This is a genomic window from Pseudarthrobacter sp. Hb11 (assembly GCF_059383655.1).
The window spans coordinates 1-56,228 of sequence record NZ_JBWZCM010000007.1; the positions used below are offsets into that span (position 1 = coordinate 1).

Genomic DNA, 56,228 nt, shown 5'->3' on the forward strand with positions numbered 1-56,228 from the left:
AATTGACAGCAGGACTTGGGTTCCCACCACCACAGCGCTGGGCCCGGGGACCGACCCACCGTCCCCGCCGATTCATACAAGTGCTGCGGGCTTGGCCCGCAAGCCGGGGCTGCTAGATGTCAGCGCCTTCAGCAGGTTCCGTGGTGTGGGCGCGCTCGGTCTCAACCTCGGCGCCTTCTTCCTCGGCAACTACCGGGGCGAGCGAGAGCTTTCCACGGTCGTCGATCTTGGTGATTTCCACCTGGACCTTCTGGCCCACCGAGACAACGTCATCAACGTTGTCCACGCGCTTGCCGTTGGCCAGCTTGCGGAGCTCGGAGATGTGCAGGAGGCCGTCCTTGCCCGGGGTCAGCGACACGAACGCCCCGAAGGTGGTGGTCTTGACGACCGTACCCAGGTAACGCTCGCCGATTTCCGGGACCTGCGGGTTGGCGATGGCGTTGATGGCGGACCGTGCTGCGTCTGCAGACGGGCCGTCGGTGGCGCCAATGTAGACCGTGCCGTCGTCCTCGATGGAGATGTCGGCGCCGGTGTCTTCCTGGATCTGGTTGATCATCTTGCCCTTGGGGCCAATGACTTCGCCGATCTTGTCCACGGGGATCTTCACGGCGATGACGCGCGGTGCGAACTCGGAGAGTTCGTCCGGGGTGTCGATGGCCGAGTCGATGACCTCAAGGATGTGCAGGCGTGCTTCGCGGGCCTGCTTCAGGGCTGCTGCCAGGACCGAGGCGGGGATACCGTCAAGCTTGGTGTCCAGCTGGATGGCCGTGACGAACTCGGAGGTTCCGGCAACCTTGAAGTCCATGTCCCCGAAGGCATCTTCGGCGCCGAGAATGTCGGTCAGTGCCGCGTAGCGCGTCTGGCCGTCAACCTCGTCGGAGACCAGGCCCATGGCGATACCGGCGACGGCGGCCTTCAGGGGCACACCGGCGTTCAGCATCGACAGGGTGGAGGCGCAGACGGAACCCATCGACGTCGAACCGTTGGAGCTGAGAGCCTCAGACACCTGGCGGATGGCGTACGGGAATTCCTCACGGGACGGCAGGACCGGCACGAGTGCGCGCTCAGCCAGGGCGCCGTGGCCAATTTCGCGGCGCTTGGGCGAGCCCACGCGTCCGGTCTCACCGGTGGAGTACGGCGGGAAGTTGTAGTTGTGCATGTACCGCTTGGTCTTCACCGGCGACAGCGAGTCGATCTGCTGTTCCATCTTCAGCATGTTCAGCGTGGTGACACCCATGATCTGGGTTTCGCCGCGCTCGAAGATGGCCGAACCGTGAACGCGGGGCAGAACCTCGACCTCGGCGGTGAGCTGGCGGATGTCCGTCAGGCCACGGCCGTCGATGCGGATCTGGTCCTTGAGGATGCGCTGGCGCACAACCTGCTTGGTGACCGAGCGGAACGCTGCGGACAGCTCCTTCTCGCGGCCTTCGAACTGGGCGCTCAGGGAAGCGGTAACTTCGTCCTTCAGCGCGTCCGAAGCGTCGTTGCGCTCCGTCTTATCCGCGATCTGGAAGATAGCGGCCAGCTTGTCAGCGGCAGCGGACTCGACGGCAGAGTAGACATCGTCCTCGTAATCGAGGAATACCGGGAACTCCACAGTCGGCTTGGCAGCGCGTGCAGCCAGGTCGGCCTGGGCGTCGCACAGTGCCTTGATGAACGGCTTGGCAGCCTCAAGGCCCTCGGAGACAACCTCTTCAGTGGGGGCGGTGGCGCCCTGTTCCTTGATGAGGTTCCAGGAGTTGTCGGTAGCTTCGGCTTCAACCATCATGATGGCGACGTCGTCACCGGCAACACGGCCGGCTACCACCATGTTGAAGACGGAGTTTTCCAGCTGCGAGTGCTTGGGGAAAGCAACCCACTGTGATCCGTTTTCGTCAGCAACCAGGGCAACGCGAACGCCGCCGATGGGGCCGGAGAACGGCAGGCCGGAAAGCTGGGTGGACATGGAGGAGGCGTTAATGGCCACCACGTCGTAGAGCTCGTCAGGGTTGATGGCCAGGACGGTCACCACGATCTGGACCTCGTTGCGCAGGCCCTTGACGAAGGCGGGGCGCAGCGGGCGGTCCATCAGGCGGCAGGCCAGGATGGCTTCGGTGGACGGGCGTCCTTCGCGGCGGAAGAACGAGCCCGGGATGCGGCCGGCAGCGTACATACGCTCTTCGACGTCAACCGTCAGCGGGAAGAAGTCAAAGCCTTCACGCGGGTGCTTGCCGGCCGTAGTAGCGGACAGCAGGGCTGTGTCATCGTCGATGTACACCATCGCCGCGCCGGCTGCCTGCTTGGCAAGGCGGCCGGTTTCGAAGCGGATTACACGCTTGCCAAAACGGCCATTGTCAATGACTGCTTCTGAGAACTGGATTTCGGGACCCTCCAAGAGAGTCACCTCCGTTTCTTTCTTACGGAAGTCCAGCCGCATCAACCCAGGCCAGCATCTGTCTACTGGCCCTGCACCCGGTCGTCGATCGAGACCCACGGGCCGGGGCTTCAGTCAACGAAGCCGTTCCCGGGGATCACTACCGAGGACCGCGAATGCGTGATGCGGTTGATCCTCCTGTTTAATTTTTCAGGTGAAGGAGGCGGCCCGTTCCGTGCGGGAAGGGGCCGCCCCTAAGTCCGACTAGCGGCGCAGGCCGAGGCGCTCGATGAGCGCACGGTAGCGGGCGATGTCGGTCTTCTTGAGGTAGCTCAGCATGCGCTTGCGACGACCAACCATGGCCAGCAGACCGCGCTGGGTGTGGTAATCGTGCTTGTGCTCCTTCATGTGCTCAGTCAGATCCTTGATCCGCTGGGTAAGGACAGCAACCTGGACCTCGGGTGAACCGGTGTCGCCTTCTCCGGTTGCATATTCCTTGATGATGGACTGCTTTACAGCGGCTTCAAGTGCCACGATAACTCCTAGGGATGTGCCGTGAGGGCCCAGGTCAGTAAATCACTGCCGGGTCTGCCGCCGCGGCTGGTCCGGGAAACCCGGACAGTGCCACACACAACAGGAACCAGCCGCCACGGACTGCAGCCGGATCCGTCCCCCAGTTTACCGGCCCCCGCCCAATCTTGTCGAAACAGACCCCACCGGCCAGCCGCATCACCAACCTCTCAGGTCAGGACAGCTAGTCCGTTAGTGCGCCAGCTGCTCCCGGATTGCCGCCATGCCCTGCAGTACCTCCGCGAAGCTGGTGCTCAGCGGCGAGAGTCCCACCCGGATGCCGTGCGGGGCGCGGAAGTCCGGGATGACGTCCTCGTCCCACAGCGACGCGACGTTCTCTTTGGTGAAACCGGGATGGTCCAGGGTGATGTGGCTGCCCCGCTCCCCCGGCTCCCGCGGCGAGGCAAGTTCCACGCCCAGGGGTGCCAGCCAGGCTTCGAAGACCTCGACGGCGAATGCGGTCAGCTTCACCGACTTCTCCCGGATGGCGGCCATGGTGGCTTCCTCGATGAGGTTGAGCGTGCCCCGCATGGCCAGCATTCCGAAGATCGCCGGGGTGCCGCTGAGGAATCCCCGGATACCTGCGGCCGGCTCGTAACCGGGGCCCATCTCGAAAGCGTCCTTGCGGCCCATCCACCCCCAGATCGGCTGGTTGAGCGAGGGGAGGTGGCGCTGGTTGACGTAGGCGAAGGCGGGCGATCCCGGCCCGCCGTTGAGGTACTTGTAGGTGCAGCCGGCAGCGAAGTCCACGCCTGCACTGTCGAGCCCAATCTCGACTGAACCGGCAGAATGGCAAAGGTCCCACACCACCAGCGCGCCGGCGTCGTGCACTGCTGCAGTGATGCCCGGCAGATCCGCCAGATGGCCGGAACGGTAGGCGATGTGGCTCAGGAGTACGACGGCGGTGCGCGGCCCGGCAGCTTCGCGCACCTGGTCCACGGTCACCCCGGCGTTGGGGTCCGTTTCGATCCAGCGGAGTGTCAGGCCTTCCTCGAGGGCGATACCCTCCACGAGGTAGCGGTCCGTGGGGAAGTTTTCGGTGTCCAGGACCAGTTCGTTGCGGTCGGGGTCGGCCACGGCCGCGAGGGCAGCGCGGATCAGCTTGTACAGCACCACGGTTGTGGAGTCCGCGATGATTGTTTGTCCGGGTGCGGCGCCGAGCACGGCGCGGCCCAGCTGGTCGCCGATGGACTGGGGCAGCTCCAGCCATTCCTCGTCCCATCCCCGGATCAGGCGTCCGCCCCAGCCGTCCCGGATGAACGCGCCGATGTCCTCTGCGGTGCGCTGGAGCGGGCGGCCCAGGGAGTTGCCGTCGAGGTAGGACAGTGGCGTATCGGTGCCGATGAACTGGGTGCGGTAACGCGCCAGCGGATCCTGCCGGTCCAGTTCGGCGGCGCGCTGCTGCAGGGCCGCTTCCTTCTCGTCGGAGTTTCCCACGGTTGATTGCTCCTGTGTGGTCACTGGCCGATCTCCGTCCTGACGGCGAACAGTTCCGGGAAAAAGGTCAGTTCGAGGGCTTTCTGCAGGAATGATGCACCGCTCGACCCGCCGGTTCCCGTTTTCATGCCGATGGTCCGCTGCACAGTGCGCAGGTGGCGGAAGCGCCATAACTGGAAGTTGTCCTCAAGATCCACCAGCTCCTCGCAGGCCTCGTAGGCGCCCCAGTTGTCCGCGGCGTTCTCGTAGATGTGCTTGAAGAGCGGCACCAGTTCGGGCGTGAACTCGTGGGCCTGGGTGACGTCCCGCTCGAGCACAGCCCGGGGCACAGCCAACCCCTGGCGGGCGAGGTAGGCCAGGAATTCGTCGTAGATGCTGGGCGCGTGAAGCAACTCATCCAGCATGGCGTGGGCTTCCGGATCCGAGTCGAACACCGGAAGCATCTTGCGGTTCTTGTTGCCCAGAATGAACTCAACGGCCCGGTACTGGCTTGACTGGAAGCCGGAGGAATTGCCCAGGAAGCCACGGAACTGCGAATACTCCGTGGGAGTCAGCGTGGCCAGCACCGACCACTGCTCGGTGAGGGTCTTCTGGATGTGCTTGACGCGCGCAATGCCTTTGAGCGCGGAACCGAGGTCGTCCGCACGGAGCCAGGCAGCAGTGCTCCGCAGCTCGTGCAACACCAGCTTGAGCCACAGCTCAGTGGTCTGGTGCTGGATGATGAAAAGCATCTCATCGTGATGCTGCGGCTGGCTGACCGGCTGCTGCGCACTAAGCAGTGTTGGCAGTTGCAGGTACGAGGCGTAGCTCATCCTCGAGCTGAAATCGCGGACAATGCCTTCGTCCAGTTTCCTGGTGTTCTTCTCAACAGACACGCAACTGCCTTTCCCTGGGGCGCGCTTACCCTGCAGAAGGTTTCAGCGCCTGGCGAGGAGGTGGTGCGCCTGGACCACATCCAGGCGCATCTGGTCCACCAGCGCCTCAGGCCCACGGTATGCCACCATGCCCCTCAGCCGGGCCACGAATTCAACAACTACTGTCTGGCCGTACAGATCGAAGTCCTCCACCGCTTCGTGTGGCCGGTCGATGACATGCGCTTCGACCTGCCGGCTTACGCCGTCGAACGTGGGATTCGACCCCACGGAAATGGCGGCCGGCCAGCGCGTCCCGGCCTGGTCCACCAGCCAACCGGCATAGATGCCGTCAGCCGGGATGAGTCCGCTGGCGTTACTGGCGAGATTGGCCGTGGGAAATCCGAGCGCACGGCCGCGCGCGGCACCATGCACAACTTCACCGCGCATTCGGTGCGACCGGCCCAGCACAGCCGCGGCGGTGGCGACGTCCCCTTCCTGCAGGGCCTCACGCACCCAGGTGGAGGAGCAGCGGCGGTCTGTGCCGTCGTCGTCATGCAGGGGGTAGCCCTCCGAGCCGAACTCGCTGATCACCTGGACCTCGAACCCGAACTTCCCGCCGAGCGCCTTCATGGTGTCCAGGTCGCCGGAGTTGCCGCGGCCGAACCGGGCGTCATGGCCGATCACCACGTGGCTGGCGCGCAGGCGGTCCACCAGGAACTGCTCCACGAACTCTTCTGCAGTGAGACTGGCGAGGTCGAGGGAGTACTTCATCACCAGGATGGCGTCCAGGCCCAACTCCCCCAGCGCCTCCAGTTTGTCCTGGAGCCCCATGATGAGCTCAGGCGCGGATTCGGGGCGGTGGACCAGGGCCGGGTGGGGGTCGAAAGTGACGGCCACGGACTTGGCCCGGTTGAGGCGGGCGGTGCGTATCAGCTGGGACAGCACCTGCTGATGGCCGCGGTGAACTCCGTCGAAATTCCCAAAGGTGACAACAGATGGGCCGAAGTCCGCCGGGACCTCGGACGGATCGTTCCAGATGTAGACCATCACCCTCGCCTTTTACTGCGTGCACATATCAACGCTCCGGACCCTGACGGCCGCGGAACTCTCTAAAGATTACCTGTATTCACGCAGCGCACCTTGCCAGTCGGCGCGGGACGCCAACCGCCCCGGCGAACCGATGTCAGGACGCGCGGGACGGCCGCCGCCGGTACAGCCACCCCAAACCCAGGATGGGCAGCAGCAACGGAATGAATCCGTAGCCCCGGCCGAACAGGGACCACACCGTCTCATGCGGGAACTGGACGGAATCGAAGACACTCAGGGCGCCAACCACCAGCACGCCAACCAGTTCCACCAGGACGGCTGCGACGGACACCTTGAACCATGTGCTGCCGGCCCGGGCAAGGGAGATCGTGGCAATGACGTACACCAGCGCGGCGAACGCGGACAGCAGGTAGGCGAGCGGCGCCTCGGCAAACTTAGTGAGGATCTGGTACCCGGCGCGGGCCGAGGCAGAGATGGCGAAGACCGCATAAACGGCGATGAGCAGGCGTCCCGGCCCGGTGTTGCGCGTGTTCCCGGACCCGGTTGCGGTCGCGGTGGCGTCCCGGGCGGTTCCGGAGGGCTGGTCTTTCACGTTGCGTGCTTCTTCCACTTCAGTACCAGATCTGATTCATTCGGGCGGCCATCACCAGGGCGGTAACACCGACGGCGGCCAGGACAAAGTTGCTCCACCGGGTACGTTCCAGAATGGACCAGTAGACGGCGGCGGGCGGCAGGAGCATCGCCGTGGCGAGATAGCCCCAGAACTCCCAAGCCTCCCCCGCGATGGGCTCACCCGCGATAACGCGCACGATGGATCCCACCAGGTACACCAGGAGGGCCACCTCGACGGCGGCGACCGAGAGGATGGTGACGTCGTTAGGTGCTTTTTTCAGGATGCCGGCCAGCAGGCACACTCCGCTGGACAGGAGCCCCACCACCAGGATGATGTAAAAATACGCGTCCACCCTCAGGCCACCCCGGACGCGCCGGTACCGGGAGCGCCGTTGCCGGGGCCTCCGTTGCCGGGGGCAAAGACCAGCACGGGTTTGGCAAAGCTGCCCGCGTCAGCGAGCAGCGCCACCAGGTTTCCGTCGGGGGCGAAGGCGGCTGCGGGATGTTCGGCCGTGGCTGCATCCGGGCTGCCAGGGGCAGCACCGGCAGCAATCCGCCGGCCAAAGGAGATCTCCGTGGTTTCTTCCGGGCTGAGCTCGCGGTTGGGCATCAGCGCCCGGGCGGCCTCGGACATGTCAAGGACGTTGAGCTCTTCCGCAAGCTGTTCAAGCGTGCGCGCCTGTTCCAATGAGTAGGGCCCGACGTGGGTCCGCCGGAGGGCGGTGAGGTGTCCACCGACGCCGAGTGCGTTGCCAAGGTCGCGGGCAAGGGCACGGATGTAGGTCCCGGAGGAGCATTCCACTGTGACGTCCAGGTCCACAACGTCGGCCCCGGCATCCCTGCTGATGCTGTGCACCTCAAACCGGTGAATGGTCACTGGGCGGGCCGCCAGCTTCACTTCTTCCCCGGAGCGGACCCGGGCGTAGGCGCGTTCCCCGTTGACCTTGATGGCGCTTACGCTGCTCGGCACCTGCTGTATTTGCCCGGTCAAGGCCGCAACGCCGTCGTGAATTGCCTGCTCGCCCACCGTGGAAGTGCCTGCCGTGGCCGTGACGTCACCTTCGGCGTCGTCCGTGACGGTTGACTGGCCCAGGCGGATGGTGGCGGTGTAGGTCTTGGAGGTGCCCACGATGTATGTGAGCAGGCGGGTCGCCTTGTTGATGCCCACCACCAGGACGCCGGTTGCCATGGGATCCAGTGTCCCGGCGTGCCCCACTTTCCGGGTACCGGCGAGGCGCCGCATCCGGCCAACCACATCATGGCTGGTCCATCCCTGCGGTTTGTCCACTATCACCAGTCCAGAAAGCACGCTTCCCAGTATATCGGCGCTGGTCCCGGCGCCCGCCCACCCGGTGCAGCCCGCGGAATGCCGGCCCGCCCCCGCTAACGAGGCCAGCCCCGTGCTGCAGTGTCCGCCAGTTAGGATGGCAGGCATGCCTGAGCTTGCCGCCCACGTCCGCGACGTCCCCGTCAACCAGATCCGGGAAATCACCGAGGCCGCGTGGCGTACCCCCGGCGCCCTGGTCCTCAGCATCGGCGAGCCCGGGTTCCCGCTCCCCCGCCATGTCCTCGACGCCGGCATGGCCTGCCTGGACAGGGACGAGACCAACTACACCCCCAACGCCGGTATTCCGTCGCTGCGGGAAGCGTTCGCGGCGAGGTTCCGGGAGCAGCAGGGCTGTGATGTGGGGGCCGACCGCGTGTACGTAGTGGACGGCGCGCAGCAGGGCCTGCACTTCGCCATGAGCCTGCTGCTCTCCCCCGGGGATGAAATCCTGATTCCAAACCCCGGCTACCCCACGTTTGCGATGACCAGCCGCCTCCTGAACGCCGTGCCGGTGGGTTACCCGCTCTACCCTGACCACGGCTTCCGGCCTCGGACCGCGGACATCGAGGCCCTCATCACGGACCGGACCCGGGTGCTGGTCCTGAACTCGCCCTCCAACCCGCTGGGCGCAGTGCTCAGCGAGGACCTGACCCGGGAACTCGTGGAGCTGGCCCGCCGACACGACCTGTGGGTGATCTCTGACGAGTGCTACGAGGCGTTCACCTACGATGTCCCACACGTGAGTCCAGCAAGGTTCGACGGCGTGCTGCCTGGTGAGGCGCGCGTCTTCACCTCGCTGACCCTGTCCAAGACCTATGGCCTCACAGGGCTCCGCATCGGCGCCCTGGTGTGCCCGCCGGGACTGGAGCAAAAGATGAACAACGTCATGGAGTCGATCGTTTCGTGCGTGGCATCGCCGTCGCAGTATGCCGCGCTCGCCGCCCTCACGGGGCCGCAGGATTACGTCCAGCACGCACACGGGCACTACCGGGCCAACCGGGACGCCGCCTCCGCCGTGCTGGACGCCAAGGGAATTCCCTATTTGAAGGCCGACGGCGCGTTCTACCTGTGGGCCGACGTGTCCCATGTGAGCGGCGGTGACGTGCGCGGGTGGGTGCGGCGCTTCCTTGCGGAGTCGGGCGTCGCACTTGCACCGGGAACTGCCTTCGGCTCCATCGGTGAGGGTTGGGTGCGGATCGCGCTGTGCGGCAAGAAGCAGGAGCTGCTGGAAGCCCTGGCCCGGCTGCCGGAACGCGCCTAGGCCGAATGGCGGTCCTTTGTCAGCGGCGGGTGCCGGAAAGAGCTCCGTCCAGCCATTGGCGCAGGACCTCCGCGGGGGCGGCGCCGGCCTGCCGGGCTGCCACTTTGCCGTCCACCAGAACCATCAAGGTGGGAATTGCCTGCACGTCGAAACGCCGGGACAGGCCCGGGGATTTGTCGACGTCCACCTTCACCAGCTTGATTTCGCCGGCCCGTTCACGCGCCAGTTTGTCCAGGACAGGGCTCACCATACGGCAGGGCCCGCACCACGCCGCCCAGAAATCCACCAGCACCGGAACGGGCGACTGCTCGGCGACGGTGCCGAAGTCGGCATCGCCAGCGTCCACAATCCAGGGCAGCCCGCCCCGGCAGCTGCCGCAGCGGGGCCGGCCGGCAGCGCTGGCGGGCACCCGGTTGGTCTTCCCGCAGTGCGGGCATTCAACGAGGGTGGCATCCATACCTAGTAGTCTTTCCGGCTTTTGTGGGCGGCGCCCCACGCCTGGAAGGGCGCGTCCGACGCCGGCACGTCACCCTTGTTGACCGGCAACAGTTCCGGGCGGGTCCCCGAGAAGTAGTCGTAGAAAACAGCGTCGTCAAAGCCTGCGGAAGCAGCACCGTACCGGTCCGCGGCGAAATATACGCGGTCTATCCGCGCCCAGAGGGCAGAAGCCAGGCACAGCGGGCACGGCTCGCAGCTGGTGTAAAGAACCGCGCCGCGCAGGTCGAAGTTCCGCACTGCAGCTGCAGCCGTACGGATGGCAACCACTTCGGCGTGGGCCGTGGGATCGTTGTCGCGGGTGACGCGGTTGACGCCCTCGTGCACCCGCCCATCCTTCGTCACCACCAGCGCACCGAACGGCCCGCCCCCATCCGCGACGTTACGGGTGGCCAGGGCTACCGCCCTTTCGAGGTACTGGTTGGTTTTGCCGTGGTCCGCCTGGGTCATAGCTAGATCCTAGCCAAGGGGCTGGCATTAGGGGACGAAAATAGGGGGCGGCATAGGGGGAAATCCCGGCGACACAGTTGCTGTGCAGGCATACTCTGGCGCCGGGGGTTTCCGCATTTTTGCCTCTTGCGAGGCTCCTTATACCGGCCCGCGAAGGGCGCCAAACCCGGAGTACCCAATGAAGAAGAAGTTTTCAATTGTCGCGTGTCTCGCTGCTGCTGTGATCGCAATTCCTGCCGGCCCGGCGCTGGCGGGCTCCACCCCTGAGCACTCGGAGCCGCGGACCCTGGCGGAGAACCTCATTGGACCCCTGAGCCTGGCCGTGGGCTCCGATGAGTCTGTTCTGGTCACCCAGAATTTCGCCGGGCTCCTCAGCCGTGTCAACGACGACGGCTCCACCACCACCCTCTACAAGGGCAAGAAGGGTTGGGACGTAGCAGGTGTGGAAACCCGGCGCGGAACCACCTACTTCGTGGAAAGCGTGGGCGCCGGTGATCCGAAGGCTCTCGAGGGCTACCTGAAGTCCATCGACTCACAGGGCGAGGTGCGCACTATTGCCAACCTGGCCGGCTACGAACGCGAAAATAACCCGGACCGCGATCAGCATTACGGCTTTGGCCCCGACGTCTCAGCAGCATGCCTGGCCGATTGGCCTGCCTTCCCGCCTGCCCATTACCAGGGGGCTCTGGACTCGCACCCCTACGGGGTGGCCGTCCGGGGCGATACCGCCTATGTCGCTGACGCGGGAGCAAACGCCATCCTGGAAGTGAACATAGAGACAGGCGACGTTTCCACGCTGGCAGTCCTGCCGCCGCGGCCTGCCGTAATCCCTGCAGGGACAAAGATCCCGGTGGACATGGCGGGGACGACTGTGGAGGTCCCTGCGTGCGTGGTGGGCCACGAATACGCCTTTGAACCCGTACCGACGGACGTGGAGTTCGGCCCGAATGGCCGGCTGTACGTCACGTCTCTTCCCGGCGGGCCGGAGGATCCTTCGCTCGGAGCCCGCGGAGCCATCTTCCGCGTGAACCCCTGGAGCGGCTCTTCCCGTGTGTGGGCTGAGGACATCCTGAGCCCCACTGGCCTTGCCATCGCTGACGACGGCGACGCGTACGTAGCGTCCATGTTCGGCAACGAAATCATCAAGATCGATGCCCAAACCTGCGAGAAGTCACAGTTCCTCGCCATCGACGGGCCGGCCGCGGTGGAAGTCCGCGGACAGTCGCTGTACGCCACGGCAGGATTCAATTTCGCTGATCCAAGCAAAGGCAAGGTGATCAAAGCGGGCATCCGGTAGGACAAGACATAGTTTTCTGGGAAGCAGAAGCCCCGGACCGCAAATGCGGCCCGGGGCTTCTGCTGCCATGACGGCTACTGCTTGTTGCCGTCCTCGTCGAGTTCCTCGCCGTCCGTGACGTCAAAGTCCTCTTCATCAAAGTCGTCTTCGTCGATGTCCACATCGGCCGACGCATCACTCTTATAGGGATCGGCGTCCCCGGCGTGACTCGCGCTGGCAGCCAGGGCTGCCACTTCGGCGTCACGCTTTTTGGCTTCCCGGAGGAGTTCCTCCAGGTTGGATGCAATTACGGGAACCTCGTCGGAGACGAACTCAAGGGTGGGAGTCAGGCGAATGCTGAGATTGCGCCCCACCTCCTGGCGAAGTACACCCTTGGCTTTCTCCAGGCCCTTGGCAGCATCAGCCTGAACGGCCTGGTCACCAAAAACGGTGTAGTAGAGGGTGGCATGCTGCAAATCATTCGTCACCCGGGCATCGGTAACGGTGATGCCCTCCAGCCGGGGATCCTTAACCTTCCGGCCCAGGGCCTCAGCAACAACAACCTTAATCCGCTGCGCCAACTTGGCAGCACGTGCCGGATCAGCCATGAACAACTCCTAAAAGAAGAAAAAGTTGGGACGTACGACGGCGGCCCGAGGGGCTGCTACGCACGTTTAGGTTTTTTCGCCACGCACCTCAGGCGAGCTTAAACGACGGCTCCCGTTGGTTTTTTCCGGCGGCCCGGGAGTGGCATCGGGCCTGCCGAAGCTGGGCGGCGCAGGATCGAAGATCCTAAGCCGCCCAGCGAAGGGGCGGGGCCGCCGGAAAAATCCGACGGCCCCAACCGGCACTGCGTCAAGCCTTAGACGCGCGGCTTCTCACGCATTTCGAAGGTCTCGATGATGTCGCCTTCGGTGATGTCGTTGTAAGAGCCAAGACCGATACCACACTCGAAGTCCGTGCGGACCTCGGTGGCGTCGTCCTTGAAGCGCTTGAGCGTCTCAACGGTGAGGTTGTCACCGATGATCTTGCCGTCGCGGCTGATGCGTGCCTTGGTGTTGCGCCGGATGATGCCGGAGCGGACAATCGAGCCGGCGATGTTTCCGAACTTGGAGGAACGGAAGACTTCGCGGACCTCGGCGGTGCCCAGCTGGAATTCTTCGTATTCCGGCTTGAGCATGCCCTTGAGCGCCATCTCGATGTCATCAATTGCTGCGTAGATGACGGAGTAGAAGCGCATGTCCACGCCTTCGCGGTCTGCCAGTTCGGCAACACGCTCGGCAGGCTTGACGTTGAAGCCGATGATGACGGCGCTGTCGACCGTCGCCAGGTTGACGTCGTTCTGCGTGATGGCACCAACACCGCGGTGGATGACGCGCAGCTGCACGCCTTCGCCGACGTCGATCTTGAGCAGCGCGTCTTCGAGGGCTTCCACGGCACCGGACACGTCACCCTTGAGGATGAGGTTGAGGGTGTCGATCTTGCCTTCGGCGACGGCCTGGTCGAAGTCTTCCAGGCTGATGCGCTTGCGGCGCTTGGCCAGGGCGGCGTTGCGGTCGGCTGCTTCACGCTTCTCAGCGATCTGGCGGGCGGTGCGCTCGTCAGCGGTCACGAAGAAGGTGTCACCTGCACGCGGCACGTTGGACAGACCCAGCACCTGGACGGGGCGGGACGGGCCGGCCTCGGTCAGGGCGCTGCCGTCGTCGTCGAACATCGCACGGACGCGGCCGTGGGCGGTGCCTGCAACGATGGTGTCGCCGACGCGCAGCGAGCCGGACTGCACCAGGACAGTGGCCACGGAACCGCGTCCCTTGTCCAGGTTGGCTTCGATGGCGATACCGCGGGCGTCCTTGTTCGGGTTGGCGCGCATGTCCAAGGCAGCGTCTGCAGTGAGCAGGACTGCCTCGAGCAGCTCGTCGATGTTGAGGTTCTGGCGGGCAGAGACCTCCACGAACATGGTGTCGCCACCGTATTCTTCGGGAACGAGGCCGTACTCGGTCAGCTGGCCGCGGACCTTGTCCGGGTTGGCGCCTTCCTTGTCGATCTTGTTCACGGCCACCACGATGGGCACGTTGGCCGCCTGGGCGTGGTTGAGGGCTTCAACGGTCTGGGGCATCACGCCGTCGTCCGCTGCGACCACCAGGATGGCGATGTCGGTGACCTTCGCACCACGGGCACGCATGGCGGTGAACGCCTCGTGGCCCGGGGTATCGATGAAGGTGATCTTCCGGTCGTCGCCTTCGTGGTTGTGAGTGACCTGGTAGGCACCGATGTGCTGCGTGATGCCGCCGTGCTCGCCCGCCATAACGTCGGACTTGCGGATGGCATCAAGGAGGCGGGTTTTACCGTGGTCCACGTGGCCCATAACGGTGACAACCGGAGGACGTGCCTCGAGGTCTTCGTCGCCTTCGGCTTCGAGCTCGGCTTCGAAGTCGATGTCGAAGGTGGAGAGCAGCTCGCGCTCCTCGTCCTCCGGCGACACAACCTGGAGCTTGTAGCCAAGCTCCTCGCCCAGCAGCGCAAAGGTTTCCTCGTCCAGCGACTGCGTGGCCGTTGCCATTTCACCGAGGTGGAACAGCACGGTTACCAGTGCGGCGGGGTTCGCCTCGATCTTGTCGGCGAAGTCCGTGATGGACGAGCCGCGGCGGAGGCGGATCACAGTGTTGCCGTCGCCGCGGGGTACGCTCACGCCACCCAGCGACGGGGCACTCATCTGCTCAAGTTCCTGGCGCTTTGCACGCTTCGACTTGCGCTGCTTGCCACGTCCGGCGCCACCCTTGCCGAAGGCACCCTGGGTGCCACCGCGTCCGCGGCCGCCCTTGCCAAAGCCACCACCGGCGGGAGCACCGCCGCCGCCACCGGGACCACCGGTTCCGGGAGCGCCGCCCGGGCGTCCCGGGCCACGGCCGCCGGCACCCGGACGTCCGGCACCGGCCGGAGCCGGGCGTTCAGTGCGGTTGGGCATCATGCCCGGAGTAGGACGGTTTCCACCGGCACCACCGGCACCACCGGGACGGGGTGCACCCGGACGGGGTCCGCCGGCACCTGCGGCAGGACGGGGCCCACCGGCGCCTGCTGCGGGACGCGGACCACCGGGACGGGGTCCGCCGGCACCTGCTGCAGGACGCGGACCACCGGGACGGTCGCCGTCGGTACGGCTTCCGCCCGGGCGGGGCATGCCCTGGGAGGTGGCAAACGGGTTGTTGCCGGGACGGGGAGCGCGCTCACCGTCACCGCCACGGCCGCGGGGCATGCCCTGCGAGGTGGCGAAGGGGTTGTTGCCCGGACGGGGACCGCCGGGACGGGGAGCTGAACCGCCCTGCCCGCCGGAGCGGGGAGGTGCTGCCGGAGTCTCGGCCTTGGGGGCCGGGCGTGCACCGGGCTTTGCGCCGGTGGACGGTGCAGCGGGGGCTGCCGGAGCGGCAGGCGCGCTGGAAGCAGGCGCTGCCGGTGCCACGGGTGCTGCCGGTGCGGCGGGTGCCGATGCAGCCGGAGCTGCGGGGGCAGGTGCCTGCGCCTTGGGGGCCGGAGCCTTGGGCGCTGCCGGACCGGGAGCGGGGGTTGAAGGACGTGCCTCTGCCGCCGGGGCTGCTGCCTTGGGCGCGGCGGCCGGTGCTGATGCCTTGGCAGCAGCGTCGGGGAAGGCGTTGCGCAGTTTGCGCACAACGGGGGCCTCAATGGTGGAAGAGGCGGAGCGAACGAATTCGCCCAGTTCCTGCAGTTTTGTCACTGCATCTTTGGAAGTTATACCGAGCTCTTTGGCGAGCTCGTGTACGCGGACCTTGGCCACATTTCTCCTGTCTCGGTCCGCACCGAGCCAGGCACGAACCGTCTACTTCTTACTGCGGGCCCAAGCCGCGATTGCTGCAGAAGGGCCCATTGCAGAGCGCAACAAAGTTGTCATCGTTGCGCACTCATCGCTGGGAACTCATCGGGTTTCCATCAGATTTCTGACCCGCTTTCAGGTTGGACGGTTGGTGTTGCAGTTGCCGTGGCTGCAACGCTCGCTTCCGACTTGATCCAGTGTTCGACGGCGGCCGTTCCGGTTGCGCCCGAAAGGGCACGTCCGAAAGCCCGCCGTTTAATCGCCAGAGCCAGGCACGATTCGCTGGGGTGCAGCCATGCACCCCGGCCAGCCATCCGGCGTCGTTCATCCACCAGGACAGCGGTTGATCCGCTGCCTTCGGCGACGAGCCGGAGTAATTCATTCCGCTTGCCCTTCTTCCGGCAGCCGATGCAGGTACGTTCCGGTTGACTCCCGTTGGAAAGCACTGCCACGGTCATCTTCCTGACGTTCATATCTGCTGGCCCTGGAATTCCTTACCTCCGCTTGTTCAAGCGGAAGGGGCACTCGCAGGGCGCACAACTGCCGGCCGTTGGGCGCGGCCTTTTCTATTCTAGCCCCTCCGGGCCGTTCTGCCCGAAACCCCAGTGCTGTTCCGGCGTGGCCCGTCACTCCCGGGCGGGGCTAGTTTTCGCGCGCGGTTGCGGCGTCGGAAACGATGTCGATGCGCCAGCCGGTGAGCTTGGCCGCCAGGCGGGCGTTCTGGCCCTCCTTGCCGATGGCCAGGGAAAGCTGGTAATCGGGAACCACCACGCGGGCGGAACGGGTGGCCTCATCGGTAATGGTGACCGAATTCACCCGCGACGGGGACAGTGCACTGGCAATGAACGTGGCCGGATTCTCGCTGAAATCGACGATGTCGATCTTTTCGTCATTCAGTTCTGTCATCACTGCGCGCACGCGCGAGCCCATTTCGCCGATGCAGGCGCCCTTGGCGTTGATGCCGGCGGCGTTTGCCTTGACGGCGATCTTGGTGCGGTGGCCGGCTTCCCTGGCCAGTGCGACGATCTCGACGGAGCGGTCGGCGATTTCCGGTACTTCCAGTTCGAAGAGTTTCCGGACCAGTCCCGGGTGCGACCGGGACAGCGTCACGGACGGGCCCTTGGAGCCGCGGTGGACGTCGATGACCAGGGCACGCAGGCGGTTGCCGTGGATGTACTTCTCCCCCGGAACCTGTTCGGGCGGCGGCAGGAGTGCTTCAACGGCGCCCAGGTTGACCTGGACCATGTGCGGGTTGTGTCCCTGCTGGATGGTGCCGGCCACGAGTTCGCCTTCACGGCCCTTGAACTCGCCCAGGACGTTGTCGTCCTCGACGTCGCGCAGCCGCTGCAGGATGATCTGGCGGGCGGTGCTGGCAGCGATGCGGCCGAAACCTTCCGGGGTATCCTCGAACTCGCCGATGGGGGCGCCGTCGTCGTCAATTTCCACGGCCCAGATGGTGACGTGGCCGCTCTTGCGGTCCAGTTCCGCACGGGCCTTTTCGAAGGCGCCGGGCGACTTGTGGTAAGCCACCAGGAGCGCCTGCTCGATGGTGGGAATCAGGAGGTCCAGCGGGATTTCACGCTCACGCTCCAGAAGTCTCAGTGCGCTCATGTCAATATCCATCAGGCCTCCTCAGAAGGTCCATTGTGTTCAGTTTCCAGACCATTCCCGTTGAGGTGGCTGAATTCGATCTCGACTTTTCCGTTGCGGATCCTGTCGAAAGGAAGCTTGATGGGATCGCCCTGCTTGGGCTTCATCCCCTTTTTCACGGCGATTTCGGGCACGATCATCACACCGCCGTCATCCACCGACTGGACGCGGCCCATAACGTTGTCGCCCTGGACGACGTTGACTTTGACCATCCGGCCCTTGGCGCGGTGCCAGTGCCGCGGCTCCGTCAGCGGCCGGCCGACACCGGGCGAGGAGACCTCAAGGTCGTAGGGGCGGCCGTCGTCGGCAGGATCGTTGTCCAGCACATCGGACAGCACCTTGGAAATGTCAGCAATGACGTCAAGGCTGACCCCGCCCGTTTCCTCTTGGGGAAGGTCCACCACCACGTGGACCACCCGGTGGGAACCGGGGACGATCGCGACGTCCTCAAGGTACAGGCGGTTGGCCTGGACCGAGGGTTCAAGGAGTGCCCTGAGCCGTGCAGCTTCCGGATTGTGTGCGGCCTCAGCCTTACCCGTAGCGGTCTGGTCTGATGAAGCTGTGGCTTCTGCATTGCTCACGATGCCGGCCGCCTCCCGTTAGATGATGTTGTGTGTACTAGCCTAGCTATTTTAGCGGTTCATTGGTGCACGAAGTCCCCCCTCGGCGTGACACCATGGTCTGTTGTGAAAGATGACGACCAGGAAAACCGCCCACGGATGCGCTATTTCCGGTACGCCGTTTTTTCGCTCACAGCCCTCCTCGTCCTGAGCCTGGGTTTCGCGCTGATCCCCCCTGTTCCGCCTGCACCTGCGGAACCGCCGTTCTCCGAACAGGCGCGCGCAGCCGCCTTGGAAGATGCCCTGCGGCTCCGTTCTGCCGGGCTGGAACTTGGCGCTGCCGGAGGGAACGTTTCCGCCGGCGGGACTGGGGCGGCCCCGCTGGACCAGGTTGTGACGTTGCTGACCTTCCAGGCCCGGGCGCTGCTGCTTCCTGACAGTCCGGCTTCCGCTGAAGCTAGGGCGTCAGCTACGGCTACGGCGACGGCGTCCCTTCCGGCCGGGGCTCCCCCCACGGTTGCTCCCCCGTCGTCGGCTCCTCCTGCCCAAGTGACTGTGGCCAGGTTCGCCGCCGCCCTCGCCGCCAGCGGGCAGCAACGCCTGAGGGACGCGGAAACGGCCGACGGCGGCATCGCGCGGCTGCTGGCCGGCAGCGGCATCGCGCAGCTTCTGGCAGCCGAACAGCTTGGGGCGAAAGCTTCACCATCCCGGGGCGACCAGGGGCAGGAAGGCCTGGCGCAGGACGGGACAGCGCAGGAAGGCACGGCAGCTTCGCCGGGCCCCACGGAGCCCGCATCTCTGCCCCCCTCCCCTCCCCCTCTGCCGGGGCGGCCACACGCCAACGTCGACGCCAATGCCGCCGAGGGCACGGTGGATGACAACGGCGGCGTGGCAACCGCCCTTGCAGCCGCGGCTGAGGCGGAACTGGAGACGGTGTACGGGTACCAGGCCGCCCTCACCCGCCTTCCCCCGGAAGGGGCACGCACGGCGTCGGACTTCCGGAAACAGCACCAGTACCTCGCCGATCAGGCCGGAACGATCAGCCGGATGCACTGCGGGGCCCCAGCCCCGCAACCGCCCGGCTACGTACTGGACCAGGAGTTCCTGGATGCTCCGGCGGCAGGACTTGCCCGCTTGGAGGCCGACACCTTGCCGGCTTATGGGGACATTGTGGCAATTACCGACGGCAGCACGCGGGCTTGGGCCCTGTCAGCACTGCAGGGAGGGGCCCGCCGAGCGCAGCACTGGGGCGCCGGCCCAAATCCGCTTCCCGGTCTTGTCCTGGACGAAGCGCAGCTTCCCCAACTGCCCGGATAAGGCAGCCTGGCCCCGGGCGGCCTGGAGTTGCTGGTGCTGGCGGGTCCGCCGAGCGGGGTGGTTTGCTGTAGGGATGGACGCCGCCACCGCACCCTCCTTCCATAACAACGAACCGCACGGCAACGACATGGCGCAGCGGCTGAACTGGCTGCGGGCGGGCGTCCTTGGTGCCAACGACGGCATTGTCTCGGTGGCCGCCATCGTTGTGGGAGTAGCGGGAGCCACCGCCGCAACCGGGCCGATACTGACGGCAGGAGCTGCGGGCCTGGTGGGCGGGGCCGCGTCCATGGCGCTGGGCGAATACGTCTCCGTCAGCAGCCAAAGCGACAGCCAGCGGGCCCTGATAGAGAAGGAACGCCGTGAACTGGCCGAGGAACCGGAAGAGGAACTTGCAGAGCTGACTGCCCTCTACCTGGCCAAGGGCCTCAGCCCGGAAACAGCCGGCAAAGTAGCTGAGGAACTCACGGCGCATGACGCACTGGCCGCGCACCTGTCCGCCGAGCTCAACATTGACGAGACGGACATTGTCAGCCCTTGGCATGCGGCCTTTGCCTCTGCCGTCGCTTTCATCACCGGCGCAATCCTCCCCATGCTGGCAATCCTGCTCCCGCCACCGGAAATCCGGGTCCCCGTCACCTTCGCCGCAGTCCTCCTTGCCCTGGCACTGACGGGTGCGCTCGGGGCTTGGATCGGCGGCGGCTCCAAAGCCCGGGCAGCAGTCCGTGTCGTAGCAGGCGGAGCCCTGGCGCTCGCCGCCACCTTCAGCGTTGGCAACCTGCTGGGGGCCACGGGCGTGGTCTGAAGAAGCATCCTGCCACGCCGGCCGCTCCCCTGCCCCTACGCTGGAACTGATGAGCGAACCGGCGGCAGTACCAATCCCACCCGACCTCACTGCGCGGTACAGCCGCAGCAGCGCAGGGCGGGCCTGGCTTGCATCCCTGCCGGGCCTCATCCAGGGCCGGCTGGACAACTGGCAGCTGACGCCGGACCTGCCCCGCGGCGCCCTGCCCTGGAACGGCCATGGCGGGGTGGTCATCCCGGTGCAGCAGGTGGACGGCACTCCGGCGGCCCTCAAAATCGCTTTCCCGCATGACGAAGCCCGGGTTGAGCGGCATGCCCTCGCCTTATGGCAGGGACGGGGCGCGGTGGCGCTGTTGGCCTCCGATGCGGGTACCTGCGCCATGCTCCTGGAGCGGCTCGACGGCGAACGCTCCCTCGCCGCTGTCCCCGTGGAGGACGCCGTGGAGGTGTGGGCAGGCCTGGTGCGGCAGCTGAGCCTCACCCCCGATGACCGGCCGCAGTGGCAGGAATTCGAACACATCGCCGCGCGGGCAGAGCAGTGGAGTGACGACCTGCCCGTGGAATGGGAACAGCTGGGGCGTCCCTTCCCGCGCTGGCTGCTCGAGGCAGCCCTTGAGGTGTGCCAAACCCGCGGGGCGGTGGGCAGGCGTTCGGCACGCGATGTCCTGGTCCACACGGACCTGCATTTCCTCAATGTCCTGGCCAGGCCGTCTGCGTCCGCACCGGCAGGTCTTCCATCCCCGCCGGTAGTTACGACGGCGGCAGGCTTCGCCGCCATCGACCCCCAGCCCATGATCGGGGAGCCGGAGTTCGCCGTGGCGCCGCTGCTGTGGAACCGCTTGTCCGACTTGCCCGTCAAGGACACCGGAGCCGGGCTGCGGCAACGCTGTTCTGATTTCAGTTCCGCTGCCGGGCTGGACCCGGACGTTGCACGGCAATGGGGCATCGCCCGGGAAGTGGAGAACGCTTTGGCTTACGCGGGAAAGCCGGACCATCGAGGCGACCTTGAGCGTTCCCTGTGGGTGGCCAGCACTTTGGCCGGCCAGACCTTGGACGGGCTGCCGTCCGCACATCGCCTGCCGGAACCGGGAGCGGCGGTCAGGGCGCGCTGACGCTGAAGGATTCCCGTGAAGTCAGATGTCCCGCACGGCCGCGAGGGCGGACCCGACGGCCGCCACGGCGGTGCGCACTTCGTCATCGGCCGTTTGCCAGTTGCTGACGGAAATACGCAGGATGTCCCGGTCCTGCCAGCGGGAGCCGGACATCCATACCCTGCCGTCCGCGATGATGCGTGCTGTCACGGCACGGGTCGTGGCGTCGTCGCCGAACGCCACGCAGACCTGTGTGTAGCCGACGTCGTTCAGGACCTCCACGCCGTCGATTCCTGCCAGCCCTGCCGCAATCTCCGACGCCGCGGCCACAAGCCCGCGCACCTGGGCTGCAACGCCGTCGCTGCCCAGGCTTTTCAGTGCCGCCCATACAGGCACACCCCGGGCACGGCGGGACAACTCCGGCACCTTTTCGAAGCGGTCACCCGGGCCCTCGCCGTCCTGAATGAGGTAGCTGGTGTGCAGGCCCATGGCCGATCGGAGAGCCGAGGCGTCGCGGACAATGGCAATGCCGCAGTCGTACGGCACGTTCAGCGTCTTGTGCGCGTCGGTCCCCCACGAGTCAGCGTCCTCGTAGCCGCCTGTCAGGTCCCGAAGTTCGGGCACCGCCGCCGCCCAGAGTCCGAAAGCACCGTCGATGTGGACCCACGCGCCATGCTTCCGGGCGATGCGGATGGCTTGGGCGAAAGGGTCAAAAGCCCCGGAGTGCAGGTTTCCTGCCTGCAGGCAGACCAGAGCCGGCCCGGAACCGCCAGCCAGCGCCGCCTCAAGGGCTGCGGGAATCAACCGCCCCTGATCGTCAGCATCAACCACCACCGGTCTTCCCAGCCCCAGATACCGGAGGGCAAGGTCTACGGTGTCGTGCCGTTCCCGGCCCACGAAGCAGCGAATTCGAGGTGCCCCGCTCAGCCCGTCCCGGTCCAGGTCCCACCCAGCGTCGGCGAGCAGCCGCCACCGTCCTGCTGCCAGCCCCGTGAAGTTGGCCATGGTGGCTCCGGTGACGAACCCGACGTCGGACGCGGCAGGAAGAGCCAGCAGCTCCAGCAGCCAGGCCCCTGCGCTTTCCTCGATGGCCGCCATGGCGGGGGTGGCGTAGCGGAGGCCGGCGTTCTGGTCCCAGGCGCTCACCAGCCAGTCAGAGGCAAGGGCAGCCGGCAGCGTACCGCCGATCACCCAGCCGAAGAAGCGGCCGGATGGCATGGCCATGAGCCCCGGCTCGGCTGTCCGGGCCAGGAGGTCAACGACGTCCTCGGCCGCCATGCCGGCGGCAGGCAAGGGCCCCCCGAAAGCGCCCGTGAGGTCATGCGCGGGCAGGCGCGGGCCAACTGGCCTGTCAGGCATACTGCGCAGCCAATTCCCGGCATGGCCGGCAGCGGCAGCTAAAGCACGGGCGTACTCGTCTTCACCGTGTGGCATAGCTGCATGCTACGCCCCGCGTTCGGTGCCCACGAGGTCCTCTTCTACCCCTGTTGGGGGAAGTTTTCCTGCCAGACGTCGTAACCGAGCTTGAGGATCAGGGCGGCCACCACCACAAGGAAGACGACACGGACGAACCGGCTCCCCTGCGCTACCGCCGTCCTGGCTCCGAGGTACCCGCCGGCCATGTTGGCAATACCCAGCAGCAGGCCCAGCCCCCACAGGATGGACCCGTGCGGCAGGAAGAACATCAGGGCGCCGGCATTGGTTGCCATGTTCACGATCTTGGCTTTGGCACTGGCTTCGAGGAACGCATAACCCATCGCCGAAACCAAGGCGATGACCAGGAAGGAACCCGTCCCCGGGCCAATCAGGCCGTCATAAAAGCCGATGACGGCGCCGATCAGGCACGCCACCACATAGTGCTTATGGCCATTGTGCCGCAGGGCAGTGACGTGGCCCGCGTCCGGCTTAAGGGCGGTAAACAGCGCAACTGCCACCAGCGCGGCCACGATAATGGGCTTGAACACGCTGGACGGAAGCGTGGCGGCCAGAACTGCGCCGCCGAAGCTGCCCGCCAGGGCAATGACAGCCATCGGCAAGGCCGTCCTCAGGTCCGGCCCCACCCGTCGGTAGTACGTGACGGCGCTGGTTGCGGTTCCGAAAATGGACCCCATTTTGTTTGTCGCCAAGGCCTGGACAGGCGAGATGCCCGGGACCAGCAACAGGGCGGGGAGCTGGATCAGCCCGCCCCCGCCCACCACGGCGTCCACCCAGCCCGCGGCGAAACCCGCCAGCACAATCAATACCAGCGTGGTGAGCTGGATGGACTCAAGCCCCGGGAGCACTACTGCGGGTCAGCCGGCGCGGACAGCGTTGACTACGTAGTCAACTGCCTTGTCTACGGCAACGTTCTCGGCTTCGCCGCTGCGGCGGTCCTTAATCTCCACCACGCCGTCCACCAGGCCGCGGCCCACGGCAAGGATGGTGGGCACGCCAAGCAGCTCGGCGTCGCCGAACTTGACGCCCGGCGAGGCCTTGGGCCGGTCATCGAGCAGGACATCAAGGCCCGCTGCTTCCAGGCTTGCTGCCAACTGCTCTGCGGTGGCGAAGATGTCCTCGCCCTTGCCCACAGCCACGACATGGACGTCTGCCGGCGCCACGGCACGCGGCCACACCAGGCCCTTGCTGTCATTGTTGGATTCGGCCAGCGCCGCAACGGCCCGGGTGACACCCACGCCGTAGGAGCCCATGGTCACTGTGACCTGCTTGCCGTTCTGGTCCAGGACCTTCAGCTCCAGGGCTTCGGCATACTTCCGGCCGAGCTGGAAGATGTGGCCCATCTCGATCCCGCGGGCAATTTCCAGGGGGCCGGAGCCGTCAGGAGCCGGGTCACCTTCGTGGACGTCGGTGCACTCGATGACACCGTCCCAGGTGAAGTCCCTGCCTGCCACAAGGCCGAAGACGTGCTTGCCGGCTTCGTTCGCGCCGGTGATCCAGGCGGTGCCGCTGACAACACGGGGGTCCACCAGGTAGAGGAGCTTCGATTCGCTTTCGCTGCCCAGCAGCGGTTGGTCCAGCGCAAGTCCGGGCCCGAGGTAGCCCTTGACGATCAGAGGCTGCTTCTTGAGGTCGTCGTCGTTGGCTGCTTCGAGGCCGATCTCGCCGGCGATCGGCAGGAAGGACCCGATGTTCGCTTCGACGCGCTTCAGGTCCACGCCGCGGTCGCCCGGGAGGCCGATGACCACAAGCTGGCGCTCTCCGGTGGGCAGGGTAACGGCCACCACCACGTTCTTGAGCGTGTCCGCGGCAGTCCAGGCGCCGCCGTCGGCCTCCGAACGGGGGGCGAGCTGGTTGGCGGCTGTCACCAGCGTTTCGATGGTGGGCGTGTCAGGGGTGTCGAGGACCTCCGCGGCAGGAGCAGCGGAAAAGTCGATCTCTGCCGGCGCCACCGTGGTGACGGCCTCCACGTTTGCGGCGTAGCCGCCCGCTGAACGGACGAAGGTGTCCTCGCCGATCTCCGTGGGGTGCAGGAATTCTTCGCTCTTGGAGCCGCCCATAGCGCCGGCGGTTGCGGTCACCGGGATGACTTCCAGGCCGAGGCGTTCAAAGATCCGCAGGTAGGCGCCGCGGTGCGCGGCGTAGCTGGCGTCCAGGCCGGCGTCGTCAACGTCGAACGAGTAGGAATCCTTCATGATGAACTCGCGTCCGCGCAGGAGCCCGGCGCGGGGGCGGGCCTCATCGCGGTACTTGTTCTGGATCTGGTAAAGGCTGAGCGGCAGGTCCTTGTACGAGGAGTAGAGGTCCTTGACCAGCAGCGTGAACATTTCCTCGTGGGTGGGGGCGAGCAGGTAGTCAGCGCCCTTGCGGTCCTGGAGGCGGAACAAGCCCTCGCCGTATTCGGTCCAGCGGTTGGTAGCTTCGTAAGGCTCGCGCGGCAGGAGCGCCGGGAAGTGGACCTCCTGGGCACCGATGTTCGCCATTTCCTCCCGGATGATGGCTTCGACCTTGCGCAGGACGCTCAGCCCCAGCGGCAGCCATGTGTAGATTCCGGGGGCTGCGCGGCGGATGTAGCCGGCACGGACCAGCAGGCGGTGGCTGGCCACCTCGGCGTCGACGGGGTCTTCACGCAGGGTGCGAAGGAAGAGCTGGGACAGTCTTGTAACCACGGGCGGGTATCCGTTTCTGGGGAGGTGCTGGAGCAACAGCAGGCCGGGCAATTCGTCTGCGTACTAATCTACCGGCAAGCGCAGTAGAGCCACGCCCGGGAATACAAAGCCCCTGGCCCCCCAAAAGGGCTGGTCATTGCATCCGGGCGTGGCTCAACGCCGTTATCGCTTAAGTACTGGTGAGGAGTGGTGAGACCGCCCACGCCACTGCAGCGCAGCTAGATCGAACCTAAGTGATGGCGGCCACAATTGACAAGTATTCCTTCTATCAGGACGTAGATCAGCGACAGATCCAGGCTGGTTTTAGTTCACCGGCTGATTAAATTTAGGGCCCGCCGGGCCGGAGCACCCGGGGGCAGCGGAGACGGCTATGGCACCACTAGAACAGCACCGTAGCGAACGTGCCCACCTGCCGGAAGCCGACCCGCTCATAGGTGGCACGGGCGCGCAGGTTGAAGCCATTGACGTAAAGGCTGGTGACGGGAGCGATCTTCCTTGCCTGCTCCACAACGGCGGCCATGTATGCGGAGCTGAGGCCCTGGCCCCGGTAGAGCGGATTCATCCAGACGCCCTGGATCTGGGTGACCTCCGGCGTGACCGCACCCAGCTCGGCTTTGAACACCACCTCGCGGGCATTGTTGAGGTGAACCAGGGAATGGCCCTGGCGGATCAGTCCTTCCACCCGCCGGCTGTAAAATTCCCTGCCGCCCAGAAAAGGGGAATATCCCACTTCTTCTTCGAACATGGCGGCGCAGGCAGGAAGGATGCGGTCGAAGTCGGCAAGGTTTCCCGGCCCAAGGCCGGGGTCCGGTTGGATCGACGGCGGGCCCTCGATGGTCATCAGGGGCTGCTCGGCGCGGACTTCGTGCGCCCGGTGGCCCAATTCCACAAGTTCAGCATGGAGGGCTAGAACGGACTGGGCCGGGCCGAACGCGGAGGCGTAACGGCGTCCGGACGCATTGGCCGCCTCGGCGACGGCCCCGGCAAACTCCGGGTCAAGCTGGACCGGAACCAGGTTGGCCCCTGCCCAGCACGCACCCACCAGGACGCCATCGTCGAAGACGCCAATGACGCCGGCGCCGCCGCTCGTGGGTGCGGCAGTACCGGCAGCTTGCAGGTGCGCGAGGATAAATACATTGGCCACCGGATCCTGCTGGGCCAGCAGCCGGAGCGCAGCAGTATTCGTTCCGTCCAGGGTACGGACGGAAATTCCCGGGGGGTCGGGGACGTCCTTACGAGACGCTAACCACGGGGCTACCCTTGACAGCATCTTCGCCATCGGCCTCCCCCATCTCTTCCGCGATACGCATGGCCTCCTCGATCAGTGTCTCAACAATCTGGCTCTCTGGCACAGTCTTGATGACTTCACCCTTCACAAAGATCTGGCCCTTGCCATTGCCGGAAGCAACGCCAAGATCAGCCTCACGGGCCTCACCGGGACCATTCACCACGCAGCCCATAACGGCCACCCGCAGCGGAATCTCCATGCCTTCAAGGCCGGCAGTGACCTGCTCTGCGAGTGTGTACACGTCCACCTGGGCGCGGCCGCAGGACGGGCAGGAGACAATCTCCAGCTTCCGCGGGCGCAGGTTGAGGGACTGGAGAATCTGGTTGCCCACCTTGATTTCCTCCACCGGCGGAGCCGAGAGGGACACGCGGATGGTGTCGCCGATGCCCCGGGACAGCAGGGCACCGAAGGCGGTGGCGGACTTGATGGTTCCCTGGAATGCCGGGCCTGCCTCGGTCACGCCGAGGTGCAGCGGCCAGTCGCCTTTTTCTGCCAGCATCTCGTATGCCGCCACCATGATCACGGGGTCGTTGTGCTTGACGGAAATTTTGAAGTCGTGGAAACCGTGCTCCTCAAACAGGGAAGCTTCCCAGACGGCGGATTCCACCAGCGCCTCGGGAGTGGCTTTGCCGTACTTCTTCAAAATGCCAGGCTCCAGCGAGCCCGCATTGACGCCAATCCTGATGGAGGTGCCGTGGTCGCGGGCTGCAGCAGCGATTTCCTTGACCTGGTCGTCGAACTTCCGGATATTGCCCGGGTTCACCCGCACTGCGGCGCAGCCGGCTTCGATGGCCGCAAAGACGTATTTAGGCTGGAAGTGGATGTCCGCGATCACCGGGATCTGGGACTTCTTGGCGATGATGGGCAGCGCTTCGGCGTCATCGGCAGAAGGGCAGGCCACGCGCACAATGTCACAGCCGGACGCCGTGAGCTCCGCAATCTGCTGCAGGGTGGCGTTGATGTCCGTGGTGGGGGTTGTGGTCATGGACTGCACGCTGATGGGGAAATCCGAGCCAACCCCTACTGAACCAACCTTGATCTGGCGGGTCTTGCGGCGGGGGGCGAGGACGGGCGGCGGTGCTGAGGGCATTCCCAGGCTGACCGAGGTCACGTGGACTCCTAGAGTTGAAAGGGGCGTTGAAGCGGCTACGCGGCGAAGCCGGCCAGCATGCCGGTAACGGGTGACCATTCGGTGATCCGGGTTCCGGCGATCACCCCGGCAGCGGCGAAGGGGTCCTGCTTGAGGATGGAGTTCAGGGCGGCCTCGTCTGCTGCCTTGAAAATCAGCAGTGCTCCTGCCCCGTCACCGTACGGTCCGCTGGCCAGGATGGCACCGTCCTGCGCCAGGCCCGACGTCCATTCACGGTGGGCCGGACGGGCGGCGCTGCGGGCTTCGGTGGAATCGGCGGCGTAAACATACTCAACGGCAAAAACTGTCATACCGCTACCCTATCGCCCTGCCTGCCCTTGCACCCATCCGGGAAGCCTGCGGGGGCGATCGCGCCCAGTCCCGCCTCTTCCTAGGAGAGGAACAGTACTTTGACCACCGCTGCCGTTCCGGCCGCCCACAGCATGGAGGCCAAGGTTCCGATGATGAAGCGTTCGGCCGCCACGGGCGTTTCCTTCAGTTCCGCGAATCTGCCCAGGCCCTTGATGGCAACGATGTATGCGATGGCCACAGGCTGTCCGGTGAGGATCGCCAGGCACACGCCGAGCCGCTCCAGCACTCCGATTATGGCGCCGCCGCGGAGGATGCGCTGGCTGGGAGCAGGGGTCACCAAAGCGGAAGCACCCGACGACGGCGCGTTGGCTGCGGCTGTCAGCTCGCCATCCACGTTCTGGGCTTCGCCGTGCGCCTCGTCCACAGTTACGTCAGCTGCCGGGTCCTCGGCTGCCCTCCTGGCTTCCCCGGCAGCCTTTGCGGCATCGGCCTTGTCGTCGATGGTTCTGGCGAGGCGGAACACCAGGGCGGTCACCGGCCAACCGGCGAAGCCCGCTACGAGCAGTGCAACAGTGATCCAAAGCGCGGTCACCTGGCTCCTTCATTCTGGGAACGGACAAAGTGGGAGTGGGCGTGATCCAGGAGCATTGCTGCTGCCGGCCTGGCTGCCCATTCTTCCTGCCAGCCGGATCGAAGGACGGCCCGGCTCACCGATTGCTCGGTAATTCCCAGCTCTTGGGCAACGTGCTTCTGGCTGCCATGCCTGCCCTCGCCGCCCTGGAATGCGCGCAGCCGGTCCACCACCCGCCACTGCGCCTCGGTACGCTGCTGGACCACCCTCCCGATCAGGCGAAGCACCGCCTGGGCATTTGCACTGGCCATGGCCCCTTCCTGGGCTTGGGACGGGATGTCCCTGCCACGGCCCATAGTGCCCGGTACCACTGACAACGGAACCTGGCCTGTTGCAGTCTTCGCGAGTTCAACAGCTTTTCGCGCCGCCACGAAGCCGCTTCCGGACCCCTCCCTGGGACTTTCCCCCGGAGCCAGCTGCACGCTGCCGATTCCAATTCCGACGTACCAATGACCACTCCGAAGCGCCTGGAGGGCTACGTCCACCACCTCTGCGGCATGCTCCACGACACCTTGGAGCTCATCACCTACGGAACGTTCGAAGGCGGCAGGCGTGAGATCCCGCAGGGCGGAAATCAGCTCCGGCACCCGGTCTACGTCAGAAGAGCTGCCCCGCTGGTCAATGGTGAGAACGTACATGCCATAACTTTAAGCAGCTGATTCTGGATAATCAATCACCGGTAGCTGATTATTGAATATCAGCCGGAAGAGGCTGATAGGCGGAAAGCACTTGTTCCGTTAAAGAACAGGAAGGTCAGCCGAAGAGGTTCACCGGCTTCACGATATCGGCGTAGATGAGGAGCGCGCTCATGCCCATGAGCAGGGCCGCCACCACGTAAGTCACGGGGAGCAGCTTGGCAATGTCGAAGGCTCCGGGATCCGGTTTGCCGAACAGTTTGGCCACCTGCCGCCGGGCGCCTTCGTACAGCGCGCCCGCAACATGGCCGCCATCAAGAGGCAGCAGCGGGATCAGATTGAAGACCGCCAGCGCGAAGTTCAGCCCGGCAAGCAGTCCCACCAGGGTTGCCACCCGCGACTGGACCGGAATTTCCTCCATGGCGGCCACTTCACCGGCCACCCGGCCCACACCCACTACGCTGATGGGGCCATTGGGGTCGCGTGGTTCCTCGCTGAAGGCAGCCTTCGCCACGCCCACCACACGCGCGGGCAGGTTGAACACCACTCCTGCCACCTGCCGGATATTCTCCCCGGCCATGGGCAGGACGGACGACGCCGGCTGGGCCACCAGTTCCGTCTGCGCACCGATGCCCAGGAAGCCGACGTCCTGGTAGAGGAGGGTTCCGGCGTCGTCCTTCGCCTGCTGGCCATCCGCACCGATGATCGGCCGGGCCGACAGCACGGGAGTCACGGTGGTGGAAACGGGGGCCCCGTCCCGCTCCACGGTAATGGCAACCTCACGTCCGGCCGAGGCCCTGATCCATTCCGTCAGCTGGTCCCAGCTGGTCACGGCCTTGCCATCAAAAGAGGTTACTGTGTCACTGGGCTTAAGGCCGGCCGCGGCAGCGGGCGTCAGCTGGCAGTCTGCTGAATCGGGGTCCACGGTTTCGCCCGCCGCCACCTGGCACTTGGAGACGTCGGAAATGGTGGTGGTGGCTGTGGCCATGCCAAAGCCCATCAGCAGGACCGCCGTCAGCGCCACTCCGAGGACCATGTTCATGGCCGGGCCGCCCAGCATCACGATGATCTTTTTCCACACCGGAAGCCGGTAGAACACCCGGTTTTCATCGCCCGGGCCCACTTCCTCGTGAGCCACGGAGCGTGCTTCCGTTGCCAGGGTCTGGAACATTCCCGTACTGGAGGGACGCACGGATCCGTCGTCCTGGTTGGGCGGGTACATCCCGATCATGGACACGTAGCCGCCCAACGGAATGGCCTTCACCCCGTACTCGGTCTCCCCTTTCCGCCGCGACCAGAGCGTGGGACCGAAACCGATCATGTACTTGGTGACGCGGACCTTGAAAAGCTTGGCGGGCAGGAGGTGGCCCACTTCGTGGAGCGCGATGGAGGCAGCGATGCCGATGGCCACAAAGACGACACCGAGGATAAAAAGGAGAACGGGGGTCATGGAGGTACTTGCTGCTTCCTAGAGACTGCTGACTGCTAAACGTTCGTTGGCTCGTGCGCGTGCCCAGCTTTCAGCATCCAGTACGGTTTCCACCGTCAGCCCGGAGGAGCCTGAATGTTCGCTGAGAACTGCTGCGACAGTGTCCACGATGTCCGTAAACCTGATGCGGCCGGCATGGAAAGCCGTGACGGCTTCCTCGTTGGCCGCGTTGAACACGGCGGGGAAGGTGCTGCCCTGCTTTGCGGCGTCCTTGGCGAGAACAACGGCAGGGAACGCAGCCACGTCCACCGGCTCGAAAGTCCAGGCAACCGCCCGGGTCCAGTCGCAGGCAGCCGCGGCCCTGGGCACCCGGTCCGGCCAGCCCAGCCCCAAGGCGATGGGGAGGCGCATGTCCGGCGGGGAGGCCTGGGCGATGATGGAGCCATCGATGAACTGGACCATGGAATGCACCACGGACTGCGGATGGACCACCACGTCAATGCGGTCCAGCGGCACGTCGAACAGCAGGTGCGCTTCAATGACTTCCAATCCCTTGTTCACGAGGGTGGCCGAGTTGGTAGTCACCATCACGCCCATGTCCCACGTGGGGTGCGCCAATGCTTCCTGCGGGGTGACAGCGTGGAGCTCCTCACGGGTCCTGCCGCGGAAAGGGCCGCCGGAGGCGGTGAGGATGAGTTTGTCCACCTCGGCCGCAGACCCGGAGCGCAGGCACTGGGCAATGGCGGAGTGCTCCGAGTCAACCGGGACAATCTGGCCCGCCCGTGCTGCAGCCTTCACCAGCGATCCGCCCACAATAAGGGATTCCTTGTTGGCAAGGGCCAGCGTTGCGCCCGACTTGAGGGCCGCCAGGGTGGGTGCAAGGCCGATTGACCCCGTAATTCCGTTGAGCACCACGTCCGCCTTGACTTCGGCGATCCGGGTGGAGGCATCCGGTCCGGCGATGATCTCCGGCCGGTAGCCGTGCTTTCCCGCAGCGCCCGCAGCTTCGTCGATCAACGCAGCCAGGCGCCGGGGGTCGCCGCCGGCAATGCCCACAGCCGCTGCCCGGGTGTGCACCGCCTGGCGGGCGAGGAGCTCCAGGTTGCCTCCCCCGGCACTGAGGGCCACCACCTCGAAAAGGTGCGGGGCGCCGTCGACGACGTCAATCGCCTGGGTGCCGATGGAGCCGGTGGATCCGAGGAGGGCGATCTTGCGTGGCTGCATTGCTTAAGTATCGCGCACCATCCTTGACCCGCTGCGCCTTGACCACGGGGTGGCCGGGCGTAACGTGGACTGAGTGGACTGGCTCTCCTGGTTTGACGCGCCGGAATATGAGTTCGCCCGGCAGGTGCTGCAGCGGGGTGTGGCGGCACTGTATTTCGTTGCGTTCCTGTCCTCACTGAACCAGTTCCCCGCGCTGCTGGGCGAAAGGGGCCTCCTGCCCGCACCGGAGTACCTTTCCGGTTTCAGCCGTTTACGCCGGCCAACCCTTTTCCGCTGGCGGTATTCCGACCGGTTACTGCGCTGGGTCTGCGCGGCAGGGCTACTGGTGTCCGCGTTGCTTGTGGCCGGCGTCCCGCAGCAGGGGCCGCCCTGGGTTCCGCTCATTGCGTTTTTGGGCCTGTGGCTGCTCTACATGTCCATTGTGAACGTCGGCCAAACGTTCTACGGATTCGGCTGGGAGATGCTGCTCCTGGAAGCCGGCTTCACTGTCGCCTTCCTGGGATCGAACCAGACGGACCCGCCGCGCACCATCCTGATCCTGATCGTGTGGCTGGTGTTCCGGCTGGAATTCGGCGCGGGCATGATCAAGATCCGCGGCGGCCGGGAGTGGCGCGACCTGACCGCCCTGTACTACCACCACGAGACCCAACCCATGCCTGGGCCCCTGAGCCGGCAGGCACATCTGCTGCCCAAGCCGCTCCATAAAGTCGAAGTGCTGGGCAACCATTTCGCCCAGCTGGTGGTGCCCTTTTTCCTGTTCGCGCCCCAGCCGGTAGGCAGCGTGGCCGCGGCGGTGGTGATCCTCACGCAGTTGTGGCTCGTCGCCAGCGGCAACTTCGCCTGGCTGAACTGGATCGCCATCGTGCTGGCCTTCGCCGCGGTCAGCGATCCGGTGGCGCACGCCGTCCTGCCGGTTATCCCGCTGGACTCGCACGGAGAAGCCGCCGCGGGCAGGGACACTCCCCTGTGGTGGCTGGTGATTACCCTGGCAGTCACGCTGCTGCTGGTGGTGCTCAGTTACTGGCCCCTGCGCAACCTGTTCTCCCGCCGCCAGCTGATGAACGCCAGCTTCAACCGCTGGCAGCTGGTCAACACCTACGGGGCGTTCGGATCCGTAACGAAAAAGCGCATCGAGATCGTGGTGGAAGGCACGCTGGACGAGGACCCGGACGATTCCTCCAGCTGGCGGGAGTACGGCTTTAAGGGCAAGCCGGGGGATGTCCGCAAGATCCCGCGCCAATGGGCGCCGTACCACCTGCGGCTTGACTGGCTGATGTGGTTCCTGCCGCTGCGGAGCGTCCATGAGGAGTGGTTCTACGCCTTCCTCGGCAAGCTGCTGGAAGCGGACCGCCGGACCCTGCGGCTCCTCCGGCATGACCCGTTCGACGGCGTGCCCCCGCATTGGGTGCGCGTGCGGAGCTACCACTACCGTTTCGCGACGCGCAAGGAGTTCCGGGAGACCGGAGACCGGTGGGTGCGCACGCTGCTCCACGAGCCGATTCCACCGGTTTCGCTGCCCCGTTCCAGTGGGCGGAAACGTTAGGCGTGCTCCCTGCGCACCGGAAGCCTTAGGCGTGCTCCCCTGCGCGCCGGATGACGGCCTCGGCGTGCTTGAGGATGGGTCCGTCAATCATCTGGCCCTTGTACTGGAAAACGCCCTTCCCTGCCGCCGCGGCGGCCTGCAGCAGTGCTGCCGCAGCCGAGACTTCCGCTTCCGACGGCGCAAAGGCGCCCCGGACCACTGCAGCCTGGCTGGGATGGATGCATGCCTTGGATCCGAAGCCTGACGCGACGGCGTCTGCAGCCTCCGTTGCCAAGCCCGCCAGGTCCGGGATGTTGGTGTAGACGGCGTCCACGGCTTCCTTGCCGAACGCCCGGGCGGCCAGGAGAACCGAGGACCGGGCATGGAGCGCAACTGCCCGGTAGCCGCCGTCGTCCTTCCGGCTGGAGGTTCCACCCAGTGACGCGAGCAGGTCCTCGGCTCCCCACATCAGGGCCACTGCGTTGGGGGCGGCGGCGATTGCCGGGGCGTTGAGGACGCCTACTGCCGTTTCGCACAGTGCAACCACCTGGTAATGTGCCAAGGCCTCCAGCTGGGCCGCACTCTCGGCCTTCGCGAGCATCACGGTTTTGTACGGGGTATGGGCCAGGCAGTGCAGGTCCTTCTCGAATTCCTCAGTCCCGGCCGGGTTGACCCTGATAATGGTCCGGCTGGGATCCAGCTCGGGTTCGTCACCGGTGGCGCCAAGCTGGGCGAGTATCGCACCCCGGGCGCGCTGTTTGTCGGCAGGGGCCACCGCATCCTCAAGGTCAAGGATGACGGCGTCGGCCCGGGTGGCAGCCTTCTGGTAGCGCTCCGGCCGGTCGGCAGGGCAAAAAAGCAGGGCAGGGCCCATCACAAAGGTCATACCGGTATTGTCCCCTCTCCCGAGCCTGGCTGCCGGGCGTGCGCATCCTGCGTCCACATCAGGCAGCTGCGCTTCGCGAGCGCCACTATTGTGCCGTCCTGGTTGCGGCCCGTGTGTTCCATGGTCACGACTCCCTGGCCGGGACGGGATGCGGAGAGCCGTTTCCCGGTGATCACGGTCCCGGTATAGAGGGTGTCGCCGTGATAGAGCGGATGCGGGAAGGAGACGTCGGTCAGGCCCAGTTGGGCGATGATGGTGCCCTGGGTGAGCTGGGAGACGGACTGGCCCACCATCGTGGCGAGGGTGAACATCGAGTTCACCAGCCGCCGGCCGAAGGGCTGCCCAGCGCTCCAGGCAGCATCCAGGTGCAGGGCCTGGGTGTTCATGGTGAGGGTGGTGAACAGGACGTTGTCCGCTTCCGTAACGGTGCGGCCGGGACGGTGGGCGTACAGCACGCCCTCCTCCAACTCGTCGAAGTACAGTCCGCGCTGCTCAATCACGCGTTGCTCCCGGGTAGTTGGGCCTGTCGAAACCACGTCGCCCGTCATACAGTCAGTTCCCGGTCTTCTTCGAAGAGCTCGGCGCCGGTGGCTGCTGCCACATCCTCCACGGAAACGTTGGGCGCGAGTTCCCGCAGCACCAGGCGCGACCCTGAGGTGTCCGCTACGACGTCGATGACTGCCAGGTCGGTGATGATCCTGTCCACGCAGCCCTTGCCGGTCAGCGGCAAGGAGCACTGCTGGACGATTTTTGGGTTTCCGTTGCGGTCCACGTGCTCCATCATCACGATCACCTTCTTGGCACCGAACACCAGGTCCATGGCGCCGCCCATGCCCTTAACCATCTTGCCCGGGATCATCCAGTTGGCAAGGTCTCCGTTCGCGGCCACCTCCATGGCGCCGAGGACTGCGACATCCACGTGGCCGCCGCGGATCATTCCGAAGGAAGTAGCCGAGTCAAAGAAGGCAGCCCCGTTGTTGACCGTCACTGTTTCCTTGCCGGCATTGATCAAGTCCGGGTCAACAGCGTCCTCCGCGGGGTAAGGGCCCACGCCCAGGATCCCGTTTTCGGAGTGGAGCACCACTTCCACGCCGGCCGGAATGTAATTGGGAATGAGGGTTGGCATGCCGATGCCCAGGTTGACGTACTGGCCGTTGCTGAGCTCCTGCGCCACCCGTGCGGCCAGCTCGTTACGGGTCCAGCCCTTGGCTTCCGACGTATTACGACCGTCACCGGGGGCGTCGTGCTGGGAAGCTGCGCGGCGGTACTCGGGACGGACGCCCTCGGGCCGTGGTGCGTAGGGGCTGTTTGGATCCATGGCTAAGCTCCTGCCGGTTGGGTGAGTGCAACGGTCCGTTTCTCGATGCGTTTCTCGGCGCCGGGGGCCAGCACCACCCGCTGGACGAAGATCCCCGGGGTGTGGATGTGTTCCGGATCCAGCTCGCCCGGCTCCACGAGTTCCTCCACCTCCGCGATGGTGATCCGCCCGGCCATGGCGCAGAGCGGGTTGAAGTTCATGGCGGTGGCATGGAAGACCAGGTTTCCGTGTCGGTCGCCCTTCCATGCGTGGACCAGACCAAAGTCCGGGGTCAAAGCCTCCTCCAGCACATAGTCGACCCCCGCGAAGGAACGCACCTCCTTCGGTGGGGACGCGACGGCGATGCCTCCCTCGGCGTCGTACTTTTGCGGCAGGCCCCCCTCGGACACTTGGGTGCCGACCCCCGCCTTGGTGTAGAAGGCCGGGATGCCGGCCCCGCCTGCCCGGAGTTTCTCGGCCAGCGTTCCCTGCGGGGTGAGCACCACCTCAAGCTCGCCGGCCAGGTACTGCCGGGCGAACTCCTTGTTCTCGCCGACGTAGGAACTGATGGTGCGCCGGATCCGGCCGTCGCGCAGCAGGATTCCCAGGCCCCAGTCGTCCACACCGCAGTTGTTGCTGACCGTTTCGAGCTCCGATGTGCCGGCCCGGTGCAGCGCGTCAATGAGGGACACCGGGATGCCGCACAAACCGAAACCGCCCACGGCCAGCGAGGCGCCGTCCGGGATGTCCGCCACGGCCTCCTCGGCGGTGGCAACAACCTTGTTAATCATCGGTGATCCTTTCAGGCCGGCTACAGTCCCAGTTACTACAGGCCCAAGTCCTACAGACCCAGTTCGCGGGCGATCAGCATCAGCTGGACCTCCGTGGTGCCCTCCCCCACTTCAAGGATCTTGGAGTCGCGGTAATGGCGTGCCACGGTGAACTCGTTGATGAAGCCATAGCCGCCGAATACCTGGGTGGCATCCCGCGCGTTGTCCATGGCCGCCTCGCCTGCGACCATCTTAGCGATGGCCGCCTGGGTCTTGAACGGCTTTCCGGCCAGCATGCGGAACGCCGCATCGTAGTAGGCCAGGCGGGCGGTATGGGCCCTTGCCTCCATGCGCGCGATCTTGAACGAGATCGCCTGGTACTTGCCGATCTGGTGACCGAAGGCACTGCGTTCCTTGGCGTATTTGACTGAGAGGTCCACGCAGCCCTGGGCTGCGCCGGTGGCAAGTGCTGCGATGGCGATGCGGCCCTCGTCCAGGATGGACAGGAAGTTCGCGTAGCCGCGGCCCTCCAATCCCAGCAGGTTCGCTTCCGGGACGCGCACATCCTTCAGTGTCAGCGGGTGGGTATCCGAGGCGTTCCAGCCCACCTTGTTGTACGGCTTCTCCGCCCTGAAGCCGGGGGTGTCGGTGGGGACCAGGATGGTGGAGATCTCTTTCTGGAGGCTGCCGTCCCCGCGTTCCTTTTGGCCAGTCACCGCGGTGACTGTGACCAGGCGGGTAATGTCCGTGCCGGAGTTGGTGATGAACTCCTTGTTGCCGTTGATCACCCAGCTCGTCTTGTCTCCGACGACTTCCCGCCGGGCTGAGGTTTTGGTGCCGCCCGCGTCCGAGCCCGCTTCCGGTTCGGTCAGGCCGAAGCCGGCGAGCGCCTGGCCGGATGCCAGCATTGGCAGCCACTCCTGCTTCTGCTCCCCGGTGCCGAAACGGTAGATCGGCATGGCACCCAGGGATACGCCTGCCTCGAGGGTGATGGCAACGGACTGGTCCACGCGGCCCAGCTGCTCCAGCGCGAGGGCCAGGGCGAAGTAGTCCCCGCCCATTCCGCCAAATTCCTCGGGGAAGGGCAGGCCGAACAGCCCCATCTCCGCCATCTGCTTCACTACCTCGTACGGGAAGCTGTGTTCCTCGTCGTGCTTGGCCGATACCGGAGCAACAACGTTGTCCGCGAAGTCCCGCACGGTGTCGCTGAGGTCCTGGTATTCCTCGCTGAGTTCAAAACCTGCCATGTCTAGGCTCCTTCGCCATTGGATGAATCGATGTTCAGGGGGTGGGTGCCATCTGTGACGGCATGCGGGTGGATGGTGGCCAGGACCTGGTCCGCCTTCACGAGGTCACCCGGCCGGCCGCTGAGGTGGACCGTCCCGTCCAGGGGTGCCAGCAACTGGTGCTCCATCTTCATCGCCTCTACGGACACCAACACCTGTCCGGCCACCACGGCGTCGCCATCGCTGACCGGAACGGACACCACCGTTCCCGGCATCGGTGAGCGAACGGCGGGATCCGCGGCGCCCTCCTCCCGGTGGACGGCAGCGAGCACCCGCTCAAGCCGCGACTCGCGGGTGAGCACCTCCAGCCGGCAGGACCAGCCTGCGTTGCCTAGGAACAGTTCCGCGGGTACCCCGCTGACCGGCGAATCATATGCAGGGGTCGCCGGGCCAGGGAAGACCTGCGCGACAGCATAGGTTGTTGCGCGGCCGTCCAGGGTCAGCACGGCCGCGCGCGGGGAAAGGAACTCCAGCCGCGCCGGGCGTGCGGGTCCGCTGTCCACTGCCACAAGGACAGTACTCCCGGCAGCGGCACCGCTGACGCGGACTGTTGCGACGCCGCCGTCGGGCGTGCCCAAGCTGACCCGCCGGGGTGCCGGTGCTCCCAGCCGCCAGCCATTCCGCGCGTGCCAGGGGCCGGGCGGCAGGGGTGTGTTGTTTTGTTCCTCGGTCGCGACGGCGAGAAGCGCAGCCGCCACCAGTTCGGAATCGGCAACCCGGCGGAACGAGAGGTCCGGCAGTTTGCGCTCTATCAGGCCGGTATCGAGCCGGCCCGCGCGGACGTCGGGATCATTGATGAGCAGCCGCAGGTACTCCACGTTGGTGTCCAGCCCCAGCGCTGTATATCCGGCGAGCGCCACGTCGAGGGTAGCCAGGGCAGCCGCGCGGTTTCCGCCCCAGGCGATGAGCTTGGACATCATGGGGTCGTAGCTGGCCGAGAGTTCCAGGCCCTCCACCAAGGACGAGTCCACCCGCACGACGCCGTTACCGGCAGTAATCTGGGTCGGGGAAGGGGCGCTGGGCCGCCTTGGCCCGCCGGGCAGTTCGTCCAGCAGTAGCAAAGTGCCCGTGGAGGGAAGGAAGTTCTTCTCGGGCACCTCGGCGTACACGCGGGCTTCCACTGCGTGCCCGTTAAGTTCGACGTCGGACTGCCGGACGGTGAGTTCCTCGCCGGCGGCGATCCGCACCTGCCATTCAACGAGATCGATGCCGGTCACCATCTCGGTGACCGGGTGCTCCACCTGCAGCCGGGTGTTCATTTCCATGAAGTAGAACTCCTCCGGCGAATCATCGGAGACGAGGAATTCCACCGTTCCGGCACCGCTGTAATTCACACTGCGCGCGGCGTTGCAGGCGGCCTCGCCGATGCGGGCACGGATCGCGCTGCCCTCGGGGAGCCCTTCGAGCAGCGGCGACGGTGCCTCTTCAATAACCTTCTGGTGCCGCCGTTGCAGGGAGCATTCACGCTCGCCGAGGTGGATGACGTTGCCGTGGTTGTCCGCGAGCACCTGCACCTCGATGTGCCGGGGGGTTGGCACCAGCCGCTCCAGGAACAGGGTGTCGTCGCCAAAGGCGCTTGCCGCCACCCGCCGCGCCGTGGACAGCGTGGCTTTAAGGTCCTCCGGGCGTTCCACCACATGCATGCCCTTGCCGCCTCCACCGGCGGAGGGTTTGATGAGCAGCGGAAAACCAACAGCCTCGGCAGCCTGGACCAGTTGCCCGTCTGTCATTCCCGGTTGGGCCACCCCGGGGACGACGGGAACGCCGTATCCGGCCACATGGTTTTTGGACCGGATCTTGTCCCCCATTATGTTCAGGGCCTCCACGCCCGGGCCGATGAAGGTGATGTCCGCCTGGTCCAGGGCGCGGGCGAAGTCCGCGTTCTCGCTCAGGAAGCCATAGCCCGGGTGCACTGCTTCGGCGCCGGTCTTCCGGCAGGCCTCGATGATGGCCTCGACTTTCAGGTAGCTCTCCGTAGCAGCGGCGGGACCGATACGGACGGCAGTGTCCGCTTCGCGCACGTGCCGGGCGCCGGCGTCGGCATCGCTGTAAACGGCGACCGACCTGATGCCCAGGGCACGGAGCGTGCGAATGACCCGGCATGCGATCTCGCCGCGGTTGGCCACCAGGACTGTGCCGAAAAGGGCATCCTGGTTTGGCGGCGCCGTGACGGCTGTTTCCTGCCGGGTAGCGGGCGAAAGGGGCATGGTCATTGCTGGCTCACATCCTGAAGAGGCCAAAGGAGGTTTCCGGCAGCGGGGTGCGGGACACCACGTCCAGCGCCAGGCCCAGGACGGTGCGTGTGTCTGCCGGATCGATCACGCCGTCATCCCACAGCCGCGCGGTGGAGTAGTAGGGGCTGCCCTGGTCCTCGTACTGCCGGCGGATGGGCGCTTTGAATGCTTCCTCGTCCTCGGCGGACCACTCCTGGCCGGCAGCCTCGTACTGGTCACGCTTCACGGTGGCCAGCACGCTGGAGGCCTGGTTGCCTCCCATCACGGAGATCCGGGCGGCGGGCCACATCCACAGGAACCGCGGCGAATAGGCGCGGCCGCACATGGAATAGTTGCCCGCACCGAAGGAGCCGCCGATCACCACCGTCAACTTGGGCACGCGGGCCGTGGCCACGGCCGTGACCATTTTGGCGCCGTTCTTGGCGATGCCGCCCTGCTCCGAATCCTTGCCCACCATAAAACCGGAGATGTTCTGCAGGAACACCAGCGGGATCCCGCGCTGGTCGCACAACTCAATGAAGTGGGCGCCTTTCAGCGAAGACTCACTGAACAGCACACCATTGTTGGCCACGATGCCCACCGGGTGCCCGTGCAGCCGGGCGAATCCGGTCACCAGGGTGGCGCCGTACTCCTTCTTGAATTCGTGGAAGCGGCCGCCGTCCACCAGCCTGGCGATCACCTCGTGGACGTCGTACGGCGCATTGACGTCAGCGGGAACAGCCCCGTAGAGCCCTGCCGGGTCTTCAGCGGGTTCGACGGCGTCCGCCACCTCCCACGCCGGTGGCGCCGGGGGCGGCAGGGTGGCGACGATGTCCCGGATGATCTGCAGGGCGTGTTCGTCGTTTTCGGCGAGGTGGTCGGTCACGCCGGAGATCCTCGAGTGCACTTCCCCGCCGCCGAGTTCCTCCGGGCTGACGATTTCACCGATCGCGGCCTTAACCAGCGGCGGCCCGCCCAGGAAGATGGTCCCTTGGTTCCGGACAATAACGGTCTCATCGCTCATGGCAGGGACGTAGGCGCCTCCCGCCGTGCAGGAACCCATGACCGAAGCGATCTGGGGGATCTTCGCCGCCGAGAGCCTGGCCTGGTTGTAGAAGATGCGGCCGAAGTGGTCCCGGTCCGGAAAGACCTCGTCCTGCTTGGGCAGGAAAGCTCCGCCGGAATCCACGAGGTAGATACAGGGCAGCCGGTTTTCGAGGGCGATCTCCTGGGCCCGCAGGTGCTTCTTCACCGTCATGGGATAGTACGTTCCGCCCTTGACGGTGGCGTCATTGGAAATCACCAGCACGTGCCGGCCATGAACCAGCCCGATTCCCGCAATGACGCCGGCGCCGGGAGCCTCATCGTTGTACATCCCGTTGGCGGCCAGCGGGGCGACCTCAAGGAAAGGGCTGCCGTCATCCAGCAACTGGTTGATGCGCTCGCGGGGCAGGAGCTTCCCCCTGGCCACGTGGCGTTCCCTCGACTTTTCGGGCCCGCCCAGGGCGGCGTCGGCGAGCTTCTTCCGCAGCTCTTCGGCGAGCGCCAGCTGGGCTGCCCGGTTCGACGCATAGGCCTCCGCTGTTGAGTCGAGCCGGGTGGCAAGGGTCTCCATTGACGGTCCATTCCTGTTCCGATCCGAGCTGCCCGAAGGCAACTCGGTTAGCGGCCAATAACTGAAATTCAGGTTAGTCTGTATTAACTGTGAAGTCCAACACAACCACCCTGGCTAGATCTGCGGTCCGAGGAGGAAATGTGGCCAGCACCAATGCCACCCAGGCCGGCGAGCGCACGTCCTCGACCGGGAGCGGGTCTTCGACCCAGCACGGGCCTTCTACCCAGCGCGGCCAGGCGAAGGAGAACCGCCGGCAGGCGCTGCTGTCCGCCGCGGCTTCGCTGTTCGCCGTCAATGGGTTCAACCGCGTTTCGCTTGAGGACCTCGGGGCAGCTGCAGGGGTCAGCGGCCCCGCCGTCTACCGTCACTTTCCCGGCAAACAGGCGGTCCTCGCCGACCTGCTGGTGACCGTCAGCCAGGAGCTGCTCAACGGCGGATTGGAGGTGGTTGCCCAAAATCCCGATCCCGCATCCGCCCTGCGCTGCCTGGTGGAGTTCCAGGTGGACTTCGCCCTCGGCAAGCCGGACGTCATCCGGGTACAGGACCGGGACTTCAGCAACCTGTCCGAACAGGATCAGTCGGCCGTACGGACGCTCCAGCTCAGTTATGTCGAGGTGTGGGTGGACGTGCTCGCCAAGTTGCATCCGGACACCGAGATCGCGGAACTCCGGATGCGGGCCCATGCCACGTTCGGGCTCATCAACTCCACGCCGCATTCCGTCCGCAGCCACGGCCGGAAAATGGCCGCCCGGTCCGCCCGGCCCCTGCTGGAGCGAATGGCCCTGGCCGCGCTGCTGGTGGAGGTCCCGCAGGACTCCCCCTGAAACCGGAGTTTTTGGACAGCGGACGGGACGTGGCGCCCGCCGGAGTCGTGTTTGCTGTCCAAAAACTCCAGTTCAGACCATCGTGAGGGCCATCCCCGGCTCCGCGAGGATCGCGCCCACGTCTGCCAGGAAGCGTGAGCCCTGTTCCCCGTCCACCAGGCGGTGGTCGAAGGACAGGCTCAGCGTGAGGACCTGGCGCAGTGCCACCTGGCCCTGATACTCCCACGGCGTGTTCCGCACCGCCCCCAGCGCGAGGATGGCAGCTTCGCCCGGGTTGAGGATGGGTGTGCCGGCGTCGATCCCGAACACACCGATATTGGTGATCGAGATGGTTCCCCCGGACAGCTCGGCAGGTGTGGTCTTGCCTGCCCTTGCAGTTTCGGTAAGTTCGGCAAGGGCATCGGCGAGCTGCAGGAGTGACAGCGAGTCCGCGTCCTTGATGTTGGGTACTGTCAGCCCCCTTGGTGTTGCAGCGGCGATGCCGAGGTTCACGTAGTTGAACGTCACGATCTCCTGGTTCGCCTCGTCCCACCGTGCGTTCAGGGCGGGGTTTCGGCGCAGCGCGATCAGCACAGCCTTCGCCGCCAGGGTGAGTGGGGTCAGTTTGTGGCCGCTGAACTCGCGGCTTTCCTTCAGCCTGGCCAGCAGTTCCATGGCAGGGGTGACATCCACCGTGAGGAACTCGGTGACATGCGGCGCGGTGAAGGCGCTCTGTACCATGGCGGCGGCCGTGAACTTCCGCACGCCCTTGATGGGCGTCCGGGTTTCCCGCTCTCCTGGACGGGTTTGCAGCGCGCCCTGTGTTCCAGCTTCCCCGGCTGGAGCCGCCTCCGCCGGCCCGCCGTCCAGAAAGTGTTGGACGTCCTCGCGGGTGATCAGGCCCTGAGGTCCCGTCGCTGCCACCAGTGCCAGGTCCACGCCCAAGTCCTTCGCAAACTTGCGCACGGGCGGGGTAGACCGGGGGCGGGTTCCTGCGGGCTGGATTTCGACGGGCTCAACCCCCGGTGCTGTCACTGGGACAGACTCAACGACCGCGAGCCGGTTGCGGGGGCGCCGTGCCGGCCGGGCGGAGCTTTCGACGACGGCACCGTACCCCACCAGGTTGGGTTGCCTCCTGGCCGGCTCCCCCTCCTGCCCCGCGGCGGGAGACGCTGGAGCTGCCGGGGACGAAGCGGCGGTGCCGGGCCCTGACGAGGGGTTACCGGCGTCGTCCGCTACTTCGAATGAGACGATGGGTGTGCCCACCTCCACGATGGTGCCGGGTTGTTCGTGCAGCTCCCTGATGACTCCCGCGAAGGGGGAAGGCAGCTCGACCACTGCCTTGGCAGTTTCGACCTCCGCAATCACCTGGTTGAGGCTGACGGTATCCCCTACCCCAACCTTCCAGCTGAGGATTTCTGATTCAGTAAGCCCTTCGCCCAGGTCCGGGAGCCGGAATTCCTTGATCATGCTGGCGCTCATCCTTCCAGCCCGCTGAGGGAGTTCGGCCGGCCCAGGGCGCGGTCCACGCCGTCGAGGATGCGGTCCAGGCCCGGCAGGTGGTGCATCTCCAACTTGGAGTACGGGTACGGGATGTCGAAACCGGTAACCCGCACAGGCGCGGCTTCGAGGTAGTAGAAGCAGCGCTCGGTAATGCTGGCCGCCACCTCCGCACCGATGCCGCCGGACTGGCCGGCCTCATGGGTCACCACCAGCCGGCCGGTCTTGCGGACCGAGGCCACCACAGTGTCGTAGTCCACGGGGGCCAGCGAGCGCAGGTCGATGACCTCGATGGAGATCCCTTCATCTGCGGCGGCCAGGGCGGCGTCCCGTGCAGTCTTCACCAGCGGGCCGTAGGCCACCAACGTGAGGTCAGCACCTTCCGTCAGCACACTGGCCTTGTCCATGGGTACGGCGGAGTGCGGATCAACTGACTCATCGACTTCACCCTTGTCGTGATAGCGGCGCTTGGGCTCGAAGTACAGGACGGGGTCGTCGCAGGAGATGGCCTGCTGGATGACTGTGTGGGCGTCCTGCGGGTTGGAGACGGTCACCACCCGCAGCCCGGAGGTGTGGGTGAAGTAGGCTTCCGGGGATTCCGAGTGGTGTTCGGGTGAGCCGATGCCGCCGCCGAAGGGGACCCTGATTGTGATGGGCATTTTCACGGCGCCACGTGTCCGGTAGTGGAGCTTGGCCACCTGGCTGACGATCTGGTCGAAAGCCGGGTAGATAAAGCCGTCGAACTGGATCTCCACCACGGGACGGTAGCCGCGGTAGGCCAGCCCAACAGCGGTTCCAACGATGGCGGACTCTGCCAGGGGCGTGTCCACCACGCGGTGCTTGCCGAAGTCCTTCTGAAGCCCGTCGGTGATCCTGAAGACGCCGCCCAGGGCACCGATGTCCTCGCCGAGGAGGATTACCTTGGGATCGTTCTCCAGGGATTTGCGGAGACCGGCGTTGATGGCGCGGGCAAAGGTCATCTGGGTCATCAGCGTGCACCTTCTTCTGAGAGGGCTTCTGCGGGATCACCGAAGGAGGCCAGGTAACGGGTGTAGTGGTCCTGCTGCCGGTCCAGCCAGGAGTTGGGGGTGCTGTAGACGTGCTTAAAAACGTCCAGCGGCTGCGGCTCCGGCATGGTGGTGCAGCCTGTGCGCATTTCACGGGCGACGGCGTCGGCCCTGTCCTTGACCTGTTGCTTCAGCGCTGCCGTCAGCAGGCCTTTGCGGTCCAGAAGCGCTTCCACCCGGCTGATGGGGTCCTTCGCTGCCCAATCCTCCAGTTCATTCGCGTCGCGGTAGCGGGTGGGGTCATCGGCAGTGGTGTGCGGACCCATCCGGTAGCTGACCGCCTCGATGAAGGTGGGACCGCCGCCGCGCCGGGCACGGTCCAGGGCCACCCGCGTTGCGGCCATCACGGCCAGGACGTCATTGCCGTCCACCCGGAGGCTGGGGATGCCGAACCCGGCCGCCCTGTCCGCCAGCTGGATATGCGACTGAAGCCGCACCGGCTCGGAGATGGCCCAATGGTTGTTGGTGCAGAAAAACACCACAGGCACCTGGAAACTCGCGGCAAAAACCATCGCCTCGTTGACGTCGCCCTCGCTGGTTGCGCCGTCGCCGAAATACGTCACCGCCGCGGAATCGGCGCCGTCGTTCTGAATTCCCATGGCGTACCCGGTGGCGTGCAGGGTCTGCGCGCCGATGATGATCTGCGGCGTGGCCATGTTGATGGAGTACGGATCCCAGCCGGAGGAGGCGTTGCCGCGCCAGACCCGGACGATGTCCGTCAGGTCAACACCCCGGCAGTACGCCACACCGTTTTCGCGGTAGCTGGAAAAAACGAAGTCGTCCGCGCGGAGGGACCGGCCGGAGCCGACCTGAGCCGCTTCCTGCCCCAGCAGGGGCGGCCACAGTGCGAGCTCGCCCTGCCTCTGCAGGGCCGTGGCTTCGACGTCGATGCGCCGGACAACAGTCATGTCCTCGAACAGCGAGCACAACTGCTCGTCCGTAACGTCCTGTACCCAAGGGTCGAATTCCGGGTGGCTTACCCGCTCCCCGGAGGGAGTAATCAGCTGGACGAGGCCCTTGCCCTGCCCGTGGATATCCGCCCTGCCATCAGCGCTTGGGGCACCTGCACCTGGGGTATTTGCGCCGTCCTGGCCCGTTCCGTCTGTAGACACGATAGCCGCACCTTCTCACGTTGTTGACCCGCGGATTCCGGGACTTGTGATCCTGCTGGCCGCCGGCCCCCGGGCGCCGTTGCCCCGGATACTGTGACCCTACTCACAATGCTCATTGGGTACAACCGCCAGCGCCATCGTTGAGCACAATGCTCTGCCAGGCGTCTCGTGGCGGTGCTAACGTTGCGCATTATGCAAGCTTTGGATGGCACCGACACCCGCCTTTTAGCTGCCCTGGCCCAGGATCCGCGGCGGACGGTAGTGGCCCTGGCCCAGAAGCTGGGCCTGTCCAGGAATACGGTGCAGGCACGGATGGCCCAGCTGGAGAAAAAGCACGTCTTCCTGTCCTTCGAACGCAGGATCAATCCGGTGGCGCTCGGGTACCCGCTGATGGCGTTCATTTCCGTCCATGTCCAGCAGCAGAAGCTTGCCCAGCTGGCGACAGCCCTGGCCGAGGTCCCGGAAATCCTCGAAGGCTACGGACTCACGGGCTCCGCCGACCTGCTGCTCCGGGTGGTGGCACTGGACGCCGAGGACCTCTTCCGCATCAACGGGAAGATCCTTGCGTGCGACGGCGTGGACCGGACCGATACTGCGCTGGCGATGGGTGAGCTCATTCCCTTTCGCGTGCAGCCCCTGCTGGAGCGGGGCCCGCAAGGCGACTGACGCGCCGCGGACTGCCACCGCCCCGAAAGTACGACGGCGGCCGCCCGGGCTATAGGCTGTTGCAAGCTAATCACGGGTTCCGGGAGGTCCCCGCAACCAGGCGGTGCCATGCACCACGCCGGAAAGGCCCCATCTTGAGCAGTCCCCAGGAACCGTACCAGCAGCCCCCGGTCAAGAGCCGGCGGAAACTCTGGATCATTCTGGCGAGCATCGGCGGCGTCCTGCTTCTGGTGATCCTGGGCATCATCATCCTGGTCAATGTGGTGGGGAATGCCACCAACCAGGCGAGGGGCCTTGCTGACGGTTTCACCAGGATGGTCATCAGCGGCCAGAGCTCGCAGGCCTACGATGAGTACCTCGACCCTGCCCTGAAGGAACAGTTGTCAATGGAAGCGTTTATCGCCGGAGTAGACACCCTGGAGATGAATGATTCCTGCAAGCCGTCCTACAACGACTTCAAGGTGGGCACCGACAACGGGGTCAAGGCGGCGAACGTGGCGGGTGTCATCACCTGTGATGGCAAGGAAGTGGACCTTGCCTACCGCTTCGAAGGCACCGAGGAGCTGAAGATGACCAACATCAAGCTCCGGCCGAAGGCTTAGGGCCACACCGGCCCAGATCCACAACAGCCTCCTCGCAACGCCTCCACACAGATAAGTTCCACCGAAAGACACGAAAGAGCCTCGGCGCCGCAGCGCCGAGGCTCTTTTTCTGCAAAGGCAGATAACCGGTCCGCGACAGTTAGTGGTTGACTGCCTTTTCTGCCCCGACCCCGGTGAGGGACCGGACTTCCATCTCGGCCTGCTTCGCCGGATCTTCGCGCCCCTTGTCCAGGACTGTTCCCAGCCAGCCGAGGAAGAACGCCAGCGGAATGGACACAATGCCCGGGTTGCTCAGCGGGAAGATCGCGAAGTTGGCGTCCTTGATCATCGAGGTTGCTCCGCCGGAAACCACCGGCGAGAAGATGATCAGGACAATCGCGGCGCCAAGCCCGCCGTACATGCTCCAGACTGCGCCCTGCGTGGTGAACTTCCGCCAAAACAGGGAGTAGACGATGGTTGGCAGGTTGGCGGAGGCGGCGACGGCGAATGCCAGCGCCACGAGGAACGCCACGTTCTGCCCGTTGGCGAGGATGCCGCCCAGGATGGCCAGGATACCGATGACCACCACGGTGCGCCGGGCCACTCTAACTTCAGTGTCGGCGTCGGCCTTGCCCTTGGAGATGACGCTTGCGTAGATGTCGTGGGCGAAGGACGCGGCGGCCGTGATGGTCAGGCCGGCCACAACGGCGAGGATGGTGGCAAACGCAACGGCCGAGATGAAGCCCAGCAGGAGCGGTCCGCCCAGGTAGAAGGCCAGCAGCGGGGCCGCGGCATTCACGCCGCCGGGTGCCGTCCGGATGGTTTCGGGACCCACGAGTGCAGCTGCGCCGTAGCCGAGCACCAGCGTGAAGAGGTAGAACAGGCCGATCAGCCAGATGGCCCACACCACGGACTTGCGGGCTTCCTTGGCCGTGGGGACGGTGTAGAAGCGCATCAGGACGTGCGGCAGGGCGGCAGTTCCAAGGACCAGCGCGAGGCCCAGGGACATAAAGTCCAGCTTGGACGTCTCGGTCTTGCCGTACTGCAGGCCCGGGTTAAGGACGGCGGGATTGTTCGCCGTCTCCACTGCCGCACCCAGCAGGCTGGAGAGGTTGAAGCCATAAATCGCCAGGACCCAGAGGGTCATCACGGCCGCTCCGGCGATGAGCAGGACTGCCTTGATGATCTGCACCCAGGTGGTGCCCTTCATGCCGCCGATGAGCACGTACATGATCATGAGGCCGCCGACGACGATGATCACCAATGCCTGTCCGCCCCAGTCGCTGATGCCGAGCAGCAGCGACACAAGGCTTCCGGCGCCTGCCATCTGGGCCAGGAGGTAGAAAAAGCAGACAGCCAGGGTGGAGATGGCGGCTGCAATGCGGACGGGCCGCTGCCTGAGGCGGAAGGACAGCACGTCCGCCATGGTGAACTTGCCCGTGTTGCGCAGGAGCTCGGCAACGAGCAGCAGCGCCACAAGCCATGCGACCAGGAAGCCGATGGAGTACATAAAACCGTCGTAGCCGTTGATGGCGATGGCTCCGGTGATGCCCAGGAACGAGGCTGCCGAGAGGTAGTCCCCCGCGATGGCCGTTCCGTTCTGCGAGCCGGTGAAGGAGCGGCCGGCGGCGTAGTAGTCGGCCGCGGTTTTGTTGTTGCGGCTGGCGCGGAACACAATCACCATGGTGACCGCCACGAACAAGGCAAAGACGCCCATGTTCAGCAGTGTGGTGTCCTTGAGGGCGGCGACGTCTACCGCCGTGGCGATCCCGATCATTTGTTTACCCCGCCCACTCGGTTGCCGTCCTTATCAAATTCGTGCCCTTCGATTTCATCGCGGATTTCTGCGGCGATGGGGTCCAGCTTCCGGTTGGAGTAGCTGACGTACCAGCTGGTGATCGCAAACGTCGAGACGAACTGGAGCAGGCCCAGAATCAGGCCAACGTTGATGTTGCCCCAGACCTTGGTGGACATAAAGCCCACTGCGTAGTCCGCCAGGAGGACGTACGCGAAGTACCACAGCAGGAATGCGATTGCCATGGGGAAGACAAAGCTGCGGTGACGCTTGCGCAGTTCCTGGAACCGCTCGGTCGACTGGACCTGTTCAAAGTCCACGGACGCCGCTGCGTCCGGAGTGTGGGCATCGTTACCCATCGTTCCTCCTCATTGAGACTTGCCTTGGACACACCAGCCGCAAATTCTGTCAGGAATACCGCAAGTGTGACTGCAATCACTCTGCTGGGCGATGGCGGCACATGAAAGATCCGGCTCGCCGGCGGTCGCTCAACGGTCGGGATGCTGCGACAAACGGCACCCGCCATTACGCTGGGCACCATGCCGGACTCCCCCCTCCTGACTGCCGCGGCCGTGGCCGTGATCGCCATGGCCGTCGCCGTCGTCGTCGGCGTGGGACTCAAGGTGCTGCGCTCCTTCCGGGACCTCGGCACGGACGCCGAACGCGCCACGTACCACACCCTGCACGCGGCATCCCAGGCCGGCCAGCATCTTCGGCGCGGCCTCAACCCCGCGGGTGCGGCGAAAGCCAGCCGGCAGCTGCGCACGCTGCTGGGCTGCGAGGCGCTGGCCATCACCGATACCACAGGGGTGCTTGCATGGGACGGGGCAGCCGAAGAACTGAAGCCGCAGTTGATGGGTCTCGCCGAAGGGGTGCTGGCAGGCGGGCGGACGGCGGTTCTTCCGGCCGGCCGGCCCGCGGGGCGGGGCGGTGCCCAGAAGAGCGGCACGGGCGGTCAGCTCGCCGCGGTGATTTCCCCGGTGCGGGCCGGGACACGGGTGGTGGGCGCCGTCGCCGCCTTCGCGCCGTCAACAAGCGCGGGACTGGTGCGTGCCACCGGCGAGGTGGCCGACTGGGTGGCCGTGCAGGTGGAACTTGCGGAGCTGGACGCGTCACGGACACTGCTGATGGAAGCCGAGGTACGCGCGCTGCGCGCCCAGATCAGCCCGCACTTCATCTACAACTCGCTCAACGCCATAGCGTCCTTCATCAACACCGACCCCGCCCGGGCACGTGAGTTGGTGGTGGAGTTTGCGGATTTCACGCGCTACTCCTTCCGTCGGCACGGCGACTTCACCACGCTCGCGGAGGAGCTTCGCTGCATCGACCGCTACCTCCTCCTGGAACGTGCCCGGTTCGGTGAACGCGTCCAGGTCAGCCTCCGGGTGGCGCCGGAGGTCCTCAGCACCGTCATCCCCTTCCTCAGCCTGCAGCCGCTGGTGGAAAACGCGGTCCGGCACGGTCTGGAGGCCAAGGAAGGGCCGGGGCACATCAGCATCAGCGCGAACGACGCCGGCGCTTTCGCCGAGGTGAGGATTGAGGACGACGGCGTGGGCATGGACCCTGCGCAGCTGCAGTCCGTGCTTGCCGGCCATACCGACGGCGAGCACGTGGGCCTGCGGAACGTGGACGCCCGCCTCCGCCAGGTCTACGGCAATGACCACGGCCTGGTCATCGACACCGCCCCCGGGGAGGGGACGCTGATCACCATGCGGGTCCCGAAGTCGCAGCCGGGGCACGACGCGTGAACCTGCCGCTTCCGCCGGAAAGTACCCTAGGAACATGATTAACGTCCTCGTCGTCGATGACGAGCTGCCCGCCGTCGAGGAACTGGCCTTCCTCCTGGGGCGGGACGACCGCATCGGCACTGTCCTCCGCGCCACCTCCGGCACCGAGGCCCTCCGGGCCCTTGCAGCCAGCCCTGTTGACGCTGTCTTCCTTGACATCCATATGCCGGCGGTCTCCGGGCTGGATATTGCACGCGCCATCGCCGGGAGCAGGAATCCCCCGGCGGTGGTCTTTGTGACCGCAGACGAGGACCACGCGCTGAAGGCGTTCGAACTCGCCGCCGTGGATTACCTGCTGAAGCCGGTCCGGGCAGAACGGCTTGCCAGGTCGGTGGGGCGCATCAGTGAACTGCGCGACGGCGGTACCGCACCTGAGATGATCACCGTTGACCAGGGCGGAACCACCAGGATGATCAGGCGCGACGACGTGACGTATGTCCAGGCCCAGGGCGACTACGCCAGGCTGCACACGGCGGATGCGAGTTACCTGATCCGGGTGCCGCTGGCTGACCTCGAGCAGCAGTGGGCGGACGCGGGCTTTATCCGGACGCACCGCTCCTACCTCGTTGCCCTCAAGCACGTGACATCCATGAAGCTTGCTGCGGACGGTCCCAGCGTTACGGTTGCCGGCGCCGGCCTTCCCATCAGCCGGCGCCACCTGCCAACAGTCCGCGAAAAGCTGGGCGCCACCCGGATCAGGCCGCACGCATGAGCAGGGTGCGGGTCACTGCACCGCGCTCGGCAGCGCTTCCTCCCCGCGACAGCCGGGAGGCGGCGCAGGACTCCGAAGTGGGGCAGGTCTTCGTCAGGTCGCTCATCCGGTCCCAGCTCCGGCTGGCCCTGGTGGTGGCGGCCGGTTTCCTGCTGATCCTTGGCGCCTTTCCGCTGCTGCTGGCCGTGGTGCCCGGCTTGAAGGAGACCCGCATTGGGGGGATCCCCTTTGACTGGCTTCTCCTGGGCGCAGGCATCTACCCCCTGATCGGGCTCAGCGCCTGGCTGTACATCCGAACCGCGGCGCGCAACGAGGCGCGGTACAGGGACCTGGCCAAGGACCAGTGACGGCGCCATGAATCCAGGCGTGGCCATAGCCGCGCTCACCGTGGTGTCCGTAGCCACTGCGGTGATCGGCTTCTACGGCCTTCGGATCTCGCGGACCACGGGCGACTTCTATGTTGCTTCCCGGACCGTCCGGCCCTGGTGGAATGCATCGGCCATTGGCGGTGAGTACCTTTCGGCCGCAAGTTTCCTCGGGGTTGCCGGGCTCATCCTGCTGTCCGGGACGGACGCCTTGTGGTTCCCGGTGGGTTACACCGCCGGGTACCTGATGCTGCTGTTGTTTGTTGCTGCGCCTTTGCGGCGCTCCGGCGCGTACACGATTCCTGATTTTACCGAGGCAAGGCTGGACTCGCGGGCGGTCCGGAAGGTCACCAGCCTCGTGGTGGTCCTGGTCGGCTGGCTGTATATCGTGCCTCAGCTCCATGGCGCCGCTTTGACCATCCGGATCACCACAGGGCTGCCTTCCTGGGTGGGATGGGTGGCTGTGGTGATTGTTGTGTGCCTGACGGTGGTTGCCGGCGGGATGCGTTCCATCACCTTTGTCCAGGCCTTCCAGTACTGGCTTAAGCTCACGGCGCTGGCGGTTCCCATCCTGTTTATCGTCTTTATGCTCGCGGGGAACGGCACCCCTGCCCTGTCTCCGCCTGCCGTGAACCCCACGGATCTGGCCCCTGCCGGGGTGTACCAGAACGTGTCGCTGCTGGTGGCCCTCCTCTTCGGCACCCTCGGGCTGCCGCACGTGCTGGTCCGCTTCTACACCAACCCGGACGGCCATTCCGCCCGGCGGACCACACTGATCGTCCTGGGCCTGTTGTCCGTGTTCTACCTGTTCCCCACCGCCTACGGACTGGTGGCCAGGATGTTTGCGCCAAGCCTCGCCCGCGCCAACCAGGCCGATGCCATGGTGCTGCTGCTCCCCGGCGAACTGGTGGGCGGCGCCGCCGGCGACCTGCTCTCGGCTTTTGTGGTGGCCGGCGCCTTTGCCGCCTTCCTCTCCACCACATCGGGGCTGGTGGTATCCCTTGCCGGAGTTATCAGCCAGGACGTCCTGGGCGCCGGCGTAGGTGGCTTCCGGCTGGCGGCGGTGATCTCGATCGTGGTGCCGTTGGGTTTCGCCTCCATGACGGACTCACTGGCGCTCGCCGGCAGCGTGGGCCTGGTCTTCGCCTTCACCGCCTCCACGGTCTGCCCCGTACTCTTGTTGGGCATTTGGTGGCGTGGGCTTACTGACGCCGGTGCCATCGCCGGGATGCTGACGGGCGGGGTGCTGTGCGGCGGGGCGATGATCGCGGGCGCCGTGGCGGGCGCGTCCAACCTGGCGCCCTGGCTTGCACAGCCTGCGGCCTGGACAGTGCCGGCGGCCTTCGCGGTGATGGTGGTTGTTTCGCGTGCCACCCCTCAGCGGGTCCCCAAGACGATGTCCCGGGTCATGACCCGGCTCCACACCCCGGAACGGCCGCTGGCCACCGAGCGCTAGCGGGTCAGTCGATGGCTGCCATCAGTTCCACCACGCGGTCCAGGAAAGCGTCCACCTGGGTTTCCTCGTACCCGTCACGGCCAACGGCGGGACGGAAGACTGCCCGGCGGACGTTGTCGACGCTGAGCGGCTTGTCCTGTTCCAGGTAGGCGATGAGTTCGTGGCACAGCCGGTCCACGTCAGCGGTGTTGTAGCTGCGTGCCTTCTTCCTTGCGGGACGGCGGAAGCGGTCTCCGTCGGGGCGGTGAAGCCGGCCTCGGAGGATGCCGGACAGGTTGCCAATTTCGCGAAGCCAGGCATCCTCGCCGCGGGCAGCGATCAGCTCGTCGCGCTCCCGGCGGGCGAAGGCGTCTTCCAGGCGGTCCAGGGCTGCGTCCACGACGGCGGCGGAGTAACCGCCCTTGACCGGATCAAAGGAAACTGCCCTGACATCAGCACTGTTGACAGGCTCCGCCGCGGCGTCGGGGGTTTCAAGTGATACCCGTGCCCGTTGCAGGAACTGGTCCACCTGCTTGGCGTTGTAGCCGTAATCGCTACGCTGCACCCGCTCAAAGGACCCAGGGATCTGCCGATGAATGTCCAATGCCACTTTCAATTCCTTCGATGCTCTTCACGCCGTACCGCTCCTGCACCAGTCTATTGGCGTCCGGGTCCGGCCGGGGGTGTGTGTTTCAGGCCCCCGAAACGAGGCCGTACAGGACAAAAGCCGCCGGGGCTGCAAAAACGATGGAGTCCAGCCGGTCCATGACGCCGCCGTGTCCCGGCAGGATGCTGCTCATGTCCTTGACGCCCAGTTCGCGCTTGACCATGGATTCGGCGAGATCACCGGCTGTGGAGGCCGCCACGAGTCCCACCGCAAGGACCACACCCACCCACCAGGGTTTGTCCAGCAGAAAGAGACTGGCCAGGACGCCGATGAGTATCGCGCCGCCGATGGAACCGGCAAACCCTTCCCACGATTTCTTCGGACTGATCTTGGGCGCCATCGGGTGCTTGCCCAGGGACGCACCCACGAGATAGCCGAAGGTGTCGTTGGACACCACCAGCAGCAACATGACGGCCACCTGCCACGCGCCGTCGGGAATTGTTCCTCCCGGCCAGAAGCCCAGCGGGGTAGCACCGCCCGAAGCGTGCAGCGGGAGCGCCGCGAAGCTGATGAAGAACGGCACCCAGCCCAGGGTGAAGACGCCCGCGAAGATGCTGTTGGCCGAGCCGGCCGCGCTTTCGATGGAACGCCACAGCAGTACGGCAACGGAGCTCAACAGCATGGCGAAAAGCAGGCTCTCGATCCCGCCGAAGTAAGCGGCAAAGGGCATCGCCACCGTCCCGGTCATCACCGGCACTATGGGCATCCTTGTCCCGTTCGCCTCCAGGGCACGGAAGATTTCCCACACCCCAAAGACCGCGAAGGCGGTGGTGACCGCAACAAAGCCAAGAGGGAGGAACAGAAGCCCGCCCAGCACGGCGAAGAGCATTGCCAGGCCCACCACCACCGCGGCCGGCAGGTTCCGCCCGGCCTTCGGCGTCGGGTTGGTCCTGGGCTGCTTCCCCCGTGTGCGCGCCCGTTGTGCCGGGGCCTGCTCTGCCTGGCCCATCAGACTTCGAGCAGCTCTGCTTCCTTGCGCTTGAGCAGCTCGTCGATGCCGTCCACGTGCGCCTTGGTGAGGCCGTCCAGTTCCTTTTCGGCGCGGGTGCCCTCGTCCTCGCCGGCCTCGCCGTCCTTGACCAGCTTGTCGAGGGTTTCCTTGGCCTTGCGGCGGATGTTACGGATCGAGACCTTGGCGTCCTCGCCCTTGGTCTTGACGATCTTGACGTACTCCTTCCGGCGTTCCTTGGTCAGCTCCGGAATGGTGATCCGGATGACGTTGCCGTCATTGGACGGGTTGGCACCGACCTCGGAATCGCTGAGCGCACGTTCGATGTCGCGCAGGGCCGTCTTGTCGAAGGGGGTGATGAGGATGGTGCGGGCGTCCGGAATGGCGAACGAGGCGAGCTGCTGCAACGGCGTGGGCGAGCCGTAGTAGTCCACCAGGACCTTGTTGTAGAGGCCAGGGTTGGCCCGTCCGGTGCGGATGGAAGCGAAGTCTTCCTTGGCTACCTCAACGGCCTTGTCCATCTTTTCTTCGGCTTCGAGCAAGGTTTCTTCGATCACGGTCTCTCCTGAAGATTCTGGTGCAGTCCGGGGCGCCGGGTCCATGCACAAAACGTCGTTCTGTATTGCTTCCGCCCCATGCCGCGAAGGCAGGGGGCGGAACTGTCCTGAAGACATCCTAGCCGTAGCTAGGCCGTGACCAGGGTGCCCAGCTTCTCGCCCAGGATGGCCCGGGTGACGTTGCCTTCGCCCTCCATGCCAAAGACCACCATCGAAAGTTTGTTGTCCTTGCACATGGTCATCGCGGTCTGGTCCATCACGCGGATGTCGCGCCGGAGGGCATCGTCATAGCTGAGGGTTTCGAGCCGTTCGGCAGAAGGGTCCTTTTTCGGGTCGGCCGTGTACACGGCGTCCACACCGCTCTTGGCCATCAGGACGACGTCGGCATGCACTTCGAGGGCACGCTGGGCGGCAACGGTGTCGGTGGAGAAGTACGGCAGTCCGGCACCCGCTCCGAAGATGACCACACGGCCCTTTTCCATGTGCCGGATGGCGCGGCGGGGAATGTACGCTTCTGCAACCTGTCCCATGGTGATGGCGCTCTGGACCCTGGTCTCGACTCCGGCCTGCTCCAGGAAATCCTGCAGTGCCAGGCAGTTCATCACCGTACCGAGCATGCCCATATAGTCGGCCCTTGAGCGGTCCATGCCGCTCTGCGAAAGTTCCGCACCGCGGAAGAAGTTGCCGCCGCCAACGACGATCGCCACTTCCACTTCGGGGACGGCTGCCGCGATCTGCTTGGCGACATCGCGGACGGTCTCGGGATCAACGCCCAGCTTCCCGCCGCCGAAGACCTCGCCGGAAAGCTTCAAGAGGACCCGGCGTCGACTTTTCTCTGGCTGGACTAAAGTGTTGACGGCTTCCATGATGCCTTCCCGTTGGTGAACTCTAAAAAAGGTTATCCTGCTGCGCGGCGAAAGGTCCCCTACGGTGCCTGTCCCGTTCGGGGCGCCCCCGCGCATGCA

General features: G+C 65.6%; 54 protein-coding genes. 13 read left to right on the plus strand and 41 right to left on the minus strand.

The features are described from left to right. Positions 1-112: 112 nt before the first annotated feature. The 8 genes from AC50X7_RS11560 to truB all read right to left on the minus strand — a co-directional run bounded on the left by AC50X7_RS11560 (position 113) and on the right by truB (position 8,182). Positions 113-2,374: a polyribonucleotide nucleotidyltransferase gene (locus AC50X7_RS11560; RefSeq protein WP_494979258.1), complete on the minus strand. Its 2,262-nt coding sequence runs from the start codon at positions 2,372-2,374 to the stop codon at positions 113-115. Positions 2,375-2,617: 243 nt separating this feature from the next. Continuing rightward, positions 2,618-2,887 (minus strand): 30S ribosomal protein S15, encoded by a 270-nt coding sequence (rpsO, locus tag AC50X7_RS11565; protein ID WP_307095637.1) that lies wholly within the window; start codon positions 2,885-2,887, stop codon positions 2,618-2,620. Positions 2,888-3,115: 228 nt separating this feature from the next. Next, the gene (locus AC50X7_RS11570) at positions 3,116-4,360 is read right to left on the minus strand and encodes a kynureninase (protein ID WP_494979135.1); all 1,245 of its coding nucleotides are present in this window, start codon (positions 4,358-4,360) and stop codon (positions 3,116-3,118) included. Positions 4,361-4,380: 20 nt separating this feature from the next. After that, positions 4,381-5,235, minus strand: coding sequence for a tryptophan 2,3-dioxygenase (kynA, locus tag AC50X7_RS11575; RefSeq protein WP_494979136.1), 855 nt, complete (start codon positions 5,233-5,235; stop codon positions 4,381-4,383). A gap of 42 nt (positions 5,236-5,277) precedes the next feature. Further along, the gene (locus AC50X7_RS11580) at positions 5,278-6,261 is read right to left on the minus strand and encodes a bifunctional riboflavin kinase/FAD synthetase (RefSeq protein ID WP_494979137.1); all 984 of its coding nucleotides are present in this window, start codon (positions 6,259-6,261) and stop codon (positions 5,278-5,280) included. Positions 6,262-6,397: 136 nt separating this feature from the next. Next, entirely contained in the window at positions 6,398-6,853 is a 456-nt protein-coding gene (locus AC50X7_RS11585; protein WP_494979138.1) for a hypothetical protein, read from the minus strand. Between the two features lie 19 nt (positions 6,854-6,872). Beyond that, entirely contained in the window at positions 6,873-7,226 is a 354-nt protein-coding gene (locus tag AC50X7_RS11590) for a hypothetical protein (protein WP_307095646.1), read from the minus strand. Positions 7,227-7,228: 2 nt separating this feature from the next. Continuing rightward, positions 7,229-8,182, minus strand: a complete 954-nt coding sequence (truB, locus tag AC50X7_RS11595) for a tRNA pseudouridine(55) synthase TruB (protein ID WP_494979139.1) — start codon at positions 8,180-8,182, stop codon at positions 7,229-7,231. A gap of 124 nt (positions 8,183-8,306) precedes the next feature. Between truB and AC50X7_RS11600 the strand changes: the two genes are divergently transcribed. Beyond that, positions 8,307-9,461 carry a pyridoxal phosphate-dependent aminotransferase gene (locus AC50X7_RS11600; RefSeq protein ID WP_494979140.1) on the plus strand — a complete coding sequence of 385 codons (1,155 nt, stop codon included), beginning with the start codon at positions 8,307-8,309 and terminating at the stop codon, positions 9,459-9,461. A 19-nt stretch (positions 9,462-9,480) separates the two neighbouring features. On the opposite strand, the gene trxA is transcribed toward AC50X7_RS11600, so the two are convergent. Continuing rightward, on the minus strand, positions 9,481-9,918 hold the full coding sequence (trxA, locus tag AC50X7_RS11605) for a thioredoxin (RefSeq protein WP_494979141.1): 438 nt from the start codon (positions 9,916-9,918) through the stop codon (positions 9,481-9,483). A 2-nt stretch (positions 9,919-9,920) separates the two neighbouring features. After that, complete coding sequence (locus AC50X7_RS11610) at positions 9,921-10,406, minus strand: nucleoside deaminase (protein WP_494979142.1); 486 nt, start codon at positions 10,404-10,406, stop codon at positions 9,921-9,923. A gap of 178 nt (positions 10,407-10,584) precedes the next feature. On the opposite strand from AC50X7_RS11610, the gene AC50X7_RS11615 reads away from it, so the two are divergent. Continuing rightward, positions 10,585-11,703 (plus strand): ScyD/ScyE family protein, encoded by a 1,119-nt coding sequence (locus tag AC50X7_RS11615; protein ID WP_494979143.1) that lies wholly within the window; start codon positions 10,585-10,587, stop codon positions 11,701-11,703. A 74-nt stretch (positions 11,704-11,777) separates the two neighbouring features. On the opposite strand, the gene rbfA is transcribed toward AC50X7_RS11615, so the two are convergent. The 5 genes from rbfA to rimP form a co-directional block, all read right to left on the minus strand. After that, positions 11,778-12,290, minus strand: coding sequence for a 30S ribosome-binding factor RbfA (rbfA, locus tag AC50X7_RS11620; RefSeq protein WP_307095654.1), 513 nt, complete (start codon positions 12,288-12,290; stop codon positions 11,778-11,780). 254 nt (positions 12,291-12,544) lie between these two features. After that, entirely contained in the window at positions 12,545-15,472 is a 2,928-nt protein-coding gene (gene infB / locus AC50X7_RS11625) for a translation initiation factor IF-2 (RefSeq protein ID WP_494979144.1), read from the minus strand. A 152-nt stretch (positions 15,473-15,624) separates the two neighbouring features. Beyond that, positions 15,625-15,966, minus strand: a complete 342-nt coding sequence (locus AC50X7_RS11630; RefSeq protein WP_494979145.1) for a YlxR family protein — start codon at positions 15,964-15,966, stop codon at positions 15,625-15,627. Between the two features lie 184 nt (positions 15,967-16,150). Then, positions 16,151-17,131 (minus strand): transcription termination factor NusA, encoded by a 981-nt coding sequence (nusA, locus tag AC50X7_RS11635; RefSeq protein ID WP_307095658.1) that lies wholly within the window; start codon positions 17,129-17,131, stop codon positions 16,151-16,153. Continuing rightward, on the minus strand, positions 17,131-17,739 hold the full coding sequence (rimP, locus tag AC50X7_RS11640) for a ribosome maturation factor RimP (protein WP_307095659.1): 609 nt from the start codon (positions 17,737-17,739) through the stop codon (positions 17,131-17,133). Before rimP ends, nusA begins: the two co-directional genes overlap by 1 nt. A 105-nt stretch (positions 17,740-17,844) precedes the next feature. Between rimP and AC50X7_RS11645 the strand changes: the two genes are divergently transcribed. The 3 genes from AC50X7_RS11645 (at position 17,845) to AC50X7_RS11655 (ending at position 20,948) form a co-directional block, all read left to right on the plus strand. After that, a complete protein-coding gene (locus AC50X7_RS11645) occupies positions 17,845-19,035 on the plus strand; it encodes a DUF4439 domain-containing protein (RefSeq protein ID WP_494979146.1) in 1,191 nt (396 codons plus the stop codon). Positions 19,036-19,108: 73 nt separating this feature from the next. Continuing rightward, entirely contained in the window at positions 19,109-19,837 is a 729-nt protein-coding gene (locus AC50X7_RS11650; protein WP_494979147.1) for a VIT1/CCC1 transporter family protein, read from the plus strand. Positions 19,838-19,886: 49 nt separating this feature from the next. Beyond that, complete coding sequence (locus tag AC50X7_RS11655) at positions 19,887-20,948, plus strand: aminoglycoside phosphotransferase family protein (protein ID WP_494979148.1); 1,062 nt, start codon at positions 19,887-19,889, stop codon at positions 20,946-20,948. 21 nt (positions 20,949-20,969) lie between these two features. Here the strand turns inward: AC50X7_RS11655 and AC50X7_RS11660 are convergent, their stop codons facing one another. The 10 genes from AC50X7_RS11660 to dxr form a co-directional block, all read right to left on the minus strand. Beyond that, positions 20,970-22,361 carry a pyridoxal phosphate-dependent decarboxylase family protein gene (locus tag AC50X7_RS11660; RefSeq protein ID WP_494979149.1) on the minus strand — a complete coding sequence of 464 codons (1,392 nt, stop codon included), beginning with the start codon at positions 22,359-22,361 and terminating at the stop codon, positions 20,970-20,972. A 44-nt stretch (positions 22,362-22,405) separates the two neighbouring features. Next, positions 22,406-23,209 carry a sulfite exporter TauE/SafE family protein gene (locus AC50X7_RS11665; RefSeq protein ID WP_494979150.1) on the minus strand — a complete coding sequence of 268 codons (804 nt, stop codon included), beginning with the start codon at positions 23,207-23,209 and terminating at the stop codon, positions 22,406-22,408. A gap of 9 nt (positions 23,210-23,218) precedes the next feature. Beyond that, positions 23,219-25,030 carry a proline--tRNA ligase gene (locus AC50X7_RS11670; RefSeq protein WP_494979151.1) on the minus strand — a complete coding sequence of 604 codons (1,812 nt, stop codon included), beginning with the start codon at positions 25,028-25,030 and terminating at the stop codon, positions 23,219-23,221. Positions 25,031-25,409: 379 nt separating this feature from the next. After that, positions 25,410-26,300: a GNAT family N-acetyltransferase gene (locus AC50X7_RS11675; protein WP_494979259.1), complete on the minus strand. Its 891-nt coding sequence runs from the start codon at positions 26,298-26,300 to the stop codon at positions 25,410-25,412. Beyond that, positions 26,263-27,429: a flavodoxin-dependent (E)-4-hydroxy-3-methylbut-2-enyl-diphosphate synthase gene (gene ispG, locus AC50X7_RS11680; protein ID WP_104042819.1), complete on the minus strand. Its 1,167-nt coding sequence runs from the start codon at positions 27,427-27,429 to the stop codon at positions 26,263-26,265. Before ispG ends, AC50X7_RS11675 begins: the two co-directional genes overlap by 38 nt. 35 nt (positions 27,430-27,464) lie before the next feature. After that, positions 27,465-27,758, minus strand: coding sequence for a YciI family protein (locus tag AC50X7_RS11685; protein ID WP_494979152.1), 294 nt, complete (start codon positions 27,756-27,758; stop codon positions 27,465-27,467). An 80-nt stretch (positions 27,759-27,838) separates the two neighbouring features. After that, positions 27,839-28,351 carry a hypothetical protein gene (locus tag AC50X7_RS11690; RefSeq protein ID WP_494979153.1) on the minus strand — a complete coding sequence of 171 codons (513 nt, stop codon included), beginning with the start codon at positions 28,349-28,351 and terminating at the stop codon, positions 27,839-27,841. Then, positions 28,348-29,028, minus strand: a complete 681-nt coding sequence (locus AC50X7_RS11695; protein WP_494979154.1) for a MarR family transcriptional regulator — start codon at positions 29,026-29,028, stop codon at positions 28,348-28,350. The genes AC50X7_RS11690 and AC50X7_RS11695 overlap by 4 nt, the downstream gene beginning before the upstream one ends. 115 nt (positions 29,029-29,143) lie before the next feature. Further along, a complete protein-coding gene (locus tag AC50X7_RS11700; RefSeq protein ID WP_494979155.1) occupies positions 29,144-30,475 on the minus strand; it encodes a M50 family metallopeptidase in 1,332 nt (443 codons plus the stop codon). An 18-nt stretch (positions 30,476-30,493) separates the two neighbouring features. After that, on the minus strand, positions 30,494-31,678 hold the full coding sequence (gene dxr / locus AC50X7_RS11705) for a 1-deoxy-D-xylulose-5-phosphate reductoisomerase (protein WP_494979156.1): 1,185 nt from the start codon (positions 31,676-31,678) through the stop codon (positions 30,494-30,496). Between the two features lie 73 nt (positions 31,679-31,751). On the opposite strand from dxr, the gene AC50X7_RS11710 reads away from it, so the two are divergent. Continuing rightward, positions 31,752-33,221: a lipase maturation factor family protein gene (locus tag AC50X7_RS11710; protein WP_494979157.1), complete on the plus strand. Its 1,470-nt coding sequence runs from the start codon at positions 31,752-31,754 to the stop codon at positions 33,219-33,221. Positions 33,222-33,246: 25 nt separating this feature from the next. On the opposite strand, the gene AC50X7_RS11715 is transcribed toward AC50X7_RS11710, so the two are convergent. The 7 genes from AC50X7_RS11715 to AC50X7_RS11745 are packed head-to-tail and all read right to left on the minus strand — an operon-like array spanning position 33,247 to position 41,267. Continuing rightward, a complete protein-coding gene (locus AC50X7_RS11715) occupies positions 33,247-34,086 on the minus strand; it encodes an HpcH/HpaI aldolase/citrate lyase family protein (protein WP_494979158.1) in 840 nt (279 codons plus the stop codon). Beyond that, a complete protein-coding gene (locus AC50X7_RS11720; protein ID WP_494979159.1) occupies positions 34,083-34,634 on the minus strand; it encodes a MaoC family dehydratase in 552 nt (183 codons plus the stop codon). The genes AC50X7_RS11715 and AC50X7_RS11720 overlap by 4 nt, the downstream gene beginning before the upstream one ends. Continuing rightward, entirely contained in the window at positions 34,631-35,404 is a 774-nt protein-coding gene (locus tag AC50X7_RS11725) for a CoA transferase subunit B (protein WP_494979160.1), read from the minus strand. Before AC50X7_RS11725 ends, AC50X7_RS11720 begins: the two co-directional genes overlap by 4 nt. Positions 35,405-35,406: 2 nt before the next feature. After that, positions 35,407-36,174 (minus strand): CoA transferase subunit A, encoded by a 768-nt coding sequence (locus tag AC50X7_RS11730; protein ID WP_307095681.1) that lies wholly within the window; start codon positions 36,172-36,174, stop codon positions 35,407-35,409. A 50-nt stretch (positions 36,175-36,224) separates the two neighbouring features. Beyond that, positions 36,225-37,400, minus strand: coding sequence for an acyl-CoA dehydrogenase family protein (locus AC50X7_RS11735; protein ID WP_494979161.1), 1,176 nt, complete (start codon positions 37,398-37,400; stop codon positions 36,225-36,227). Positions 37,401-37,402: 2 nt separating this feature from the next. Next, positions 37,403-39,652, minus strand: coding sequence for an acetyl/propionyl/methylcrotonyl-CoA carboxylase subunit alpha (locus AC50X7_RS11740; RefSeq protein ID WP_494979162.1), 2,250 nt, complete (start codon positions 39,650-39,652; stop codon positions 37,403-37,405). Positions 39,653-39,659: 7 nt separating this feature from the next. Next, entirely contained in the window at positions 39,660-41,267 is a 1,608-nt protein-coding gene (locus tag AC50X7_RS11745) for a carboxyl transferase domain-containing protein (RefSeq protein ID WP_307095685.1), read from the minus strand. Between the two features lie 140 nt (positions 41,268-41,407). Between AC50X7_RS11745 and AC50X7_RS11750 the strand changes: the two genes are divergently transcribed. Continuing rightward, the gene (locus tag AC50X7_RS11750; RefSeq protein WP_494979163.1) at positions 41,408-42,091 is read left to right on the plus strand and encodes an SACE_7040 family transcriptional regulator; all 684 of its coding nucleotides are present in this window, start codon (positions 41,408-41,410) and stop codon (positions 42,089-42,091) included. Positions 42,092-42,163: 72 nt separating this feature from the next. On the opposite strand, the gene AC50X7_RS11755 is transcribed toward AC50X7_RS11750, so the two are convergent. Genes AC50X7_RS11755 through pdhA form a run of 3 tightly spaced genes read right to left on the minus strand, consistent with a single transcriptional unit; the run spans position 42,164 to position 45,749 of the window. Then, complete coding sequence (locus AC50X7_RS11755; protein ID WP_494979164.1) at positions 42,164-43,540, minus strand: dihydrolipoamide acetyltransferase family protein; 1,377 nt, start codon at positions 43,538-43,540, stop codon at positions 42,164-42,166. A gap of 8 nt (positions 43,541-43,548) precedes the next feature. Then, complete coding sequence (locus AC50X7_RS11760; protein ID WP_494979165.1) at positions 43,549-44,559, minus strand: alpha-ketoacid dehydrogenase subunit beta; 1,011 nt, start codon at positions 44,557-44,559, stop codon at positions 43,549-43,551. Then, positions 44,559-45,749: a pyruvate dehydrogenase (acetyl-transferring) E1 component subunit alpha gene (gene pdhA / locus AC50X7_RS11765; protein WP_494979166.1), complete on the minus strand. Its 1,191-nt coding sequence runs from the start codon at positions 45,747-45,749 to the stop codon at positions 44,559-44,561. The genes AC50X7_RS11760 and pdhA overlap by 1 nt, the downstream gene beginning before the upstream one ends. Positions 45,750-45,941: 192 nt before the next feature. On the opposite strand from pdhA, the gene AC50X7_RS11770 reads away from it, so the two are divergent. Further along, the gene (locus tag AC50X7_RS11770) at positions 45,942-46,415 is read left to right on the plus strand and encodes an Lrp/AsnC family transcriptional regulator (protein ID WP_494979167.1); all 474 of its coding nucleotides are present in this window, start codon (positions 45,942-45,944) and stop codon (positions 46,413-46,415) included. Positions 46,416-46,549: 134 nt separating this feature from the next. Continuing rightward, entirely contained in the window at positions 46,550-47,017 is a 468-nt protein-coding gene (locus tag AC50X7_RS11775; RefSeq protein ID WP_494979168.1) for a hypothetical protein, read from the plus strand. 139 nt (positions 47,018-47,156) lie between these two features. On the opposite strand, the gene AC50X7_RS11780 is transcribed toward AC50X7_RS11775, so the two are convergent. Together AC50X7_RS11780 and AC50X7_RS11785 are read right to left on the minus strand one after the other, a co-directional pair. Beyond that, positions 47,157-48,773, minus strand: a complete 1,617-nt coding sequence (locus AC50X7_RS11780) for a monocarboxylic acid transporter (protein ID WP_494979169.1) — start codon at positions 48,771-48,773, stop codon at positions 47,157-47,159. After that, positions 48,770-49,150 carry a DUF485 domain-containing protein gene (locus AC50X7_RS11785; protein WP_494979170.1) on the minus strand — a complete coding sequence of 127 codons (381 nt, stop codon included), beginning with the start codon at positions 49,148-49,150 and terminating at the stop codon, positions 48,770-48,772. The genes AC50X7_RS11780 and AC50X7_RS11785 overlap by 4 nt, the downstream gene beginning before the upstream one ends. Positions 49,151-49,330: 180 nt before the next feature. Here AC50X7_RS11785 and AC50X7_RS11790 point away from each other — a divergent pair, with 180 nt between their 5' ends. From AC50X7_RS11790 to AC50X7_RS11805, 4 genes are read left to right on the plus strand one after another with little or no spacing between them, the layout of a single operon-like run. Next, the gene (locus tag AC50X7_RS11790; protein WP_494979171.1) at positions 49,331-50,539 is read left to right on the plus strand and encodes a sensor histidine kinase; all 1,209 of its coding nucleotides are present in this window, start codon (positions 49,331-49,333) and stop codon (positions 50,537-50,539) included. A 34-nt stretch (positions 50,540-50,573) separates the two neighbouring features. Then, complete coding sequence (locus tag AC50X7_RS11795; protein WP_307095704.1) at positions 50,574-51,290, plus strand: LytR/AlgR family response regulator transcription factor; 717 nt, start codon at positions 50,574-50,576, stop codon at positions 51,288-51,290. Further along, the gene (locus AC50X7_RS11800; RefSeq protein ID WP_494979172.1) at positions 51,287-51,637 is read left to right on the plus strand and encodes a DUF485 domain-containing protein; all 351 of its coding nucleotides are present in this window, start codon (positions 51,287-51,289) and stop codon (positions 51,635-51,637) included. The genes AC50X7_RS11795 and AC50X7_RS11800 overlap by 4 nt, the downstream gene beginning before the upstream one ends. Before the next feature lie 7 nt (positions 51,638-51,644). Further along, positions 51,645-53,111, plus strand: a complete 1,467-nt coding sequence (locus tag AC50X7_RS11805; RefSeq protein WP_494979173.1) for a sodium/solute symporter — start codon at positions 51,645-51,647, stop codon at positions 53,109-53,111. 4 nt (positions 53,112-53,115) lie between these two features. Here the strand turns inward: AC50X7_RS11805 and AC50X7_RS11810 are convergent, their stop codons facing one another. The 4 genes from AC50X7_RS11810 to pyrH all read right to left on the minus strand — a co-directional run bounded on the left by AC50X7_RS11810 (position 53,116) and on the right by pyrH (position 56,129). Beyond that, the gene (locus tag AC50X7_RS11810) at positions 53,116-53,700 is read right to left on the minus strand and encodes a DivIVA domain-containing protein (protein WP_494979174.1); all 585 of its coding nucleotides are present in this window, start codon (positions 53,698-53,700) and stop codon (positions 53,116-53,118) included. Positions 53,701-53,782: 82 nt separating this feature from the next. After that, positions 53,783-54,706, minus strand: a complete 924-nt coding sequence (locus tag AC50X7_RS11815) for a phosphatidate cytidylyltransferase (protein ID WP_494979175.1) — start codon at positions 54,704-54,706, stop codon at positions 53,783-53,785. Further along, positions 54,706-55,263 carry a ribosome recycling factor gene (gene frr / locus AC50X7_RS11820; RefSeq protein WP_104042842.1) on the minus strand — a complete coding sequence of 186 codons (558 nt, stop codon included), beginning with the start codon at positions 55,261-55,263 and terminating at the stop codon, positions 54,706-54,708. Before frr ends, AC50X7_RS11815 begins: the two co-directional genes overlap by 1 nt. 128 nt (positions 55,264-55,391) lie before the next feature. After that, positions 55,392-56,129 (minus strand): UMP kinase, encoded by a 738-nt coding sequence (pyrH, locus tag AC50X7_RS11825; protein ID WP_494979176.1) that lies wholly within the window; start codon positions 56,127-56,129, stop codon positions 55,392-55,394. Positions 56,130-56,228 lie beyond the last annotated feature (99 nt).

What these genes read in the sequence shown, in the direction of transcription:
- AC50X7_RS11650 (WP_494979147.1), top strand. Translation starts at nt 19,109, where the DNA reads ATGGACGCCGCCACCGCACCCTCCTTCCATAACAACGAACCGCACGGC.
- AC50X7_RS11675 (WP_494979259.1), bottom strand. Translation starts at nt 26,300, where the DNA reads ATGCTGTCAAGGGTAGCCCCGTGGTTAGCGTCTCGTAAGGACGTCCCC.
- nusA (WP_307095658.1), bottom strand. Translation starts at nt 17,131, where the DNA reads ATGGATATTGACATGAGCGCACTGAGACTTCTGGAGCGTGAGCGTGAA.
- AC50X7_RS11780 (WP_494979169.1), bottom strand. Translation starts at nt 48,773, where the DNA reads ATGATCGGGATCGCCACGGCGGTAGACGTCGCCGCCCTCAAGGACACC.
- AC50X7_RS11805 (WP_494979173.1), top strand. Translation starts at nt 51,645, where the DNA reads ATGAATCCAGGCGTGGCCATAGCCGCGCTCACCGTGGTGTCCGTAGCC.
- AC50X7_RS11695 (WP_494979154.1), bottom strand. Translation starts at nt 29,028, where the DNA reads ATGTACGTTCTCACCATTGACCAGCGGGGCAGCTCTTCTGACGTAGAC.
- AC50X7_RS11785 (WP_494979170.1), bottom strand. Translation starts at nt 49,150, where the DNA reads ATGGGTAACGATGCCCACACTCCGGACGCAGCGGCGTCCGTGGACTTT.
- AC50X7_RS11655 (WP_494979148.1), top strand. Translation starts at nt 19,887, where the DNA reads ATGAGCGAACCGGCGGCAGTACCAATCCCACCCGACCTCACTGCGCGG.
- AC50X7_RS11685 (WP_494979152.1), bottom strand. Translation starts at nt 27,758, where the DNA reads ATGACAGTTTTTGCCGTTGAGTATGTTTACGCCGCCGATTCCACCGAA.
- pyrH (WP_494979176.1), bottom strand. Translation starts at nt 56,129, where the DNA reads ATGGAAGCCGTCAACACTTTAGTCCAGCCAGAGAAAAGTCGACGCCGG.
- AC50X7_RS11755 (WP_494979164.1), bottom strand. Translation starts at nt 43,540, where the DNA reads ATGATCAAGGAATTCCGGCTCCCGGACCTGGGCGAAGGGCTTACTGAA.
- AC50X7_RS11660 (WP_494979149.1), bottom strand. Translation starts at nt 22,361, where the DNA reads ATGCCACACGGTGAAGACGAGTACGCCCGTGCTTTAGCTGCCGCTGCC.
- AC50X7_RS11790 (WP_494979171.1), top strand. Translation starts at nt 49,331, where the DNA reads ATGCCGGACTCCCCCCTCCTGACTGCCGCGGCCGTGGCCGTGATCGCC.
- AC50X7_RS11770 (WP_494979167.1), top strand. Translation starts at nt 45,942, where the DNA reads ATGCAAGCTTTGGATGGCACCGACACCCGCCTTTTAGCTGCCCTGGCC.
- AC50X7_RS11815 (WP_494979175.1), bottom strand. Translation starts at nt 54,706, where the DNA reads ATGGGCCAGGCAGAGCAGGCCCCGGCACAACGGGCGCGCACACGGGGG.
- AC50X7_RS11715 (WP_494979158.1), bottom strand. Translation starts at nt 34,086, where the DNA reads ATGACCTTTGTGATGGGCCCTGCCCTGCTTTTTTGCCCTGCCGACCGG.
- AC50X7_RS11795 (WP_307095704.1), top strand. Translation starts at nt 50,574, where the DNA reads ATGATTAACGTCCTCGTCGTCGATGACGAGCTGCCCGCCGTCGAGGAA.
- AC50X7_RS11720 (WP_494979159.1), bottom strand. Translation starts at nt 34,634, where the DNA reads ATGACGGGCGACGTGGTTTCGACAGGCCCAACTACCCGGGAGCAACGC.
- AC50X7_RS11600 (WP_494979140.1), top strand. Translation starts at nt 8,307, where the DNA reads ATGCCTGAGCTTGCCGCCCACGTCCGCGACGTCCCCGTCAACCAGATC.
- AC50X7_RS11610 (WP_494979142.1), bottom strand. Translation starts at nt 10,406, where the DNA reads ATGACCCAGGCGGACCACGGCAAAACCAACCAGTACCTCGAAAGGGCG.
- AC50X7_RS11745 (WP_307095685.1), bottom strand. Translation starts at nt 41,267, where the DNA reads ATGGAGACCCTTGCCACCCGGCTCGACTCAACAGCGGAGGCCTATGCG.
- AC50X7_RS11760 (WP_494979165.1), bottom strand. Translation starts at nt 44,559, where the DNA reads ATGACCCAGATGACCTTTGCCCGCGCCATCAACGCCGGTCTCCGCAAA.
- AC50X7_RS11580 (WP_494979137.1), bottom strand. Translation starts at nt 6,261, where the DNA reads ATGGTCTACATCTGGAACGATCCGTCCGAGGTCCCGGCGGACTTCGGC.
- AC50X7_RS11735 (WP_494979161.1), bottom strand. Translation starts at nt 37,400, where the DNA reads ATGGCAGGTTTTGAACTCAGCGAGGAATACCAGGACCTCAGCGACACC.
- AC50X7_RS11740 (WP_494979162.1), bottom strand. Translation starts at nt 39,652, where the DNA reads ATGACCATGCCCCTTTCGCCCGCTACCCGGCAGGAAACAGCCGTCACG.
- AC50X7_RS11630 (WP_494979145.1), bottom strand. Translation starts at nt 15,966, where the DNA reads ATGACCGTGGCAGTGCTTTCCAACGGGAGTCAACCGGAACGTACCTGC.
- AC50X7_RS11615 (WP_494979143.1), top strand. Translation starts at nt 10,585, where the DNA reads ATGAAGAAGAAGTTTTCAATTGTCGCGTGTCTCGCTGCTGCTGTGATC.
- rbfA (WP_307095654.1), bottom strand. Translation starts at nt 12,290, where the DNA reads ATGGCTGATCCGGCACGTGCTGCCAAGTTGGCGCAGCGGATTAAGGTT.
- AC50X7_RS11700 (WP_494979155.1), bottom strand. Translation starts at nt 30,475, where the DNA reads ATGACCCCCGTTCTCCTTTTTATCCTCGGTGTCGTCTTTGTGGCCATC.
- trxA (WP_494979141.1), bottom strand. Translation starts at nt 9,918, where the DNA reads ATGGATGCCACCCTCGTTGAATGCCCGCACTGCGGGAAGACCAACCGG.
- AC50X7_RS11730 (WP_307095681.1), bottom strand. Translation starts at nt 36,174, where the DNA reads ATGATTAACAAGGTTGTTGCCACCGCCGAGGAGGCCGTGGCGGACATC.
- AC50X7_RS11800 (WP_494979172.1), top strand. Translation starts at nt 51,287, where the DNA reads ATGAGCAGGGTGCGGGTCACTGCACCGCGCTCGGCAGCGCTTCCTCCC.
- AC50X7_RS11725 (WP_494979160.1), bottom strand. Translation starts at nt 35,404, where the DNA reads ATGGATCCAAACAGCCCCTACGCACCACGGCCCGAGGGCGTCCGTCCC.
- dxr (WP_494979156.1), bottom strand. Translation starts at nt 31,678, where the DNA reads ATGCAGCCACGCAAGATCGCCCTCCTCGGATCCACCGGCTCCATCGGC.